Origin of the sequence: Candidatus Nitrosocosmicus agrestis (assembly GCF_008389435.1) — an archaeon.
Classification (GTDB): Archaea; Thermoproteota; Nitrososphaeria; order Nitrososphaerales; family Nitrososphaeraceae; genus Nitrosocosmicus; species Nitrosocosmicus agrestis.
The window spans coordinates 57,672-115,342 of record NZ_VUYS01000001.1 but is presented as its reverse complement, the minus strand read 5'-3'; the positions used below and the strand labels follow the sequence as shown (position 1 = coordinate 115,342).

57 protein-coding genes (2 of these 57 cut by a window edge) are annotated in these 57,671 nt (G+C 34.6%); 30 read left to right on the top strand and 27 right to left on the bottom strand.

Annotation, left to right across the window (positions count from 1 at the left end; genetic code table 11):
• Together F1Z66_RS00550 and F1Z66_RS15735 are read left to right on the top strand one after the other, a co-directional pair.
• Positions 1–440: the 3' portion of a hypothetical protein gene (locus F1Z66_RS00550; RefSeq protein WP_149861653.1), read on the top strand. 319 nt of this gene lie to the left of the window's left edge; only the last 440 of its 759 coding nucleotides appear in the window; the start codon falls outside the window, past its left edge; the stop codon is at positions 438–440.
• A 5-nt stretch (positions 441–445) separates the two neighbouring features.
• On the top strand, positions 446–1,018 hold the full coding sequence (locus F1Z66_RS15735) for a hypothetical protein (RefSeq protein ID WP_195907435.1): 573 nt from the start codon (positions 446–448) through the stop codon (positions 1,016–1,018).
• A gap of 47 nt (positions 1,019–1,065) precedes the next feature.
• Here F1Z66_RS15735 and F1Z66_RS00540 read toward each other — a convergent pair whose 3' ends face one another.
• Complete coding sequence (locus F1Z66_RS00540) at positions 1,066–1,443, bottom strand: hypothetical protein (protein WP_149861652.1); 378 nt, start codon at positions 1,441–1,443, stop codon at positions 1,066–1,068.
• A 111-nt stretch (positions 1,444–1,554) separates the two neighbouring features.
• On the opposite strand from F1Z66_RS00540, the gene F1Z66_RS00535 reads away from it, so the two are divergent.
• Positions 1,555–1,863 (top strand): hypothetical protein, encoded by a 309-nt coding sequence (locus F1Z66_RS00535; RefSeq protein WP_149861651.1) that lies wholly within the window; start codon positions 1,555–1,557, stop codon positions 1,861–1,863.
• A 6-nt stretch (positions 1,864–1,869) separates the two neighbouring features.
• Here F1Z66_RS00535 and F1Z66_RS00530 read toward each other — a convergent pair whose 3' ends face one another.
• The 3 genes from F1Z66_RS00530 to F1Z66_RS15730 all read right to left on the bottom strand — a co-directional run bounded on the left by F1Z66_RS00530 (position 1,870) and on the right by F1Z66_RS15730 (position 5,809).
• Positions 1,870–2,658 carry a hypothetical protein gene (locus F1Z66_RS00530; protein WP_149861650.1) on the bottom strand — a complete coding sequence of 263 codons (789 nt, stop codon included), beginning with the start codon at positions 2,656–2,658 and terminating at the stop codon, positions 1,870–1,872.
• A gap of 88 nt (positions 2,659–2,746) precedes the next feature.
• Complete coding sequence (locus F1Z66_RS00525) at positions 2,747–4,861, bottom strand: thioredoxin domain-containing protein (protein ID WP_149861649.1); 2,115 nt, start codon at positions 4,859–4,861, stop codon at positions 2,747–2,749.
• Positions 4,862–5,098: 237 nt separating this feature from the next.
• Positions 5,099–5,809, bottom strand: a complete 711-nt coding sequence (locus F1Z66_RS15730) for a plastocyanin/azurin family copper-binding protein (RefSeq protein ID WP_195907434.1) — start codon at positions 5,807–5,809, stop codon at positions 5,099–5,101.
• Between the two features lie 82 nt (positions 5,810–5,891).
• Between F1Z66_RS15730 and F1Z66_RS00515 the strand changes: the two genes are divergently transcribed.
• Positions 5,892–6,362, top strand: a complete 471-nt coding sequence (locus F1Z66_RS00515; protein ID WP_149861647.1) for a RidA family protein — start codon at positions 5,892–5,894, stop codon at positions 6,360–6,362.
• A 34-nt stretch (positions 6,363–6,396) separates the two neighbouring features.
• On the opposite strand, the gene F1Z66_RS00510 is transcribed toward F1Z66_RS00515, so the two are convergent.
• On the bottom strand, positions 6,397–7,266 hold the full coding sequence (locus F1Z66_RS00510) for a hypothetical protein (RefSeq protein WP_149861646.1): 870 nt from the start codon (positions 7,264–7,266) through the stop codon (positions 6,397–6,399).
• A gap of 378 nt (positions 7,267–7,644) precedes the next feature.
• Between F1Z66_RS00510 and F1Z66_RS00505 the strand changes: the two genes are divergently transcribed.
• Positions 7,645–9,684, top strand: coding sequence for a discoidin domain-containing protein (locus F1Z66_RS00505; RefSeq protein WP_149861645.1), 2,040 nt, complete (start codon positions 7,645–7,647; stop codon positions 9,682–9,684).
• A 274-nt stretch (positions 9,685–9,958) separates the two neighbouring features.
• On the top strand, positions 9,959–10,327 hold the full coding sequence (locus tag F1Z66_RS00500; RefSeq protein ID WP_149861644.1) for a DUF6659 family protein: 369 nt from the start codon (positions 9,959–9,961) through the stop codon (positions 10,325–10,327).
• A gap of 43 nt (positions 10,328–10,370) precedes the next feature.
• Here F1Z66_RS00500 and F1Z66_RS00495 read toward each other — a convergent pair whose 3' ends face one another.
• Together F1Z66_RS00495 and F1Z66_RS00490 are read right to left on the bottom strand one after the other, a co-directional pair.
• Entirely contained in the window at positions 10,371–12,743 is a 2,373-nt protein-coding gene (locus tag F1Z66_RS00495; RefSeq protein WP_149861643.1) for a valine--tRNA ligase, read from the bottom strand.
• Positions 12,744–12,868: 125 nt separating this feature from the next.
• On the bottom strand, positions 12,869–13,612 hold the full coding sequence (locus F1Z66_RS00490) for a 6-pyruvoyl trahydropterin synthase family protein (RefSeq protein WP_230207383.1): 744 nt from the start codon (positions 13,610–13,612) through the stop codon (positions 12,869–12,871).
• A 109-nt stretch (positions 13,613–13,721) separates the two neighbouring features.
• On the opposite strand from F1Z66_RS00490, the gene F1Z66_RS00485 reads away from it, so the two are divergent.
• Entirely contained in the window at positions 13,722–14,507 is a 786-nt protein-coding gene (locus F1Z66_RS00485) for an asparagine synthase C-terminal domain-containing protein (protein WP_149861641.1), read from the top strand.
• 107 nt (positions 14,508–14,614) lie between these two features.
• Positions 14,615–15,118 (top strand): hypothetical protein, encoded by a 504-nt coding sequence (locus F1Z66_RS00480; protein WP_149861640.1) that lies wholly within the window; start codon positions 14,615–14,617, stop codon positions 15,116–15,118.
• A 135-nt stretch (positions 15,119–15,253) separates the two neighbouring features.
• Here F1Z66_RS00480 and F1Z66_RS00475 read toward each other — a convergent pair whose 3' ends face one another.
• Positions 15,254–16,402, bottom strand: a complete 1,149-nt coding sequence (locus tag F1Z66_RS00475) for a hypothetical protein (protein WP_149861639.1) — start codon at positions 16,400–16,402, stop codon at positions 15,254–15,256.
• A gap of 298 nt (positions 16,403–16,700) precedes the next feature.
• Between F1Z66_RS00475 and F1Z66_RS00470 the strand changes: the two genes are divergently transcribed.
• Positions 16,701–17,696 (top strand): cation diffusion facilitator family transporter, encoded by a 996-nt coding sequence (locus F1Z66_RS00470; RefSeq protein ID WP_159357308.1) that lies wholly within the window; start codon positions 16,701–16,703, stop codon positions 17,694–17,696.
• 532 nt (positions 17,697–18,228) lie between these two features.
• The gene (locus tag F1Z66_RS00465; protein WP_149861637.1) at positions 18,229–19,434 is read left to right on the top strand and encodes a multicopper oxidase domain-containing protein; all 1,206 of its coding nucleotides are present in this window, start codon (positions 18,229–18,231) and stop codon (positions 19,432–19,434) included.
• Positions 19,435–19,520: 86 nt separating this feature from the next.
• Here the strand turns inward: F1Z66_RS00465 and F1Z66_RS00460 are convergent, their stop codons facing one another.
• Together F1Z66_RS00460 and F1Z66_RS00455 are read right to left on the bottom strand one after the other, a co-directional pair.
• A complete protein-coding gene (locus F1Z66_RS00460) occupies positions 19,521–19,832 on the bottom strand; it encodes a hypothetical protein (protein WP_149861636.1) in 312 nt (103 codons plus the stop codon).
• A 152-nt stretch (positions 19,833–19,984) separates the two neighbouring features.
• Positions 19,985–21,016 carry an alcohol dehydrogenase catalytic domain-containing protein gene (locus F1Z66_RS00455; RefSeq protein ID WP_149861635.1) on the bottom strand — a complete coding sequence of 344 codons (1,032 nt, stop codon included), beginning with the start codon at positions 21,014–21,016 and terminating at the stop codon, positions 19,985–19,987.
• Positions 21,017–21,140: 124 nt separating this feature from the next.
• On the opposite strand from F1Z66_RS00455, the gene F1Z66_RS00450 reads away from it, so the two are divergent.
• From F1Z66_RS00450 to F1Z66_RS00425, 6 genes are all read left to right on the top strand, one after another.
• On the top strand, positions 21,141–21,437 hold the full coding sequence (locus F1Z66_RS00450) for a hypothetical protein (protein WP_149861634.1): 297 nt from the start codon (positions 21,141–21,143) through the stop codon (positions 21,435–21,437).
• 259 nt (positions 21,438–21,696) lie between these two features.
• Positions 21,697–22,926 (top strand): ammonium transporter, encoded by a 1,230-nt coding sequence (locus F1Z66_RS00445; protein WP_149861633.1) that lies wholly within the window; start codon positions 21,697–21,699, stop codon positions 22,924–22,926.
• A gap of 158 nt (positions 22,927–23,084) precedes the next feature.
• Complete coding sequence (locus F1Z66_RS00440) at positions 23,085–23,510, top strand: hypothetical protein (RefSeq protein ID WP_149861632.1); 426 nt, start codon at positions 23,085–23,087, stop codon at positions 23,508–23,510.
• Positions 23,511–23,770: 260 nt separating this feature from the next.
• Positions 23,771–26,242, top strand: coding sequence for an FTR1 family iron permease (locus tag F1Z66_RS00435; RefSeq protein WP_201448485.1), 2,472 nt, complete (start codon positions 23,771–23,773; stop codon positions 26,240–26,242).
• A 98-nt stretch (positions 26,243–26,340) separates the two neighbouring features.
• Positions 26,341–27,015 (top strand): YqaA family protein, encoded by a 675-nt coding sequence (locus F1Z66_RS00430; RefSeq protein WP_159357307.1) that lies wholly within the window; start codon positions 26,341–26,343, stop codon positions 27,013–27,015.
• 94 nt (positions 27,016–27,109) lie between these two features.
• A complete protein-coding gene (locus F1Z66_RS00425; RefSeq protein ID WP_149861630.1) occupies positions 27,110–28,267 on the top strand; it encodes a hypothetical protein in 1,158 nt (385 codons plus the stop codon).
• A gap of 311 nt (positions 28,268–28,578) precedes the next feature.
• Here F1Z66_RS00425 and F1Z66_RS16170 read toward each other — a convergent pair whose 3' ends face one another.
• Together F1Z66_RS16170 and F1Z66_RS16345 are read right to left on the bottom strand one after the other, a co-directional pair.
• The gene (locus F1Z66_RS16170) at positions 28,579–28,713 is read right to left on the bottom strand and encodes a hypothetical protein (protein WP_255437871.1); all 135 of its coding nucleotides are present in this window, start codon (positions 28,711–28,713) and stop codon (positions 28,579–28,581) included.
• Positions 28,697–28,825 (bottom strand): cyclase family protein, encoded by a 129-nt coding sequence (locus F1Z66_RS16345; protein ID WP_149861730.1) that lies wholly within the window; start codon positions 28,823–28,825, stop codon positions 28,697–28,699. The genes F1Z66_RS16170 and F1Z66_RS16345 overlap by 17 nt, the downstream gene beginning before the upstream one ends.
• 399 nt (positions 28,826–29,224) lie before the next feature.
• Between F1Z66_RS16345 and F1Z66_RS00415 the strand changes: the two genes are divergently transcribed.
• The 7 genes from F1Z66_RS00415 (at position 29,225) to rnz (ending at position 37,030) form a co-directional block, all read left to right on the top strand.
• The gene (locus F1Z66_RS00415; RefSeq protein ID WP_149861629.1) at positions 29,225–30,805 is read left to right on the top strand and encodes a PQQ-dependent sugar dehydrogenase; all 1,581 of its coding nucleotides are present in this window, start codon (positions 29,225–29,227) and stop codon (positions 30,803–30,805) included.
• Positions 30,806–31,005: 200 nt separating this feature from the next.
• Positions 31,006–31,359, top strand: coding sequence for a hypothetical protein (locus F1Z66_RS00410; protein ID WP_149861628.1), 354 nt, complete (start codon positions 31,006–31,008; stop codon positions 31,357–31,359).
• A gap of 196 nt (positions 31,360–31,555) precedes the next feature.
• Entirely contained in the window at positions 31,556–31,948 is a 393-nt protein-coding gene (locus F1Z66_RS00405; protein ID WP_149861729.1) for a metal-dependent transcriptional regulator, read from the top strand.
• Between the two features lie 44 nt (positions 31,949–31,992).
• On the top strand, positions 31,993–32,790 hold the full coding sequence (murI, locus tag F1Z66_RS00400) for a glutamate racemase (protein WP_159357306.1): 798 nt from the start codon (positions 31,993–31,995) through the stop codon (positions 32,788–32,790).
• An 85-nt stretch (positions 32,791–32,875) separates the two neighbouring features.
• Complete coding sequence (locus F1Z66_RS00395; protein ID WP_149861626.1) at positions 32,876–34,987, top strand: hydantoinase/oxoprolinase family protein; 2,112 nt, start codon at positions 32,876–32,878, stop codon at positions 34,985–34,987.
• A gap of 203 nt (positions 34,988–35,190) precedes the next feature.
• Positions 35,191–36,078 carry a ribose-phosphate diphosphokinase gene (locus F1Z66_RS00390; RefSeq protein WP_159357305.1) on the top strand — a complete coding sequence of 296 codons (888 nt, stop codon included), beginning with the start codon at positions 35,191–35,193 and terminating at the stop codon, positions 36,076–36,078.
• Between the two features lie 19 nt (positions 36,079–36,097).
• Entirely contained in the window at positions 36,098–37,030 is a 933-nt protein-coding gene (gene rnz, locus F1Z66_RS00385) for a ribonuclease Z (protein WP_149861624.1), read from the top strand.
• Between the two features lie 21 nt (positions 37,031–37,051).
• Here rnz and F1Z66_RS00380 read toward each other — a convergent pair whose 3' ends face one another.
• Positions 37,052–37,744, bottom strand: coding sequence for a hypothetical protein (locus F1Z66_RS00380; RefSeq protein WP_149861623.1), 693 nt, complete (start codon positions 37,742–37,744; stop codon positions 37,052–37,054).
• Between the two features lie 103 nt (positions 37,745–37,847).
• Positions 37,848–38,111 carry a hypothetical protein gene (locus tag F1Z66_RS00375; protein WP_149861622.1) on the bottom strand — a complete coding sequence of 88 codons (264 nt, stop codon included), beginning with the start codon at positions 38,109–38,111 and terminating at the stop codon, positions 37,848–37,850.
• Between the two features lie 713 nt (positions 38,112–38,824).
• On the opposite strand from F1Z66_RS00375, the gene F1Z66_RS15120 reads away from it, so the two are divergent.
• Positions 38,825–39,001 carry a hypothetical protein gene (locus tag F1Z66_RS15120; protein ID WP_154670457.1) on the top strand — a complete coding sequence of 59 codons (177 nt, stop codon included), beginning with the start codon at positions 38,825–38,827 and terminating at the stop codon, positions 38,999–39,001.
• A gap of 105 nt (positions 39,002–39,106) precedes the next feature.
• Here the strand turns inward: F1Z66_RS15120 and F1Z66_RS00370 are convergent, their stop codons facing one another.
• Complete coding sequence (locus F1Z66_RS00370) at positions 39,107–39,370, bottom strand: hypothetical protein (protein ID WP_149861621.1); 264 nt, start codon at positions 39,368–39,370, stop codon at positions 39,107–39,109.
• A 445-nt stretch (positions 39,371–39,815) separates the two neighbouring features.
• Between F1Z66_RS00370 and F1Z66_RS00365 the strand changes: the two genes are divergently transcribed.
• Complete coding sequence (locus tag F1Z66_RS00365) at positions 39,816–40,112, top strand: hypothetical protein (protein ID WP_149861620.1); 297 nt, start codon at positions 39,816–39,818, stop codon at positions 40,110–40,112.
• On the opposite strand, the gene cobM is transcribed toward F1Z66_RS00365, so the two are convergent.
• The 4 genes from cobM to F1Z66_RS00345 form a co-directional block, all read right to left on the bottom strand.
• Positions 40,105–40,899 carry a precorrin-4 C(11)-methyltransferase gene (cobM, locus tag F1Z66_RS00360; RefSeq protein ID WP_149861619.1) on the bottom strand — a complete coding sequence of 265 codons (795 nt, stop codon included), beginning with the start codon at positions 40,897–40,899 and terminating at the stop codon, positions 40,105–40,107. The two genes, F1Z66_RS00365 and cobM, sit on opposite strands and share 8 nt — an antisense overlap.
• Positions 40,896–41,627, bottom strand: coding sequence for a precorrin-2 C(20)-methyltransferase (gene cobI, locus F1Z66_RS00355; protein WP_149861618.1), 732 nt, complete (start codon positions 41,625–41,627; stop codon positions 40,896–40,898). The genes cobM and cobI overlap by 4 nt, the downstream gene beginning before the upstream one ends.
• 71 nt (positions 41,628–41,698) lie before the next feature.
• Positions 41,699–42,286 (bottom strand): precorrin-6Y C5,15-methyltransferase (decarboxylating) subunit CbiT, encoded by a 588-nt coding sequence (cbiT, locus tag F1Z66_RS00350; protein WP_149861617.1) that lies wholly within the window; start codon positions 42,284–42,286, stop codon positions 41,699–41,701.
• 11 nt (positions 42,287–42,297) lie between these two features.
• On the bottom strand, positions 42,298–42,591 hold the full coding sequence (locus F1Z66_RS00345) for a hypothetical protein (RefSeq protein WP_149861616.1): 294 nt from the start codon (positions 42,589–42,591) through the stop codon (positions 42,298–42,300).
• A gap of 232 nt (positions 42,592–42,823) precedes the next feature.
• Between F1Z66_RS00345 and rqcH the strand changes: the two genes are divergently transcribed.
• Both rqcH and F1Z66_RS00335 read left to right on the top strand, forming a co-directional pair.
• On the top strand, positions 42,824–44,860 hold the full coding sequence (rqcH, locus tag F1Z66_RS00340) for a ribosome rescue protein RqcH (protein WP_149861615.1): 2,037 nt from the start codon (positions 42,824–42,826) through the stop codon (positions 44,858–44,860).
• 76 nt (positions 44,861–44,936) lie between these two features.
• The gene (locus F1Z66_RS00335; RefSeq protein ID WP_149861614.1) at positions 44,937–45,506 is read left to right on the top strand and encodes a CBS domain-containing protein; all 570 of its coding nucleotides are present in this window, start codon (positions 44,937–44,939) and stop codon (positions 45,504–45,506) included.
• A gap of 197 nt (positions 45,507–45,703) precedes the next feature.
• On the opposite strand, the gene pyrI is transcribed toward F1Z66_RS00335, so the two are convergent.
• Both pyrI and F1Z66_RS00325 read right to left on the bottom strand, forming a co-directional pair.
• A complete protein-coding gene (gene pyrI, locus F1Z66_RS00330; protein ID WP_195907433.1) occupies positions 45,704–46,165 on the bottom strand; it encodes an aspartate carbamoyltransferase regulatory subunit in 462 nt (153 codons plus the stop codon).
• Between the two features lie 214 nt (positions 46,166–46,379).
• Positions 46,380–47,492 carry a deoxyhypusine synthase family protein gene (locus F1Z66_RS00325; RefSeq protein WP_149861613.1) on the bottom strand — a complete coding sequence of 371 codons (1,113 nt, stop codon included), beginning with the start codon at positions 47,490–47,492 and terminating at the stop codon, positions 46,380–46,382.
• 146 nt (positions 47,493–47,638) lie between these two features.
• On the opposite strand from F1Z66_RS00325, the gene F1Z66_RS00320 reads away from it, so the two are divergent.
• The gene (locus tag F1Z66_RS00320) at positions 47,639–48,556 is read left to right on the top strand and encodes a deoxyhypusine synthase (RefSeq protein WP_438502931.1); all 918 of its coding nucleotides are present in this window, start codon (positions 47,639–47,641) and stop codon (positions 48,554–48,556) included.
• A gap of 25 nt (positions 48,557–48,581) precedes the next feature.
• On the opposite strand, the gene F1Z66_RS00315 is transcribed toward F1Z66_RS00320, so the two are convergent.
• The 6 genes from F1Z66_RS00315 to F1Z66_RS00290 form a co-directional block, all read right to left on the bottom strand.
• Positions 48,582–51,428, bottom strand: coding sequence for a peptidylprolyl isomerase (locus tag F1Z66_RS00315; RefSeq protein ID WP_149861611.1), 2,847 nt, complete (start codon positions 51,426–51,428; stop codon positions 48,582–48,584).
• An 82-nt stretch (positions 51,429–51,510) separates the two neighbouring features.
• Positions 51,511–52,185: an MBL fold metallo-hydrolase gene (locus F1Z66_RS00310; protein WP_149861610.1), complete on the bottom strand. Its 675-nt coding sequence runs from the start codon at positions 52,183–52,185 to the stop codon at positions 51,511–51,513.
• 14 nt (positions 52,186–52,199) lie between these two features.
• On the bottom strand, positions 52,200–52,664 hold the full coding sequence (locus F1Z66_RS00305; RefSeq protein WP_149861609.1) for a hypothetical protein: 465 nt from the start codon (positions 52,662–52,664) through the stop codon (positions 52,200–52,202).
• 6 nt (positions 52,665–52,670) lie between these two features.
• Complete coding sequence (locus F1Z66_RS00300; protein WP_438502930.1) at positions 52,671–53,900, bottom strand: translation initiation factor IF-2 subunit gamma; 1,230 nt, start codon at positions 53,898–53,900, stop codon at positions 52,671–52,673.
• Positions 53,901–54,053: 153 nt separating this feature from the next.
• Complete coding sequence (locus F1Z66_RS00295) at positions 54,054–54,449, bottom strand: S6e family ribosomal protein (RefSeq protein ID WP_149861608.1); 396 nt, start codon at positions 54,447–54,449, stop codon at positions 54,054–54,056.
• 144 nt (positions 54,450–54,593) lie between these two features.
• The gene (locus tag F1Z66_RS00290) at positions 54,594–54,785 is read right to left on the bottom strand and encodes a zinc-domain-containing protein (protein WP_230207379.1); all 192 of its coding nucleotides are present in this window, start codon (positions 54,783–54,785) and stop codon (positions 54,594–54,596) included.
• 324 nt (positions 54,786–55,109) lie between these two features.
• Between F1Z66_RS00290 and F1Z66_RS15115 the strand changes: the two genes are divergently transcribed.
• Both F1Z66_RS15115 and F1Z66_RS00285 read left to right on the top strand, forming a co-directional pair.
• Positions 55,110–55,268, top strand: coding sequence for a hypothetical protein (locus F1Z66_RS15115; RefSeq protein ID WP_154670456.1), 159 nt, complete (start codon positions 55,110–55,112; stop codon positions 55,266–55,268).
• A gap of 63 nt (positions 55,269–55,331) precedes the next feature.
• Positions 55,332–57,671: the 5' portion of a DNA topoisomerase VI subunit B gene (locus F1Z66_RS00285; protein WP_149861607.1), read on the top strand. It continues 660 nt past the right edge of the window; 2,340 of the gene's 3,000 nt are visible here — the first part of the coding sequence; the start codon lies at positions 55,332–55,334; the stop codon falls past the right edge of the window.

Genomic DNA, 57,671 nt, shown 5'->3' with positions numbered 1-57,671 from the left:
GGCCCAAGGTCTTTCATTGTACGAGAAATATTTTATTAATGGAATGTCTTGATGGGTTACCTGCAAGAAATTGGTTCTTGTCTTTCAATTCTGATTTAAATAACTTGAGAAAAGTAATAGTAAATATACTAAACCAATGTTATACGTTGGATAAGATTGGTATAGATCATGGACAGCTAAATAAACTTGATAATCATGTAATAATTTCTTCTGATGGTTCAAGATGCACAATAGTAGATTTCGAGAGCGCAAGTAAGAATAGAAAAGTCAATAATGTAACCTCTGTTCTACAGGGGTTACTTTTTAGAGGTATAATATCAAAACAGATAAATGGCTTACTCAATTACGAAAAGAAAAAATGTATTTTTATGGATAGATTGACAACATACAAAAATGATAAATCAAGACAAAACTTTGATTCAATCATTTCATTGATCTGAGGTAATTGCTTAGTATTAAGAATCTTAGAAAAACATTAATCTTCATTTACATCACTCTAGTTATGACACTTCCCAAAGGATATGTACTACCAAATAAGGATGCAGAGGCTAAGGCCAAACAGGATGCAGAGGCTAAGGCCAAACAGGATGCAGAGGCTAAGGCCAAACAGGATGCAGAGGCTAAGGCCAAACAGGATGCAGAGGCTAAGGCCAAACAGGATGCAGAGGCTAAGGCCAAACAGGATGCAGAGGCTAAGGCCAAACAGGATGCAGAGGCTAAGGCCAAACAGGATGCAGAGGCTAAGGCCAAACAGGATGCAGAGGCTAAGGCCAAACAGGATGCAGAGGCTAAGGCCAAACAGGATGCAGAGGCTAAGAAATCAACAATATCTGAATACTCTGTTCCAATCAACAAAGTGACAGAATCGGATCTCAAAAAGAGTGCTGAAGTTGAAGTTGATTATTATATGATATGGGAACAATTAAGGGATGCATATCTTCATACAATGAGAGAAGCTGCGTCATCATACTTCCGACTGCTCGAATTTTGGTCACAGTACAAGAGTCAGAAGCAGTAATACCTATTGATTGATGTATGAATATTTCCTATTTTTTGACTGTATACCTATGAATACAAATCAAGTTCCTTGGTTGAATTGATTACTTCCTGAACTTTTTTTGTTATGGTGTTTGTATCAGTATCTTTCTCAATCATTAAGAATAACATGTGGTCTTTCACCGGTATGGTTAATATTTTAAGTGAACTATATTCATAGCAAATAGATGTCAAGTTTCCAAATGAGTTTGAAAATCCCTTTCTAAGATCTGTTACATATGCAGATTCAGAAATAATTAATTCTGCATTTCTTCCCTTTAGATATTTATCTAAAGCATTATCTTTTTGATGGCTATAATTTAAGTGACCAGATTTTTCAATTATTCCGCTAAATAAAATGCCCTCGTTTAAATCAAGTATGCTTTTTGTGAATTGATCTGCCTTCATCTTTATACATTATTTCAATAAACGTATGGGCTTTATGAATTTTCGATTTAAATATCAAATTCCATAATTCCCCAACGAAATCATCATATAAGTCCAAAATGAAATACAACCATGGCTAACGATGCATCATCATCTTCTACTTCTGCAGATACAATTCCATATCCAACACTGACTATATTATATTTACCGTCAGAGGCAAAATTAGCTGTTGAAGAAATAAGTCAAAAGTATAATAACATGACTGTCGAAGATTGTAAGGGTTTTTTTCACGAAGGGAAAGAACGAGATTACAAGAAAATAACCATTTGGAGTCAGGGCATCGATAGTCTGTGGTTCAATGCAATTATTGCTCGCATTAAAGAACTTTCAAATTTGGAGTCTATTCCTATCGTTTCAGGTGGGATAATGTATTCCATATGATGTTCATCAAGTAGATAGTTTATGAATTCCAATAAAAATTGATGTTGTTGTAGGAACATCGATCGGGAAATCAAGAGGATTGTATAGATAGATATTGGTTAGCGTATGTGAGTAAAGTAAATTGGATAAATCATCTGGAATAATTGACTGATATATACACATGCTTCCTGTTTTGGAGAAATTAGCAATCTGATTCAGGTTTATGGGAAATATGTTGTTATCAGCAGATGTACCAACTATTTGCACTAACGGACTGGTTGAATTACAAGGAAGTTTTGCTAAAATATTACCGCTCTCAATCTTTAATGGCATCGAACTATATAGCGGTACATAATCTCCTGATGATATTGTCATCGGATAAGGTGTGACAATCATTGATTGCATATTTTGTAAATTCGTATTGCTAGTTGTATTTCCATTCTTATCATTATCAATATTGCTATTATTAGCATTACTACTACTACTACTTCTAATAGTGTTGCTGCTATCAGTTTGGTTCTGATTTAAACTCGTTGAATTAATCGTGGTTGATAATTCACTGGTATTGTTAGATGAATTGTTGGGTGGAAGCAGAAAACTTAATGAGTCTAACGTTCCTGCGCCATCACTTTGATTGTTTGATGTCTGGTTTAATGTGGGATACGAAATATTCTGCATATCTTCAACTACTGAATTGAGCAAGCCCGCTCCTTTCAATGAATCAATTAATGAAAGTGCTTCATCACTGGATGATTTCGCTGCATCATAATTATCTGAAGGTTGTTCTAACTGAGCAAAGATGTTTTCAATAAGCATGGGAGCTAAGAATAAACTCAGTCCAAATATGAAAAAAAAGCCAAATTTTACAGGAATCAACACTGGATGATATAACTGAAAAATTTTTTTATTTAATTCTTTCTTTTAACGTATTTGCTGACGATAATACTTCCTCTATTTTTTTCAAATCTGTCAATGGTTGAGAACATACGAGTTCTTTGCATACCATTACAGAATCTTTCTCCAATTTTGATCTAATCAAAGTTTTGTCTTTGAAAAGACTATATTTTTCTAATTCACTTGCTCCTTTCCCATTTACCACTGCAAATAGCCCGTTTGGTATGAATTTTTTATTTAATTCTCTAGCAATGTTTGGATACGAATTTTTGTTAGAAAAAATAGTAATTTCTGTCATTTTTTTGACAAACAAATAACTTGACGATAATAACCAACCAAATCCAAAGGGGTTATCCAATGCGGCTGAAATGGAGTTCTTTATCATTTTCTCAGCTACAACAATGTAGTTTACTTTTCCAGTAATGTGATATAGACGGATCAAATTTGACACAAATAATGAATTTCCGCTGGGAATTGCTAGATCGTATAATATTTTGGTTCTAAGAAGAAGACTTTCGTGCATATCTGAAGTATAATAAAAATTACTTTCTTCTTTATCCCAAAAATGTTCGAGTACAAAATCTGAATAGGTCATGGCTAGGTCTATGTACCGTGTACTTGTTTTTACCTCGGACATATCTAGCAAAGCGTTGACATAAAAAGCATAGTCGTCTAAATAAGCCGGAATTTTGGCTTGGCCATTTTTGTAAATTCGGAAAAGATATTTGCTATTTGATTTAAGTTTATTTTCAATAAAATCAATTGCATTGGATGCAGCTTCAAGATAATTTTCTTTATCTGTTATTTTGAATCCTTTGATGAAAGCAGATATTGCCAATGCATTCCATGCTAAAATTGTTTTATCATCCTTCTGGGGCCTCACTCTATGCTCCCTTACTGAAAAAAGCTTCGCAGAATTCTGGTTAATTATTTCTTTTATTTCCTCTATTGTCAACCCATATCTTTTGGCTAAACTTTGAACTGAATTCTTTATGTTAAGAATGTTTTTACCTTCAAAATTGCCAGCTTCAGAAACATCAAAGTATTCACAAAAAACTTCTCGATGCAATGGTATTTTTATCTCTGAATTTATTTCCCTTTTTGACCATATGTAGAATTTTCCTTCTTCTCCCTCAGAATCTGCATCCTCTGCCGAAAGAAATACTGATTCATTATTTGTTAAATCTCTTAAAATATAGTTTAAAGTCTTTACTACTGTCTCTTTGAAAATTTCCTCTTTGGAAATTTGGTACATTTCACAGAATAGTAAGACTAGTAGTGCGTTATCGTATAACATCTTCTCGAAATGTGGTACCAGCCATTTTTGATCAGTTGAGTAACGTGAGAATCCCCCTCCTAAATGATCGTGAATTCCACCAAAAATTATTTTTTCACAGGTTAAGGTTACAAAGTCTTTGAACTTTTCAATTCCAGAAATATGATAATATCGTAATAAGAAAAGTAGATTAGAAACATTAGGAAATTTTGGTGACATTCCAAAACCTCCGTGTACAAAATCTGCCATTTGGAGTAAGCTGAGAGCGGCTTCATCCAAAACAGTCTTGTCTATTTCATTCTGTTTGTTAAGTGACACGTCAGTAGATGTTTTTACTAGTGCTTCAACAAACTCATTTGTGGTTTTGGAAATATCACTTTTTTTCTGCGAATATGCTTGGGAAATCTGATTTAAGATTTGTCCAAAACCTGGCATACCATACCTACTTTCTTTTGGAAAATATGTACCAACGTAAAATGGCTTTAAATCTGGAGTCAGAAATACGGAGAGAGGCCAACCTCCATTGCCATTCACTAGCTGGCATGCTCTTTGGTATATGTCATCAATATCTGGTCTTTCTTCTCTATCGACTTTGATATTAATGAATTTTTCATTCATAATGTTGGCTATCTCTTCATCTTCAAACGATTCATGTGCCATTACGTGACACCAGTGGCATGAACTATAACCAATACTCAGAAATATGGGTTTGTCCTCTTTCTTTGCTAGTTTGAGAGCATCATCATTCCACGCAAGCCATTTTACTGGATTATAAGCATGTTGCAATAGATATGGACTACTTTCTTTCAATAATGAGTTGGGTTTTCTTTCACTATTGTGACCATTCATAATAATATATACCAGATTGAATATGCTGTGTATTTATAGTACATTCTTTTGAGATTGAATTGGAGTTTTCTGATTTTGAAATGGGTTATATTTTATTATGTTTCCCAAAAAATGAACAAAAATACAAGTCCTGTATGTTGAATTCTTATTGAATGTGGGTTAAGGTGTATATCTAATTGATTTTCAAAGAAATGTCTTTGGTTTAAAAACTTATTTTGAAAAGATATGTGGATTTGGTTAACTTACTACTACAGTCCCTACCATTCCTGGGTGCAAAGTACAGAAATAGGGATATTCTCCGGCCGAGTCAAAAGTATGCTCAAATGTTTTTCCTTTGCTTGTTAATGCAGTGGCTCCTGTTAAACCTGAGTCAAATGCCTTGCCTGCATCAGCTTCGCCAACCTTACCGGATGTAACTGTATGAAATGCTGCATCATCATTTGTCCAAACAACCGTTTGTCCTACACTGATCTCAACAGGATTTGGATTGAATGCTGTGTCTGTTAATGTTGAAGCTCCTGAAACTATTGACACTTGTGTATTTCCTGAACCGGATGCGCTTGTTGCATTTGATGCGCTTGTTGCATTTGATGCGCTTGTTGCATTTGATGCGCTTGTTGCATTTGATGCGCTTGTTGCATTTGATGCGCTTGTTGCATTTGATGCGCTTGTTGCATTATCGCCCAAGAATTGACGCAATGAAGGAGGTGTTTGTAACTCGGTTGGATCGGTTATGATTGGTTGTTCTGGTAGATGATACTGAGCTCGTAGCGTTGATTGCTGCAAATTTAAAACGTCAGCGGAAAAAGAAGGGCCTATGTGACCAAATGAGGCCCACAATATATAAACGCCTAACAATGATAAGCCAATTACTATCAAAGAGTAACCTATAGTACCTATTTTCCTTTTTTTTCCCGGAAGTTTTGGAAGGTCATTCTCTTTTGACATAATTACAACAAAATAAAGAGATATTAAAAAGGTTACTGAATCTAAAGGTTACATTTTAATTCTAACTAATTAATATTAACTTATGACTCCTGAAGAAAAAATTGAATCCTTAAACTTTGTTATGCCAAATACAAAACCAAAAGCCCTTGGTTCATACATTCCATATGTTCGAGTTGGCAATCTGGTATTTATTTCAGGCCAAATTCCTATCAATCTTGAATCTACAGCTAATGAGCTTCAATTCAAGGGTAAGGTGGGAACACAGCTTTCTATCGAAGATGCTCAAAAAGCTTGCAAGGTTTGTTGTGTAAACGCTTTATCAATCCTAAAAAATTTGATTGGAGATTTGGAAAAAGTAAAAAGGATCGTTAAAATAACTGGCTATGTTAATTGTGATGAAAGTTTTACTGATCATCCAAAAGTACTGAATGGAGCGTCCGATTTTCTAAATGAAATCTTTGGGGAGATCGGGAGACACACCAGGGTAGCAGTTGGCGTAAATAGCTTACCACTGAATTCTCCTGTGGAAATTGATTTTATAATAGAAATATAAAAATAAAAAATTATGGGGTTTTTTTAAGATTGAGTTAATGTCCAAATAACTTGAAGCCTGTTACTCCAAGACCCTTTTCTAAAGTGCTGCCCAGCGGAATAATCTTTAAGAATTTGGCTTCAACGGAAGATGGGTAAATATACTTCTCTGGCATTTCTCCACTGAATCCTGTATTCGAAAAGACTATGGGGTCTGAATATATTGAACCATCGTCAGAACTTTGAACTGCAAAGAAATTAATATCGTTTTGTGAATTTTTCAATCCAAGCTGGAACCCACAAACATTCTTGGTATCTGGCAACTGGATGTTCAATTCGTCCACTATACCAAAAGATAGTCCCTTCATCAAAGGCTGGTTTATAATCTGATTAAAAACACCATTGGCGGGACTTCCCATTGCTGTTAATTTATCAATCGACAGTTCATTTCCACATAAATTCGACTTTGGAGTCAAACTTAGTAAGTTTATATCGTTATCAACTACATTAATTAGCTTTGAATAGGAAACATATTCTCCATCAGGGTATATCGCATGAACCTCTAAATTGTAAAGCCCTGGTGATGGTGTATTAGCACTATATTCTCCTGTTTCAGTCTTTGCCAATGCCCAAAGGGTACTATAATCTGTTTCATAATCTATTAGAAAAGCATCTACTTGCGATGGTTCTTTGTCAAAGTTAAAAGATAAGCTGTCACCTCTGTGTACTGCATAGATTAGGCTCTTATATTCGGCACTCTGTTCATCCTCGGGATGTCCCAACTTTGTCAAGATCTTATCCTTTACAGTTAAGATGGGGGTCATATCAGTAATTCCTCCATTATGATTAAAACTCACTTTTGGAATATCATTTGGTGCTGCTGATGCTGTTCCGGTTGTATTCGAAATAATGGCAGCATAACCCATAAGAAAAACTACAAGAGCGCTTAAGATTACAACGTTATTAATTCTAAGATATTGAAACAACTCTGATTTATATAACGGGTGTTGATATTTATGAAATATGTTGTAATTTGTAATAAAATTTTATATAATTTTATTTAATAAGTTTATCTTATGCTATAAATTATAGTAAAATTTGGGGAGTATAATTTCGATATAAATTATTAATTACCAAACTGCAATGACTAAGTACATTATGTTTTTTTAATAATAAAAACAAGCGTCTCATAAATATTAAATTCTCTTTATTTTTTGAAATGAGCATAGTTAATGCACTTTTAGTTATTGAAAATGTTTTGAGTTTACAAGGAAATAACCAATTTAATGGAGGTATGAAAGTAAATGAGAAAATATAATAACTTTTTGTATCTATTCTTGTCGTTAACTTTAATTCTTTCAACGCCTGGCTTATCAAACTTAGCTCTAAATGCGTATGCTAGTATTAGCCTAAGCGATATCATTGGAGGATACTTAGGCGGTGTTTCCAACCCTGGCAATGGTGGTAATTCATGGCCTTGGCCTTGGCCTAACCCTGACCCTGGCACAGATCCTAACCCTGGCACAGATCCTAACCCTGGCACAGATCCTAACCCTGGCACAGATCCTAACCCCGGTTCACAGCTTCCAGAGGGTTGCTCTGAAGATAAAGTGACTCGCATAGGTGCAAGTGGCCAAGATGGTAGTAACGTTCCTCAAAATGTGTTAGACAATAACTATAACACCAGATGGTCTGGTTTTGGAAAAGGATCTTATATACAGATAGAACTTGAGAAAAACGATCTACTATGCGCTGTAGATATTGCCTGGCACAGAGGTGATGTTAGAGTAAATGACTTCTCGATTTCTACTTCTCAGGATGGATCAAGCTTTACAACCCTATTTTCGGGCAAAAGCAGCGGTCAAACTAATTCTTATGAGCGATACTTAATCCAAGGCTCTGATGTCAAGGCAAAATACATAAGAGTTACAGTATTTGGTAATACTGAAAATGACTGGGCATCTATATCTGAGCTTAGAGCATATTCCAAACCATCTTCCACAGATCCTAACCCTGGCACAGATCCTAACCCTGGCACAGATCCTAACCCTGGCACAGATCCTAACCCCGGTTCACAGCTTCCAGAGGGTTGCTCTGAAGATAAAGTGACTCGCATAGGTGCAAGTGGCCAAGATGGTAGTAACGTTCCTCAAAATGTGTTAGACAATAACTATAACACCAGATGGTCTGGTTTTGGAAAAGGATCTTATATACAGATAGAACTTGAGAAAAACGATCTACTATGCGCTGTAGATATTGCCTGGCACAGAGGTGATGTTAGAGTAAATGACTTCTCGATTTCTACTTCTCAGGATGGATCAAGCTTTACAACCCTATTTTCGGGCAAAAGCAGCGGTCAAACTAATTCTTATGAGCGATACTTAATCCAAGGCTCTGATGTCAAGGCAAAATACATAAGAGTTACAGTATTTGGTAATACTGAAAATGACTGGGCATCTATATCTGAGCTTAGAGCATATTCCAAACCATCTTCCACAGATCCTAACCCTGGCACAGATCCTAACCCTGGCACAGATCCTAACCCTGGCACAGATCCAAATCCAAGCAATGCAACAGATGTTTTCGGAATAAAGAAGATTTATCCTGACAAACCAAATGGCGAGAAATGGTTCATGAATATGAACAATCCCTCTTCTGATAATAGATTTGATCCCAAAACAACACTTAAGAAGAATAGTGATGGATCATGGAAGGTTACTTCCGACAAAGTTCGAATGAATGTCTTTACTAGCACTGGTTATCATCAAGACGATATCAATACATATGATCAGAAACAAATGTCCAAAAATGGGTACATGGAGGCAGTGAATGACTGGAGGAATTTAGAGATAACAGGATATGTTAAAATAAATTCAGCTTCAGATTCTGACTTTGATTTAACTTGGTATGCACATGGTGGTCATCATAGTTCCGATGAACCTTGCGAAGGTACTGCTTACAAAGGAGGATTGTTCAAGGATGGTCGTTCAAGGTTTGCTAAAGAGCAATGGCATTCAGGAGGCTATTCATTTACTCCTGCACAAAAGAATGCTGGAAATCTGGAGGACAAATGGATTGGGTATAAAGCAATAATGTTTAATACTGTGGTAAATGGAAAACCTGCTGTAAAGTTAGAGAATTGGGTCGACGAAAATAATAATGGACAATGGAAGAAGGTATTCGGCTATACCGACAGTGGCGGCTTTGGTGATGAAGGTGATAGATGTGGAGGTAGCCCTGATGAGTTGATTTCATGGGGAGGTCCAATTGTAACTTTCCGATGGGACGGAACTTCTAACGTTGATATAAAGAACCTCAGCGTAAGAGAGATATCTGTGAAATAACCTGCAAAGTCCATTGGCTCCCCTTCTCTTCTATTTCTTTTTCCTATAATATTGTTCCTTATATATTAATTAACAAAAAAAAGATATAAAATTTGTGTCTTTCATACGCTATAGGTTAGTGAGATTAAGAAAGCTTACGTATAACAAGATCTTCATCATCACAAAATTCTTGTTATTCCTATATCTTAGGATAAAGATGTTTTTTGGTTTATATTGAAATAAGTTTTCTAAAATAATCTCAACATTCAATAAATAGTAGCCTATTTTATTACACATGGATTACCAAAAAATAATTGATGCTATTTTCGAACTGAATAAAGATATTCGATATGCGGGGTTAATTGATGAAACAGGCTCCTTGGTAGTTGGAGGTATGAGGCATGGCATCGATTCTATTGTTGATCAACCTAGTGAAGAGCTGTATCTTACACACACTGCCCTTAGAAAATCAATGCGAGAAAGATTCGACGATACAATGGGTAAAGCTCGATTCGTATATGTAGAACGTGAAAAACTGTCATTGTTAACTTTTTACTTGGATAAAAAAATGTTATTGATAACATTGGAGCCCAATATCGAGTCTCAAAATGTCATTGATTTAGCAGAGGATATATTAGATTTAGTAAGCGGGAATAAATCTTAGATTTATTATCCTTTCATACCTGCAAATCATCATCATTTTTTTATTATTCTCTAATTATGTTATGCATAGTTACCAAATCGTCACTAAATGGTTCTAACTCCCTTGGAATTGTTGTATGGATTGGATCCTTGAGTGAAAGTGGTTTTTTTGTAATTTCAGAAATTGTCGTTTTTTTCTTGTTCCAAATTTCTGAATTGAATTTGATGATGTCCTGTGTTGAAGGGATAAAGGAATCATATTCATTGTCTACCATCGGTATTTTTCTTTGATTTGTAATTATTTCTTTATTCTCATAAATTTTTATCCAAAGTTCATAGGAAATAAATGGGCATAATGGTTCCAATAGTAGCAATATCGTTTTAAAACACTTGTGAATAGTATAAAGGGCCGATTTTCTATTCTCTTCAAGTTCTTTATTGTATGCTCTGCCCTTTATCATTTCAATATAGTGCGCTGCAAAAACATTCCAAGTAAACTCTCTAAGTGTATTGGCAGGTATAAAAAAATTGAACTCTTCATATCCTTCCAAACATTTGCTTATGGTATTGGATAATTCTGAAAGTATCCACTTGTCGGTTGGGTTGAGCACTTGTGGTTTATTGTTTTCTTCTATAATTTCAAAATTTGAAATAAACCTTCCAATGTTCCATAGCTTTGACAAGAATTTTTGGGCTCCCTGTATCTTAAGTTCTGAGCATCTAAAGTCATATCCAACATTTGTCTCACTCGCAGACCAAAATCTAAAGGCATCAGCTCCGTACTTTTTGATTAGAGGAAGCGGATCGATTACATTGCCTTTACTCTTGCTCATTTTTTCACCTTTCTCATCTACGCCATATCCCATTATCCAAGCTCCTTCCCAGGGTATCTGATCCGTAAGATATACACACCTTAACATAGTATAATACAACCAAGTCCTGACAATGTCTTTACCTTGGGGTCTTAAGGCTGCTGGATATGATTTATCAAAAAACTGTTTGTCTTTGTAAAATTTTGAAACAAAAAGAGGCGTTACACTTGAATCCATCCATGTATCAAAAATCCTTTTCTCTCCTTCAAATTTGTCATTACCACATGAACTGCAATGTTCAAACGGAGGGTTTTCTTCCCAAGGTCTATAATACTTTCCGGGTTTAGGCAGATTAGGTGTGTGACATTTTGTGCAATACCATATTGGGATTTCAGTTCCATAATATCTACGTCTTGATATTGGCCAATCTATTGCCACTGATTTTATCCAATTTGTGAGAATTTGTCTATGCATTTCAGGATAAAATTTCATGGTGTGGGATTGGTTCAGTAGTTCTGACTTCATATCAACCTGCTTTAGATAATAGTCTTCAAGCGAAATTATTTGAATCGGAGTTTTACTTCTTTCACAAACCGGCGTTCTATGAATAATAGTTTCAATTTTTTCAACCAGTCCTCTATTAGTAAGTTCCTCAATTATCTTGGTTCTTGCATCTTTTATTTTGAGTCCTGAAAATTCCCTTGCTGCTTCTGTAGTTCTCCCGTTCATATCTATGGAGACTATTTCCTGCAGACCTAGTTCTCTGAATAATTGAACGTCATTAAGGTCACCATAACTGCATATCATGACCGCTCCAGACCCGAAGCTTTTATCTACAGATAAATGGGGAATTACCTTGACCTCTCTATCAAATAATGGTATTTTTAATAATGTATCTTGAAGGTTGTCATACCTTTCATCATCGGGATTTACTATTACAGCTTGACATGCAAAAAGAAGCTCGGGTCTGGTAGTTGCAATAGTGATATAATTGTCTATTTGTTTTGAATAAAACTTTAGATAAACTAATTTGGTTTCAATATCTAGATAATTAATTTCCGCATCAGCTATGGTAGTGCCGCAGTCGATACAATAATTATTAGGCCTGTTTCCCAAGTATATCAAGCCCCTGTTCCACATGTCAATAAACGTTGACTGAGTAAACGCTCTATATGTTGAAGAATCAGTTTGGTATTTCTCATCAAAATTAGCACTAAGACCAAGGCTCGCCAGTATTTCTATAAACTCGTTTTCAGTTTCATCTAATGTAATCTTACAAAGCTTTAAAAATTCTCTTCTTTCTGTATTTCTCATTCGAATCTTGTATTTCTTTTCAGTATGCATTTCTACAGGAATTCCATTTCTATCTATTCCAATTGGAAATACAACTTTCAAACCCTTTAAACGAGCAAACCTTGCAATCATATCAATTTGTGAGTAATGTGCTGCTGCTCCGATATGCCAGGGTCTGCCTGAGGGATAAGGGGGAGGAGTATCAATTACAAAGTTTTTCTCATTTATTTCATCATTCAATGGATAATTGTAAATATTGTTGATCCTCCATTCTTGCAGGATTCTTTTCTCCGTTTCCGCTGACCAGGTCTTTTCGGTGATCTTTAAGCTCAATTTTAATTTGTTTACTCTTTAATTAATTAGTTATTAACCTTCCTCGATAGATTTCGTCTATAAAAAAAATCAAAAACAAATTCCAGGATTGATAAAAAGTTGCTTTTTCTGATCCAAAAGACCCTCTATATGTAAGAAAGAATATGGGCTCCCTTATTAACTCCTTCATAAATATACACACCAATGGCTTGTACATTTTTAGGCATTCTGTCTGATAACATTCTAATGATCTCTGTTGAGAGATTTTCAACTGTTGCCTCTCCCTCTAGCAGATAGGTTGTGTATTTTGGAACCTTTAAATCAAAATATCCTTTGGGACCATCAAACTCTATGAAGAAATGATCGCCCTCTTCCTTCTTGAGATATTTCTTGTTAATGAAGAATTTGTGATCTATCTGATACAATGCTTCTTTGATGATTTTTTTAGCTTCTGAGAAATCGATTACTAGGTTATTTTTCATTTCTCCGATAATTTCTACCATGATAGTCGATGTATGTCCGTGAATTATTGAACACTTTTCAACCAAAGGCAGAATATGGGCATAATCAAAAGCCAAAGAAGGGTCTTCTATGAAAATTGATCCTATTTGTTCACTCTGCTTATCAAATAAGAATATGCTCTCCATTTCATTGATTTTCCCCAAGTAAGATGATTTTCCAACTGCGATCATCTCTATTAACGGGAATTTTTCTTTAATTTCTCTGAATTCTGTTACATCGGAATCATTTTCTATTATCTTGATAAATTTATCTCCAACCTTAAAATCTATTTTTAAATCTGAATTATTTATAATATTTTTATATTTGTAGTCGATATTAAGAAAATCTAATAGCTTTGATATTGAATATCCTGTTCTGTTTTCTATCAAGTCCTTTTTTTGACCAAGAAACTTCAAATCTTTATCCAAGTCTATTGTGTATTATCATCTCTCTATTATAATTATTACAAATATATCTTAATCCATTAAAATAAAATTATTGTCAATATCTGGGGATTTAATTCTTCATTTATATTCTACAGTTGACGAATTTGTCAAGGATTCAGAAGAAGTTGTTATAGCCTTTTCTGGTGGAGTTGATAGTTCTGTTCTTGCAAAAATTTGCAAAGATCTGGGTAAAACAGTAAATCTCGTAACAATTGGTTTTGCAAATTCACATGATATTCTTTTTTCTCAATCTGTTTCGAAACTACTTGGTTTATCATCCTCGCATATTGCTTTTGAACTTAAAGAAGCCGAGTTTATTGATGATTGCAAATACGTGATGTCTAAACTTGACTGCCACAAACTCTCTCATATCGAAAATTGTATTGCGTTTTATCAAATAAGCAAGATTGTCAAGGATAATAACCTTGGATCTACTTTTTTGACGGCTAACGGTATTGACGAGCTTTTCTGCGGATATGATCGATATCGCTCTATTTACAGTCAAGGAGAGACAGGCTTGTTATCTTTTATGCATGAAAAAATAGAAAACGAACTTCATATGATGAATGAAATTTCAGTAATTATTGGTTTACTAAATATTCAGTCTTTTCAACCATTTCTCTCTGATTCCTTTGTAAATTATGCCAAAGAGATTCCATTTGAATTTAAGATCAAAGGTCCTGAAGATATGCTGAGAAAACATATCATAAGGCAAATAGCCATAGAAATAGGTGTCCCAAAAGAATCAGCTCTTCATCCCAAAAAGGCCATGCAATATGGTACAAATCTTCATAAATTACTTAAGAAAAGAAATGACCTTTGTTTTGGTCTATCTTAGTTACTTTTAATTTTATTCCAATATAATGTCCTTCCTGTTCCCATCTTGCTTTACTCAAGAGTCACTCCTAGCGACTCATATAATAGTCACATGAGTGTAGGAGTATTGTGCAAGAATATAGTTGCACTGGATTTACAAAAAAATTTAGCAGAAAATGTAATGCGTTGCGTCACAATAACCAAATTCACCACGGACTAGCTATAATTTATGATGTATCTACTGGCTGGGCATCAAAAAATAACAAAGATACAAACATTTTAAAACTATCTGAGTCACAGGATAATTGGTCTACCGATCAGGCTATTTTGAGTATATTGGGAAAGATGTTACAGCCACTTATGGAGTTAGAGAATGATATAATAATTCCAAAGCAACAAAAGACAAAGTTTTTCGCTACTCTCATAATGCGATCCTTAAATAGTTCTGATCCAATTAAAGTTATTCAGGAAGCTGTCGACCTTAATCGCTCTATACAGGGAAGGAATAAAATTGTGTCTTATGTCTCGGAAGGTATGGACATGACTGCTAAAGATGCTAGATTATATATAAATGGTTTAATAAAAGATAGTAGTTATTACAAAAATTATACTAAAATTAAAAAACCGTATTAATTAATAAAGTAAACTTACCAATTTATTTGAATATGCTAACCTTAGAAATTTTGATCTTGCCAATTACTAGGAGATACTCATTATTTTTTATAATTGATATTACCTGAGCCAAGAGATTTGTGAGCAAGTATTTACCTACTCTTTCATATCTTTACTTTCATATTCGTGCTGACTGTAAATGTAGCGCCTTTTCTCTGACTTCATTAGATATATTATTCCTATAACCAAAGTAATTTCCAATGCTTTGTCGACTATTCCAGCCAGGTCTACATCCTCGGGATGTGGGTTTGGAGAAAGAGGTGGTGGAAATATCACAGAGTACAGGAATAAGAAAATCAACACTAATGAACCTACCAGTCCGATGTAATTTAGAATTAGAGATTTTTTGTAATATTTCTTTGAAATATACTTCTTGTCTGTTTTCTTGATGGATAGCTTATCGTCCGAAAATATCAACAGGATATATGATAGTCCATAAAACAATTGACCCCCTGCAGCTGATATTAGAAAAATACTGTATTCAAATCTTAACGCTGCATGCTCTGAGAATACCGCCAAATGGATTATTGCCGCACCGATAGCCAAGAATAGAACTGAATATTTGATGAATTCATCGTTTGAAATGGGGTTGGTCTTACTATTTCTTCTACTTAAATACATCCAACCTAGTACAGCACCCACTATTACTATAACGCCAATTGCCGCACCATAAACAACCGTAGTAAATATAAATCCAAATGATTCTGCAATAGAGATATTAAATACCGCTCTTTCACATTCACAGTTAGAGGTATCACTAAGAATTACTCTTGCAGGAGGCACTGTATTAATTATTTCATTCACATTCTGAGTATTGTCGTTTAACAAGCTCAAAACAATTTGGTAATTGCCGATTTTAGGGAAAATATATGGTATCTGAAAATCTCCTATTTGCATTTTAGTCCAAGGAAATGCTGCCACTCTTTCGCCCGTAGAAGTCGAATATATTTCCACCATTGTTATTATATTCTGAGCGTCCTTTCCATCTTTATCCTGTATACTAAACTGAATGTGAGATACTTCATTAGGCTTGGTATATTCGGGTTCCATCTGTTGCATTACGAGATATTTATTTCCAACCCCAAAATCTCCATTATTATAGTGAGCAAGATGGCTAAAATGAGCCTCTGCTACACCCATTGTTAAATATTGTATGGATATAATTGAAAAAACGAAAAGGAGAGAAGCAAATACAATTATGCTGTTTTTATGATTATGAAAAATAACAACATTACTTCTGTCCAATCAAATAAAGTATGCATCTTCTAGATATAAACGTGTTCGAGAATTTAGTATTATTAAACAATACACTAAACCGATGTATCTAGGATTAAAAAATACAATGAAGCACAATGTTAATATCTTTTAATATCATGATATATTTCAAGCTACCACCTATTGAATTTACTTTATTTCGATTCTTAAGGAATGGTAATAGAAAAACCTAGGAGCATTTTGATTTGGTATATATCGATCGGTTAATAGGGAACAAATCTATTAATCTGGCTTTCTCGATACCTTACTTGCTTTGCATAATGCTTCAGTGGAAATCATTAGAAGTAACCTAAAAATAAAGCGATTAAAAATCGTTCTAATCTTACTCGCTTCTTATTTAGTAGTTGAAGTTCTTGCTGGTTTTTATACAGGAAGTCTTGCTCTACTGGCTGACGCAGGGCACATGCTTACAGATACTTTTGGTATTTGTATCGCTCTAATAGCCGCCATTTACAGCAAGAAAGAGGCTACACCCAATCATACTTATGGATTTTTTAGGACGGAAATTCTTGCTTCTTTGATCAATAGTATCATCTTATCGTTATTAGCTATTGTGATCGTTTATGAATCTTATAGACGACTCTATGAGCCAGTAGAAATTCAAAGCTCTATTATGATAGTAGTAGCAGTAATTGGATTAATTGTAAACATTGTAGGCATGTACATCTTACGAGGAGAACACCCTCATAATCATGGAGAAATCTCCGATATTCACAAAAATGCAAATGGGGATTCTAAAGAAAACAAAACCTCTAGACGCTTCTCTATTAACTTACTCTCGCATCGCAAAGCTAGTGATTCCAAAGACGAGGATCTAAACATCCAAGGTGCGAAATTAGAGTTACTTGGTGATACAATTGGTTCTATTGGTGTGATTGCCGGAGGGATTTTAATTTCTCTATCAAATATTCTAATAATAGATCCGCTGTTGAGTATCGGATTGGCGATATTCATCCTTCCTAGAATATTTAACTTATTGAAGAAATCCGTTCATATTCTCATGGAAGGTGTTCCCTCAAATATTTCATACGAAGTAATACAACAAGCGCTTCTGAAGGTCAAGGGAGTGACCGGGGTATTTGATTTGCATATATGGAGCATAACATCGGGATTGCATGCGCTTTCGGCTCACATCGTTGTAATGGATAATACAAACGCCTATCGGATTTTAGATGATGTTAATGCCCTCCTAGAAAAAGACTTTGGCATTATTCATTCAACAATACAGATAGAGCGATTCCATCCGTCAAATGGGGATTCGTAATAACAATTAGTTCTGTATTCATTAGCCAAAAATATTTAGATTTTCCCTACAACCCGGAACCATAAAAATATGATCCTAGTTACTTTAACTTGTATATAGCACTTGTATAAAAATTCTGAAATAATTATTAAACTATATCGATTAAATATAATAAGACATATCCCACACACCTAGAGTGATTTATATGTCTTGATATGTGATATTATCTTTTCACAAATTGTATTATCAAAACTGTTGAGCAATTTAGCAGTAACTGATTAATGTCCTTTTGATAATTTCATTGGATTTCAATAATTATTGCAAATATTTGGCTCATGGCTACTTCGATTCAAAATAAATTAAAAAACCCTAGCATAAATTAAATAATCAAACCATATTTTGAGGTTTTGTGAAACATTTACATTCTTTGCAATGACTAGTAAATATTATTCATTTATTACAAATATTCATCAAATTTTCATAATTGTAACTTTATTCTATAAAAATCTTATCTCCAAAAGGTTTAAAAATATCTTATAGTTAATTTAGCTCAATGAAGAGTACATTAGCAATATTTGCTTTGTCAGCTGTTCTCATGTCTGGATTAATTTTACTTCCTGGCATAAACATGAAATCATTTGCAAACCCATATGATCAAGGGAAATTCGCATTTTCTGAATTGAATTTCGTTGCCCCTGGGCTTAAACAAATTTCAACAGAAGAAGCTTCAGAAAGCGATGCTCCAGTGAAAAATGTAACATTTGTAGCAGTTGAAAAGAATCTTACATTACCAAGTGGTCAAACTATTGCAGCTTTGACATGGAATGGAACAATCCCAGGTCCAACAGTTAGAGTTACACAAGGTGATGTTTTGAATGTTAATATTATTAACCATCCTAATAATACATTAATCCATAGTTTAGATCATCATGCATCTGTTATCAGTGCAGTTCCGAACTTCGGTCCAATCAATGTAAGTGATTCAAAGCAATATACTTTCGTAGCAGTACAACCAGGTTTCTTCAAATATCACTGTGAAGGTAACGCAGTATTGACAATGGACCAACACGTATTCCAAGGAATGGTTGGTGGTGTAATTGTTGATCCACAAGTTGGTTATACAGGTTATGAAGGTGTAGGTGTAGAGAATGGAACCAACGCATTAACTACAACAGACGTTGAGCCAGATGCAAAAGAGGTTGAATTACAATTTTCCGAGTACTACTTAGACCCATCTGGTCAATATGATGCAGCAGCAATGTTTGCACATGCACCAACAGCATCATGGATGAACGGTATCCCCTTTGGATATGACCCAGTAATTACCAAGACACCAAACGCAACAACTTTGTTCTTCAAAGTAGGCGATCATGTAAGGTTCTTCCTATTGAACCACGGTGATTTGCCTGTTAACTTCCACATTGTAGGTGAGCAATTAGACAGAGTCACCGACGGAAGCATTGTTAGCGGAATCGGTAAACAAACCTATATGGTAGGTGGATCAAATGATGCAATTGTTGATGTAGTATTTGACCAACCAGGTGTCTTTGCACTTGTAAATCATGACTACTCACAATTGTTCAAAGGTCAAGCAGGCTTAGTTGTTGTTGACGGACCAGACAATGGTACAAGCAAGGTATTAGGACTGACTGACGATGCAAACCCATCAAACGCAATTCCACCAACTGGCTTGAACAGCATCCCAGTGAAAGTAAAACCATACATGCTAGGTACACCCTTGGCATGGAATGGTCAATAACCTAATTTTTTATTCTTAATTTCAAACTAAACTAAAAAATTTCTCAAAAAAATAATATTCTTATCTGGCGGTTTTTACTGATTATTTTATCTTAATAATTCGAGCAGAATTCTCTCAACGTTATTAAGCTTTAACAACGAGTCCACATCACCTTTCTCAGCAAGAGCTTGGTAAATCTCGAAGATATTGGCAAGTGCTTCTTTTATCTTTGCACTTTTTTGTGTGTCAGCTGTTTTTGTTGGCGTTGGTGTAGGTGTAGATGCTGCAGTATTATTTGGATTGGTTGGGGCTTCTAAAATATCTAACTGTGCGTGTACGAGTTGACTAATGGGATACATTGAATTACCTGCTACGAAAATAGCTATCAAAACAACAGATATTTTGCCTAGATTATTCATATGTTAACATTATTTTTTCTTATTATAAAAGTAATACCTTGGATAGTAATATAAAATATCTAGTTATTATTTCAACTATAAATTTAATGTTATATTTCTACAATAGTAAACCCATCAAATAAACAAAATAAATTTCTATTCTACTACATAAATCAATAATTTGTAATGATAATTCTTCCTTCTCTTTTTTTGTCAAATACCATTTCTATGGCATGATTTGAATCCTCCAGCGAAAACTTTTTCCAGATTCTAGTTCGAAAACTTTCTTTCCTTGTCAATTCAATTAGATCGATCAATTCTTGTACTGTCCCTCCTGTAGTACCTTTAATGGTAATTTGGTTATTGTACAACAATCTACCATCAATTTCTAGTTTTCCTCCTGTAAGAACCCCAAATGTTATTACTCTGCCCATTTTTCCTACAGTAGCCATCCCTTGCTTCCATGTCTTCTCACCAAGTGAATTGATTACCACGTCAATCATTTTAGTATTGGTAACCCTAGATATGTTCTCAACAAGGTATTGATCATTTTTAAAAAAATGATCTACCCCATAGTCTGATAACCATTCTTTTGAAGATACTGATATTGTAATAGAACCTAAGGATTTGCCAATTTGGGCGCTAAAAAGCCCTGTATTGCCAGAACCACCAAATATCAACAAATTTTCCTTAGGTTTTAAGCCTGATTGTATTATTGCATTATAAGCAGTCAGTCCAGCTATTGGTAGAGCCGACGCAAGCTCCCAATCCATATCGTCTGGGATTTTAATGATATTCTGGTATGGAACCTTTACATATTCTGAAAATCCTCCATTTGTCTGTATGCCTATCATCCCACCATTGACACACATATTTTGCAATCCGGATCTGCAATATACACAGGTTCCATCAAAAAGCCGATTATAAATAATTACCCTGTCACCTTCTGAAATATTGCTCTTTGTTTTAAAACCTATTCGCTTGACTTCTCCAGAGATCTCTGTTCCAGGAATGTGTGGGTATGGAAATATCTTCATTTTAGGACCGTCTGTTCCATGTAATCCAGTTACAGTATAGTAGTCAATTGGATTTACTCCCATACATTTAGTTTCAACCAAAACTTCATCTTCATGTATATCTGGTGTTTGATAGTCGCCGAACGTAAGGTTTTGTAATCCTGGTTGAGAGAATAATAGTGCCTTCATACTATTTATTAGTAATAATTTACCATATATAATTTATTTTTGATTGTTATTGAAAAATCATTGTATTGGTTTATGTTAAGGATTTCTTCAAAATTTAAAAATATAATTCTTAAAAGACTAATTTATGAAAATCTATTGTATCCTAACATTAGCGATTATTATGGGGTTTTCAGTTATTCATATGCCTGTAGGATATTCCTCAAATAGCCAGAATAATAGTTTTAGCTATTACGAAAAAAGCTGCAACAACGACTCCTGCGTAATTACTACTTGTGAGGAAGATAAATCTTGCCAAACCACAGGGGAAAGAAATAACATTGCTAATAATACTCTTAGTCAACTATCTAATCAGGACAGTATAAATGAAAAAGCACTAGACTTTGCCAAAATGTGGAAGAATTTCTTAGATTTTGATAATTAACGCATCTTTATTCTTTTTATTAAGTTTTGTTACATTAATGTTATTTGAGTTTTGATAAATTTCGGAAAAAATTAAATATAAATATTGCCTACTTGCCTCAAATGATGTCCTGTTATATATAATTTGATCTTCATCTTTTCTAATCTGTTAAACAAAAAATTATAATTTTATGATAATTTTACTAATGTCATGAATTTAATTAAAATTTTTAAGTAAAAAAGGAAAAACTTTATAATCTACTGCTCACCTTTTGAGAGCGTTGGCAATAGATACTGGTGATACGACGTGGATGTTAATCGCCACTGGATTAGTATTTTTGATGACCCCTGCTTTAGGTTTTTTTGAATCAGGGCTAATCAGGTTAAAAAATTCTTTATCTGTAATTATGCAGACGATGACTGGCATGGCCCTGCTATGTACCTTGTGGTTCATAGTAGGATATACTCTGGTATTTGGGCCTGATGTAAGCGGTCTTATAGGAGATTTGTCGAATTTCTTTTATATCAACGTCCCCTTTAGCGACTCCGTATCGCTGGCACCCACAATACCTGGAATCACATTTGCAACATACCAGATGATGTTTGCAGTAATCACGCCGTTACTCATTACTGGAGCATTTGCGGAACGTGTTAGATGGAGTGGTTTTATCATGTTCATAATCCTATGGAGCTTGATCGTGTATTATCCTCTTGCTCACTGGATTTGGGGTGGCGGCTGGTTAGCTCAGTTGGGTGTATATGACTTTGCAGGCGGTATAGTTATCCATGTCAGTGCTGGTATGGCGTCTTTGGCCTGTGCTTTAGTCCTAGGTAGACGTAAAGGCTATGGACCTGAGATTATGGTTCCTCATAATCTACCTCTTGCTGCCATAGGTGCCACACTACTGTGGCTTGGTTGGTTTGGTTTCAATGCAGGTAGCGCCTTGGCATCTGGTCAGCTAGCCGCTAGTGCATTTTTGGCTACTCAAATAGGAGCAGCTACTTGTGCACTTGTTTGGGTACTTATAAGCTGGGTACGAACCGGCAAGCCTACAGTTAGCGCGGTTATTAACGGTGCTATTTCTGGCTTGGCTGGAATCACTCCTGCCGCAGGTTTTATTACAGGACAGTCAGCATTCTTTTTAGGTATCGTACTCGGACTGGCATCATACTACGGAATAGTCTTGATCAAGGAAAGACTAAAGATTGACGATGCATTAGATGTAAGTTCTGTTCACGGCATAACCGGTATGACTGGAGCTTTGTGGATAGGATTATTTGCAACTTCTGCAGTAAACGCGGCTGGTCCAGATGGCTTGTTCTATGGTAATCCCATGCAATTACCGATACAAGCACTAGGTATAGCCGTTGGTGCTGTTTTGGCCCTTGTCGGCACGGTAGTCATATTGAAAATTATTCAATATACAGTGGGCCTTAGAGTTTCAGAAGAAGAGGAAGACCTTGGTCTAGACATATCATATCACCAGGAGGTGGCGTATGAAAACAAATAATCAACCATTTTTTTCCGGTTTTTTACTTTAAACAATTATTTTCTATCTCAAAATATTTCAGTAAAATGTACAACAAAATCTTAACATATTGTTTTTATAGTATTATATTTGATTTTAGGATAATGCTCAATACACTAAAAAATCATAAGAGAATTGTGATGTTTTCTGCAGCCTTATTTGCTACTACTGTATTACTTTTTGGAACCTATTCATCTAATGGCATAAATGCACAATCATTGGAAAAAATCACAATCGGCCTAAATTCTGCCAGTTTTGGACCATTGACATCTAATCCATCTGTTAATCAAGTGAAACTTTTGGTTGACTATCAAACTAAAGATCTTTCTTTGGTACATTCCACAATAAATGGTGTAATGCATGTATATGCTCCTAACGGTACCCAAATAAAGACGTCTTCGTATCCCAATGGTTTCACAATTACTGAGTCAGGCATAATACAATTTGCCACTTCATTTGCAGATCCGAATTTAACCAGTGTAAAAACTAATGTAACGTTAACAGACCTCAACAAGACTGAAACGCTCTCAAATACAGTTGGATCTGAGGTATCTCTAACTCCATAAATTTTTTAACTACTTTTTAATTACATTTATCAATTATCAATTTCTTTAATTTACTTTAATAAATCTGATATATATATGACTGAATTTACAATATATATAATAATATTATTTTATTATTGTCAAATTTATTTAAGAATGTTTAAATTGTATTCTATTCAAAGTTAGGAAAGCCTAATGTTATTTGTATTTAGCCGTTGCAATAACGTTGAGAATTGTTTAATCTCCTCTCATTTGTTCATTGATTACAGGGGTATTAATCCATGGTAAAAATTATAATGTCTTTTATTATGAGCCTTCTTTTGCTCAATGTTGCAGTATTTTCCCTTGATAATGTTAATGCTCAAAACTCATCCAGTACCGACGAATCTTCGATTTCTAATGAAGATATCTTACTCTTGAATTTGAATCTAAATCGAATTGATACTCAACTAAATATCTTACTAGATAAGATCAACAATAGCAATAAAACTTTACTTTTTGAACATGCCTATATACCTCATTCGATTATATTTCCCTCCGTCAAACAAGTAGCTATTTCGTTTGATCTTACTTTAACTGAAAATCTGGAATCTAACCTTACTGATGTTGGAATACAATCCAGAGCTTCTCCTGATTCACCTGTTATTAGAACCGATATAGAAGAATCCATGAAAATAATTAAAGATTTTGAATCTGAACTAAAAGACACTTTATCATCCCAAGATTTTTCAATTCTTGAATCGCAGACTCTGTCATATTTACTTAGAGATGCACTGAATTCATATAATATATACCTAAATACTTCTAAATTGCCCGATCAGGAGGCAGCTAGTTTTGCCATGATTGACTATGAGAATACACTGGGTTTACTTAATCAATCTAGTTCATTATTTAAAATTTTACAACCTAATATGACTAATGCAAAATCTGAAGAAATCAATTACTTTATGTCAAACTTGATAGATATTGTTGAATCAAAAAGTCCGGATACTACAGAATTTTCAAGACTAGTTGTTGCAATTGAAAATGATCTTAATGAATCCAATAATATTAAGTTGCAGAGTACACCCGTGGGTCTTGATCCATCCATTCAGGGTTATTACGATACCATAGATACTTTATTGGATAATGCATTATTATCTCTTCAGAATGGTGATCGGGTAGCTGCAGACAAAAATGTATCGTCAGCTTACTTGGATAATTATGAATATCTGGAAGCCCCTATAGAAGAAGTCAATTCCACACTTATGCAGAAAATTGAAATAAATATGAGAGAGAACCTGCGTGACATGATAAAAAATCAAACTGCAGTACCCGAGCTTGAGGCATATGTGGCTAATATTAAGGAAGATCTCGAGACATCCAAGCAGCTATTGAGCACAAACAGTAACTCATCTTCTACTGGCCAAAGTAATATTACACTTCCTTCTGCCTTTGTTACAAATACTGCAAATATTGATTCACTGAAGCAGGGTTTTGGTGTATACACCGGTGAGAGGCGTGCAATGGGACAAGCCTCTGAAGATTTTAAGGGACAGGTACGTGATGATATCGATACTATCCGAGTAAAATTAGATCAAGTAGTTGATTTGTACAGTCAAAACGATGCCACCAAAGCACTCGATACGGCAAGATCTGCATATTTGGACAGTTATGAAAATATAGAAATTCCATTGAGGCCCATTGATCCTGATTTCACTTTAGAAATGGAAATTAAATTTGCAGAGCTACGTAACCTGATCACATCGAATGCTCCGCAGGATCAGGTTGTCACTAAAATTGCTGAGCTAAAAAATGGATTGGACGAATCTGAACGCTTTGTTTCAGGTATTGGTGTAGTTGCTCCTGCGATCGCCTTTTCCTCATCGTTTTCAATCATATTTAGGGAAGGTTTAGAATCGGCGCTAATAATAGGGGCAATCCTCACTTATCTTGAAGCTTCAAGAAACGAAAAATATAAAAAACATGTTTACTGGGGAATTGTTTTAGCAATAGGTGCAACCGCACTTACCTGGGTAGTGGCACAATTTATTATCGATATATCGGGAGCCCAGAGGGAGTTAATCGAGGCAATTGCTGGTATTTCTGCTGTGGCAGTCCTGTTCTGGGTCAGTTTCTGGGTGCTTAACAAGATAGAAACCAAAAAATGGATTGAATTTGTTAAGGCAAAAGTATGGCAAGCCACAACTACTGGTAGCTTTATGGTATTTATTTTGCTAGCATTCTTTACTGTCTATAGGGAAGGCTTTGAGACAGTTTTATTTTACGAAGCTCTATTTTCGTTTGCAAAATATATGGAGCTGTACGTGCTTGCTGGATTGGTATTAGGTCTCGGTGTAATTACTGCTGTTGTCTTTATAATTCGAAAGTTGGGAAAGAAACTACCATTAAGAGTATTATTTGGACTCACCATGGGTGTAGGCGCGTTCATGTCAATTACATTCTTGGGTAATGCCCTTCGTGAGTTCCAAGAACTTGGATGGATCCCAACTACTCATCTATTTGGCATTATCCCTAGATTAGACATTAACGTTGCAACTATGACTGGTATTCATCCGACATTTGAAACAGTACTTGGACAGGTTATCTTACTTACGATTTACCTACTAGGTTCGCTATATATCCTGTTCATTCAACCAAGAAGACAACAAAAAATTGCATCGATGAGAAAATCTATAGCGGATATAGAAAAAGGAGAAGGAAGAAGAGGCGAAAAAAAAGAAGGAGGCCCCTCTAAATCCTCCACATCTTAATTGAAATGATCTACTGTAACAAGTGTTTATTACCTTTTTAGATAAATCTTAATAATATTGAGAAAGTAGTTATATTTGTTAATTCCAATACATCTTATTTGATTGATATTCAAGACCTATATTCTTTTTATAGTGGTTCAGGTTATATTGGTATATTTTTAATCAGCTTTATAGGTAGTATAATTCCATTTATTCCAGTACCTTATTTTCCTGTTTTAGTTACATCTGCTCTAAACAAGAGTCTAGATCCAAATCTTATCATCTTATTGAGCACTTTGGGTGCTGTCCTAGCCAAAACCATAATTTTCATTGCCAGCTATTATGGTCGCAATATTTTAAGTAAACAGACTAAAACAAGAATGCTTCCATTACAGAAATTGCTGAGCAAATACGGCGGAATAGGGGTATTTGCAGCCGCATTGACACCAATTCCAGATGATTTAATCTATATACCGATCGGAATAGCAAAGTATAGTCCAACAAGGTTTGCATTATTTACATTTCTTGGCAAGTTCTTTCTAGGAGCTATAATAGTTTGGGGAACTGTGTATTTAGGCAGACCAATAATGGAAAGTTTCTTGGTGGGAACTGATTATAACAACGAGTATTCTGCCATATTGATAACTGTTTTGACTGTCTTATTATTGACATTGGTGTTATTCTTTACTTTCAAGTTTGATTGGGCAAAAATTATAGGAAAATGGTTCCCTTGGGCTCTAGACAGTTCAGAAAAGGACAATGGTGGCGAAGGAGATGATAGAAAAAAATCCTAGTAAATTTTTTCATTACTTTTTGTACATAAATTTCTTTACCTAAATTATTTTCTAATGTTTAATAACAAAAAAATTACAATATACATTATCTGAGATGAATAGTGAATCAAATGTTGATTTCAACGTTCTATTTAAAAAGAGCTACAAAGAACTTGGGATTAATTGGCTTGACGATCTCGAGAATGATGATGATCGTTTGTTATCTATTATGAAAGACTTTGAGAATTGGTTTCCGGATCTAAAAGAACCAAATTCTTTTATGATCTTATTAAAGTCCATAACTGTTTTTGTGCAATACAGGAATATATTGCTCAAGAAGAATGACGTTTATGACTTTTTCATAATGTCTTATAAATTTCTAATAGATCACCTCATAAAGAAACGCAATAACACTGTCCCATTCACTCTCTCTACTTACGACAATATTGTATTTGAAATATGCAATGATTTAGTAGTTAGATACGATAAATTTTCAGATAATGTTAAAGTCCAATTTCCCAATTTACTGGTAGATATTTTATCTATCATTTTCTTTAAAGTGGACCTTGATGGACGAAAGGTATCCTTATTTCAACTAAAACCTTACTATGAATCCAAAAAATCACTTTTGGTAAATGGAAAATATTCTTATCCTCAAAAGGATCTTTCTTCAATCTTAAATACGAATATTGATCATTCAGGACAATTAGCTGGTCAAAATAAAAATAATATACAAATATCCATCGACAGAGAGTTTCAACTGCAAAAGGAAAAATTATTAGTTGCTAATAATGACATACATCCATCTACAGAGGCGAGCAGACTTGATCATTCTAAAATGATTGAGGAAATGGCTAACAAAATAGCTCAGATTGTTCAGCGGGATCCCCTTCAGGTGAAGAATTCATTAAATAAACTTCCTGGAAAGGATATACAAAAGCTTTATGATATCTCCAATAACTATAACAAAGTACTTAGATATGGTAAACTAATTGAATTGAAGGATTTTAAATCCAAAGTTGAATCTGAGCTTGGCCGTTCTCTTTCAGACAAACAAATTAGACATTCACAGATCTCCATTAAAAAGGTTCAATTCTATATCGAGCAAATTCTAGACAAGAAGTTCGAACCGCATTTGACTCATGGAATTAATCATGTGAAGCATAATTTTGAATATGGTTATAGATTGGTGGGACTGATAAGCAATTCAAAGTCAAAGAATAAAAGCAACATTTCTCAAAGTGGCATTTTGCATCAGAGTTCTAATACTTGATGAACAGGTTTGGCAAATATTAACTAGATACTAAAGCTTAACATTGCTCAATTACTGCAAGCATTCTCGCCCAACTCAAAGTAATTTTTTTTGATCTCAAAGGAGTTACCATTAGTTTAATACGATTTTTATCTACTAACTTGTATAAATTTCATCGGGTTTCTATAATTAGATACCTTGTTACTAAGTGTCTTATGTGAGTCAAATCCTGAATTGTATATTGGATCTATAGGTGGACTGTCAATACCAATGAAGTTTATTCTTTTTTCTACAAATTACGTTGCTACTTCTTCAGACAGATCTGGATTCGTCTAAGTATTTTTTAATTTATTGTAATTTGACCACGTAGTATTAATCAAAATGGTATCAATAGCATCGATGCTATAATTATCTAAATCATGAACTTTTATGTTTTCGTTTTCTCCTTTGTCACCTTTGATTACCATTATGTCTTGTCAATGACGAGTCTTTCAAGTGATATTTTTTCATTGTGATCCCATTTTTGTTAAAGTGAAAAGTGGCATCAATATGGGTTCCAACATGCGTACCACAAAAGATTGTTTAAGAAGCATATTGATGGCTTTCAAAATTCGACCACTTTAACAAATTGACGTTTGGAGATCTATGAAAAACTTGAGTATTAATATCAAATCTTGAGATTGATCGTAATGTTTAATTCATTATTAAAATTGATAAGGTACGCTACTTAGAATTATATTCTCTATTTGATATTTAAATTATTTATATTATTATTGCTACGGCTAATCTGTAAACTATCGCATTAGTTCGGTCTTTTAAAGTCGATCAAAAAAATAGAATTTTCAGAAAGAATACTACGTAACCTTTTAATCAAAATAAGAATAATTTTTTACATTGATTAGAATTGTTTATAATATTAAACTGTTGACTTTTATATTAGTAATTGCATTAACTTTTTTTATTTCTCTCAACACTATTGTGAATAATTTATCTTATGGAGCATATTCTAAGGCGTTACCTTCTACTTCAGGACCTACGATTAATGATGACAATCTTACTGTTGAAAAAGTAGCTTCGGGTTTAACGTTTCCAACTGGTATGACATTTATAGGAGATAATGATTTACTAGTTACTGAAAAAAATACTGGTAGAGTAATGAGAGTTCTAGATGGTGAGGTTCAAAATAATCCAGTCTTAGATTTATCAGTTGCTTCCAAGATCGAACGTGGATTATTGGGAATAGCTGTATCAAAGCATTCAGAAGGTAAAACAAACGTCTTTCTGGCATACACTGAATCCGGAAACAGTCAGGACGGAAGCGATGTGAAAGGGAACGTTGATCCGCTAGGCAATAGGTTATATAGATATGACTACTCAGATGGCCGATTAATTAATCCCGTTCTGATATTGGACTTGACTGCCTTGCCTAATAATATTAATAGAACAGATCATAATGGAGGGAAAGTTTTGGTTGGTCCAGACAATAATATATACTACGTAATTGGTGAAGTAGGTGGTCATAGAACTCAAGCCCAAAACATTGAGAATGGACCCTTACCCAACGGATTAGGTGGAGTCCTTAGGATTACTCAAGAAGGTCAAATAGTAAACGAAGTTCCAATTTTTGGTAGCGAATTACCCTTAAGCATTTACTATGCAATGGGTATACGTAATAGTTTTGGCATGGACTTTGATCCAGTAACTGGTAATTTGTGGGATACCGAAAATGGTCCGACCGCTGGAGATGAGATAAACCTTGTTTTCCCTGGTTTCAACAGTGGTTGGGCCTTAATTCAAGGATTTTCTTCTGATGATACACTTGGAGATGGAGCGACTCCGTCTGATTTGGTAATTTTTGGAAAAGGGAAATACGCAGAACCTAAATTCGTATGGCAAATTCCAGTTGGTCCAACAGCGCTAAAATTTTTGAATTCAGAAAAGTTGGGTAAAAAATACGAAAATAATATGTTTGTTGGTGATATCAATAACGGACTACTATATCGATTTACACTCAATGCAGAACGTGATGATATTGCAATTAATGATACCTACATGGGCGATATATCAGCATTAGCGGATAAAAAAGTTGATAGTACTGTAGAAAGTATTCCAATCATATTTGGACAGGGTTTTGGAGGAATTACCGACATCCAAATAGGGCCAGATGGTTACATGTATGTGCTGAGTTTTACCGGCGATTTATATCGAGTGGTCCCGGCCTCTCAAAGTACTATGCCCTCACCAAAACCTTTGTCTAATGAGGGTATTATACCAAAGGATTCCATATTGGTTACAATAAATGGAATTAACGGTGAAAACTCTTACTCGCCAAATCCAATCAAGATCAAATCAGGAGAAACAATTACTTGGTATAATGCAGATACTGTGTCGCACACTGTAACTTCAGGATCAGATAGTGACCCCAACGAAGGTGAATTGTTTGACTCTGACGCTATACTTTCAAAACAACCTTATTCTCTAAAGTTTGATGACAAAGGTACATTCGATTATTATTGTATCTATCATCCCACAATGGGAGGACAGATTAGTGTAGAATGAAGTAAGATGTATTTAGGATTGTGTCCGCACCACAATCATAATGTCCCTCTCAACGTGATTTAATCTGAATCAATGAAAATGTAAAATAACACTGTTAGTAAGGCATTTAATGATATAAATTGATGAATTTTGTTTTGATATTTTAGAATATTATAACACCGTTTAAATATTAGGTTATCCTAATAATTAGGTAAGCCTAAATGATGTTCTCTGATCACAAATATTTATTGAACCAAGAAGACAAAAATGCGTCTATATTACTAAAGGAACTGTTTGATGGTTTTTCATACAAGATCGTAATGTCAATAATTGAGGATTCAAAAACCGTGTTTGAAATTTGTAAAGAAAATGACCTTCCCATTAGTTCCACATATAAAAAAATAAAAAAACTCAAAGATCTTGGCCTGTTATTTATAGATAGAATAGTGATAAATGAAAAAGGAAAAAAAGTCGTTTTTTACAAAAGTAAAATACAGTCAGTTGAGCTCATGCTAAACAAGAAACAAGTTCTTTTGCAGTTCAAGAAAAATGAAAGAAATCTGATTGTTCAATAGAAACTAATAGTGTGAGTTTTCCTTAAAACTTAATCGCCAAAATGAATTATTAAAGGTTGTTTGTTTATTAATTCTGAAAAGATTAATAAAGTTAAAAAATAATATTGTAATATTATAAACGTTGACTGCCTATTCAAAGAATTCTGAAGTTGCCGAACAATTGTATGTAGGTACTGCAGAAGCCGAGCATGTTGAAATGTATTTAAAGGCAATGTGGTCTATTTTGGAAAGCGGGCAAGAGTTAAAGGTCAGCTCTATAGCCAAGATCCTTAACGTAACGCAACCATCAGTAGTTCAGATGCTTCATAAATTAAATGACTCTAATTTGATTGATTACAAAAAAGGTTCCATTGTTACAATAACTGCAGAGGGCGAAAAGATAGGAAAACAAATGATACGTAATACCCGGTTATTGGAGGTACTAATGAAGGATGCTCTTAAAATAGATGTGGATGAGGAGATGGTATGTGGAATTGAACATCATATGAAAGAAATTTTTACGGATGCACTCTGTACTTTATTGAAGCATCCTAAGATATGCCCTCATGGATATAGAATTCCTGAGGGAAACTGCTGTAATTTAGGATAATTATACCTAAAACATTTTTACACCTTTACGGAATTCTATTCGTTGTGTTATATAGACCAATTGCAGTTTTTGACTCTGGATTGGGATCTCTTTCTGTTGTTAGAGAGTTAAGGAAGGCCCTTCCGTACGAAAATATTCTGTACTTTGCCGATAAGATGAATTTTCCATATGGAAACAAATCAAAACATGAGTTGAGAAATTTAATAGTCAAGTCTATAAATTTTTTGGCAAAGTATAAGCCGAAGCTAATAGTGATGGCATCCGTTACACCGTCAATTCAGATTTATGAAGAAATAAAATACGATTTTTCTATGGATATAATACCCACCAAGCTTCCTCTAAAGCGTACAATGGATCTAAGTAGAAAGGACCATATTGCAGTTATGGCATCACATGGGACTCTAGAAAGCAAGGAATTTGCTTATCTTATCAAAAAGGAAGTTCCACAAAAAATTTTCATAGAAAAGATTGACTCGTCAGATATAATCAATTTAGTAGAGGATGGGACTTTTCTATTTGATCAGAAATCTGCAATTAAAAGAATCAGGGGAGTAATTAAACCGTATATTGATAACTCTGTTGACGTAGTAGCATTATGCAGCACACATCTGCCGTTTATTACAAACTACATGGAGGATATCATCCCATCTGTAAAATTCGTGAATTGTTCAACGGAAGTCGCACGTTCTGTAAAAGGCCATCTGAAATATACGGGTGATTTGAACAAGAGTGGTACTGGCAAACTTGAAATCCTTGTATCGGCAGATAAAGAAAATTTTCAGTCAATTCTTCGCTACATGCGAATCCGTGATCAAGTAGTTGATGTTTCGCTTCAATTATAGAACCTTTTTTTGAGAGAGTTTAAATTACATGAATCCTTTGAATTAATTGTTTTTCTGATTTTTATGAAAAAGGGGGGGTAAGAAGATGAAAAGAATACGGATAGGGATAGACGTGGGGGGAACCTTTACGAAGGCCGTGGCAATAGATGTAATCGATAAGAAGATCCTTGGAAAGAAATCTGTTCCAACAACCCATGCTACGGAAGGAGGTGTGTCAGTAGGAATCATAACCGCCTTGTCATCATTGATTGAAATCTGTAACATAAACCATGATGAAATTGAGCTAATTTCTCACAGCACGACCCAGGCTGTCAACGCATTTCTTGAGGGGGATGTTTCAAAAGTTGGTATTATTGGGATGGGCGTAGGAATGGAAAAAACTAACGTAGTCAAAAGGACTCATATAAAAGATATCTCTTTGAATTCTAATAAATATTTGCGAACTTGTTATACATTTTTGGATACCTCCAAATACTTGGAAGAACCAGGAATTGTAAGATCTATTGAAAATCTGGTTTCTGAAGGAGCACAATCAATAGTTGTTAGTGAAGCCTTTGGAGTTGATGATCCTAGTAATGAGTTATTCGTAATGAAACATTCTAAACTCCCATGTACTGCAGGACATGAGTTAACTGGGATTTATGGTTTGGAGATTAGAACTTTGACAGCGACCATAAACGCGAGCATTCTCCCAAAAGCTACTAGCACAGCTACCTTCGTCAAATCTGCAGTTAGCAAATTAGGCATTAACGTACCTGTTATGATAATGAAAGGCGATGGAGGCGTAACTACTTTGGATTCTTTTTTGCACAAGCCTATCATAACAGTACTGTCTGGTCCGGCGGCAAGTGTTGTAGGGGCTTTGCTCTTCCTTCAAGTTTTGGAGGGAATATTTATCGAAGTTGGTGGTACATCTACCAACATTAGCATCATCAAAGACGGTAAACCCGAAATGAGGTATGTTAACATAATGGAGCATCCGACATGTATAAGGTCACTTGATGCAAGAATATGTGGAGTAGCAGGAGGTTCCCTTATACGACTTTCAGGAAAAAGGAAAATTATTGACGTTGGCCCTAGGTCATCACATATTGCTGGCTTGGAATACTCTTGTTTTGGTAGTCCCGAGGAACTAAAGAAAGGTGAAATTGTTACAATCAGTCCATTAAACAATGATCCTGATGACTATATCTGTATAAAGGTGCCTAGTGGAAAGAAATATGGAATAACCAACACTTGTGCAGCAAACGCTCTGAACCTTGTACCAACAAATGATAACGCCTATGGTAATGGTGATTCCGCAAGAATTGTATTTTCAAAATTGGCTACTTTTGTTGGTGCCACACCTGAACAGGTTGCAAGACAAGTTTTAGAAATTTCCGTTTCCAAAATTTCAGAATATATCGTTCCCATGATCAAAGAGTATAAACTGTCCAAAAATAGAATTGTGGTAATCGGCGGTGGAGGGGGAGCTTCTGTTTTGGTCCCGCTGGTTGCAAAAAGACTTAATTTTGATTATAAGAAGGCTGATTATGCTGATGTTATATCATCTATAGGTGTTGCGACAGGGATGATATACGAGGAAAAAGAAAGAACCATACATAATCCTACTCCTGAAGATGTTAACCAATTAATTACAGAAGTAAAAGACGAAGCTATACGAAAGAATGCATCGCCAGATTCCTTATCTGTCCAATCCGAATATATAAGTGACCGATCACTACTGAGGGTCACAGCTATGGGTAACGTAACACTTGATCTAAATAGTAACGGTTCGAAAGAACTACGTGATGACGAGTTGTTTATGATTGCTAAAGATCTGTTTCAGACAACTGGGAATATTTCCTTGGATTTTAGATTAGGAAATTATTGTATTTATACAAACTCTTACAAACAAAAAAAATTGTTCTTCAACACAAATAAACAATCCATATTGGTGTTGGACAAATTTGGACGGGTACGATTATCATTGGATAATGGCAAAATTATAAATGGATTGGCTTCTCGATTGCGTGATGATCTCCCATCAATTATAGCAAAATTTTCAAATTCCGATCTTTCTCCAAATATTCGATTACTAGATGGATTTCAACTACTGGACTTTTCAAGCTTAAATGCTAATGAGCAAGTTATTCAAGCGATTAGAGAGCAGTTAGATAAAATAAACTCGGAGGTCTTGTTGATAATTAAGCAATAGCTAGTCCATCTTTCAATACAACAATCTGTATGTTTTAAATAAGTATGACTTGATCAACTTTTATTAACTATCAAATTTGGCATATGGTTTTTTTAATTTACATTATTTTTTTCATAGTTCATATACAATTGGATTGTTGCTAGTTTGAGAGTTTAACATTTTTAAGATTCTCATATTATTCCAATCATGTTGTGAAAGATATAGTGGTATTACCTGGACCTTCTTCGACTCAATTGGGTAGGTCGATTGCATCTTGTTTAAATGTTGAATTGGTTAACGTAGAATTGAGAACCTTTTCTGACGGGGAAAGTAAAATTAGAATTAATGCAGATCTTTCTGAAAAAAAATGTATTATAGTGCAATCCACTTTTCCACCAGTAGATTCAAATTATTTGCAGACATTAATGATGGTTTCATATTGTAAAAGCTCAGGAGCTGCAGAAGTTATACCTGTGATTCCTTATATGGGATACGCTAGACAGGATCGAAGTTTTTTAGATGGAGAAGTTGTCACAATGTCGCTTATCGCAAAACTCTTCGACTGTTTTGGAATTAAAGATTTGGTTACAATAGATATACATAGTCTTAAGGCATTGTCTTATTTTCAATCAAATATTGTTAATTTAACATCTATTCCACTGTTAGCTAGATATGCTCTGAACAATCTGGAATTAAAAAATGCTGTGGTAGTTTCGCCTGACCAAGGTGGATCTGATAGAGTAAAGTTATTTGCCGATATAATAAAGTCGCCCTCCTTATGTATGAGAAAAGTAAGAGATAGAAACACTGGACAAATTGCCATCTATGATGATCTTGATCTAGATGTTGCCGGTAGTGATATAATTATTCTTGATGACATGATATCGAGCGGCGGAACAATTATGAAGGCTATAGAGATATTAAAGAAGAATAAAAGCGGAAGAATAATTGTTATGTGTGTACATGCACTTTCAGACGAAAGTGCATTAGATAAATTGCGAAAAACTGGAATATTTGATTTGATATCCACAAATAGCATACCAAGATCATGCTCAAAAATTGATTTAAGTGACGAAATATCTGAAAAGCTGAGCACTATCTTAGCGAAATAATACTTGTTTCGATATTAATATGGTGTGTCTTGAAGTTATATTCTTGGGAACGTCTGCTGCCATGCCCACACCAGACCGCTCGCTTTCTTCTGTTGTAATAAATAGAAATGGTACGTTATTGGTTTTTGACGCGGGAGAAGGGATGCAATATAATTTTATTAGAGCCAAACTGGGGTTTAACAAAAAAACAACATTATTTATAACCCATATGCATTCAGATCATATTTTAGGTATACTCGGATTTCTTCAAACTTTATCACTTCAGGGAAGAAATTTGCCTATTAACATATTTGGACCTAGTCCAATTCGTGAATTTATTATGGAAAACATGAAATTACTTAATATCAAATTGACTTTCGAGTTACATGTTCACACAATTTCTGGGTCACAAGGTGTTGCACTGAAGGACAAGGATTATGAGATACTTTACTGCAAATCAGAACACGGTCCTGGAATTTGTTCGTTTGCATTTTGTTTGGTAGAAAAAGAAAGACCTGGCAAATTTGATATTAAAAAGGTAAAAGCACTTGGGATACCAGAAGGCGAATTGTATGGGTTGCTCCAAAAAGGAAAGAATATTATTTTTGAAAATCAGACAATCTATTCAAAGGATATAGTTGGTAAACCGCGCTCTGGTAGAAAGGTTGGTATTTCTGGAGATACCCGTCCTTCAAATAACCTTTGTAATTTTTTCAGAGATTGTGATTTACTTGTATTTGAGTCTACTTTCTCATCTAAGGAAATTGACAAAGCAAGAGAGAGCTACCATTCTACAGCTATTGAAAGTGCAACTCTTGCAAAAGAGGCATCGGTTCGCAAATTATGTTTGACTCATTTTAGTAGCCGATACAAGGATTTGACTGACCTTCTTGTTGAGGCACGTTCAATTTTGCTGAACACCGAATTAGCATTTGATCTCAAATTATTGAAAATAGATTATGATGATCTTTAACTCAATTTTGTCATCTTACTTCTAACTTATTTTATCTATAAAATTTCTTAAAACTTCTTTTTTATCGTTCGAGAGCACCATGCAAGCCTCTACTAATTCCTTCTCAATAGTTATTTGCTTAGATATTACTTTCTTAAAGTTTTCAAGATCTAGTGTATCCAATCTTTCTATCTCTCCACGATTATAGGCAATTATGTACTCATTGATAATTTTTAGAATAAATGAAGGCGCATATCGTGACAATAATAGGATTCCATCATTTATGATCGAATTGTTTGTAGCTTGATTCCTATTTTGTAGACTAGAATTTGATATGTATAGTTCTAGTAATTTCATACGATATCTTATATCTCCAGTTTCTTCGATTGTAGAAGCTATGATTAATCCTGTGTTAGTAAGCTCATAGTAGGGTATACCTTCAATTTGTAGGGCTTTGGGACCTCTTTTAATGGGTAACCTTCCTCCTTCCTTTACAACTTTTGCCGGTATTAGTACCTCGTCAAGATCTTTAAAAATAGCTGAATAGATATTTTGCCATGCAATGCCATACTTTTTCGCCAAAATATGAGCAATGGATGTTCTCGTTTTTCCACTAGGGTCTTTCTCTAATGCTATATGAGCAATTATTCCTCTTTGTCTTTTTGACTCTCTAGTAGATTTAGCTTGATGCGTTTTGAAAGTGTCAAAAATTGCTATATGGCTACCTCTCTTCAAAACTCGAATAATTTTATTTCATTGGATATTTATATATATTTTATTTTTACTATTTTTATGTTAATATTAATATACTTATAAAAAATGATATTTTCTAAAAAAATTATTTTTTAAGTTGACGCATAACGTCTACTTGACCACTGTGAAGCCAGTCTTTTAGCTCTTCATGAGATGGTTTTGTATCATGTTTACCTTGAAGATGAAGATGAAGTAGTACATAATTTACTTGATTCAACAAAACCTTATTGGCTTCATCACCCTTGCGAGCTTTTGTTTTCAAATCCCCTGGTACAGTTGCCCACCACTCATCGAATGTTCTGTTCTTTTTAGTATTAGATTGTGAACCAAATCCCTTTGGTAATGTCATCTTGCTTCTAAGTTAACTATGGATAGTATTAAATGTTTTTTAATTAGTTAATCAAAAACACATAAATGCCTTAAACCCATAGTAAAAGATTTTTATATTACAATATTTAGCTGTTCAATTCTATGAATAAATTTCTTTTTGTTGTGTTTGATTTTTTCTGGCTATAAAACCACATGTTCTCCCGATCAAGTACTTCTTATTGAATGAGACACAATGCAACTGTTTGGATACCTTAATGCTTTATAGATAACCCCTTATCTATTATTTGGATGCTAATTTGAAATAACGGTATCTCTATTTTCTATATTTTTTCTTTCTTCTTATCCTAATGATGCATGAATAATATAACTTCAATTAACAAGGCATGATGGTAACAGTCTAGGATAGTCCTAGCAAATCGCATTCAGTTCTCTTGTATCTGACATCCAAAAAAATAAAAAAATTTTACAACCATAATATATAGATATTAAGTCAATAACATTATGTGAAAATAATTTCATAGGGTGAAAGCAACAGATTCTCAACAATAATTTACTTTATCAAAGTCTGTTTGGGCTTTTTGCTTACTTAAAATTTATGAAAGCAATGAAGTTAAATTTAATAATTTAATCCATGGCTCAATAGTATATGTCCAAATATTCGATTACGTTTTGACTTTTTGTAAAACCCTTGTAGAAATATCTGAAATAAAATTTGTAAAATTGGCCAATAATATGGTTGCTAGCCAAGGAACTTGTACTGGATGTGGGAATAATGTCTTAAAAGGAAGAGTGTTACCTAATACGGGAAAAAATCCGCTTACTAAATATAGGAGGAAATTAAGCAAAAAACGTTTGAATATGTACTCTTCCAAAAAAAACAGGGAACCATTTACCCGCCAAGGACGTTAGATCAATACAGAATTGATTGTCAATTTAGTAGTAGCGGCCAGGATTTATTCATATGAGGAGTGAGATTTAATCTTTTAAATTATTTTTGAATACAGTGGACAATGTTTACTTCTTTCTATTGTGTGGTAACTCTAACCCAATTACCCTCATCATTGACTCTCCTATGGGTTCAAATATTGTTCTCAGGGATTCATCATCATAATATTTTGCAATTTCAGACAAGTTTGCTTCAATCTTTTTCTGTTCTATTTTGAGTAGTACATACCTCGCTATTAATGCCTTCACCTCATCGGCCTTGTCTTCTTGAATAATGTGTTTTCCCGTTGTAGAATTTTTACCCTGAGAGGGTTCAGGTGAAGATGTAACCATTTTGTTTACCCCCTGAGTTATATTCCATCAAGGTGCATTCTTAAGAACTACGATAGGACCATACTTGATAGCTATTTCATTGAGGGTAAAAGTCATCTGATCTAATGGATCTAAAATACCGTCAGTATTTTCACATATATATGTCGTGATATTTTCCTCCTCTTTAACAATTTCTTTTAAATCAAATGATGCCTGTTGTAGATATGAGCTCGTTAGTTATGCCTAATTAAGTCAGCCTAATATTTATATCATATTTTATTATAATTCTAAAAACCTCGAGGCTTTTGTGATAGTGATCTATTACTTTTGAATTAAGTTTGCAGTTAACTACACTATTTAATACTTGAGATTATCCTTTTATTTTATGGATTCTATGTTTTAATCAATCTAACAATAAAATACAAATTAGTAAGCTCTTTATAAATATGTCCACTTTTATTGCAATATGTCAAGTTATAATACAGATAAGAATGTTCACGTAATAGTGCATGGTCAAAAAGAAATGTTTGAATCAGTAAAGTCAAAACTTGTTACATCGGGATTTAAAGCTGAACAATTTGTAATGGCCGATATGAATAAACCCGGAAATGCAGGGGACTATGTAGCCATGCTGTGGCCACCGATGAGTCCTAATGAAATTATCGTGAGTGAAATTATTGATTTAAATAACACAAATGGCCGGGGAATGGGTGCATGGGCCACTGTTAATCAAAAAGAATTACAACGCATTTCTCTTAAGTAGTGGATTTAACCTCATCCTTGCTTTTTCTGTAACCATGAGTAAATTGTGAATCGTAAACTTTTGAGAATTCATATGATTTTGGGGCGATCACATCTCCAATTATTATTAAGGCTGTTTTAATTATTCTTTCTTCTTTAACCTTTCTTGCTATAGTCCCAATAGTACCTCTGAGTATTTTTTGATCATTCCATGTAGCTCGATATACTATTGCAGCTGGAGTTCCTTTTGTATATGCTCCACCTTTTAACAATTCTTCAACAATCCTGTCTAATAGATGAACGCTTAAATAAAACGCCATGGTAGCTCCATGTTTGGCCAATTCGGAGATTCTTTCTCTGTCAGGGACTGGAGTTCTAAATTCTGCTCGAGTTATTATGATGGTCTGTGTTATTCCTGGTAGAGTCATTTCGAGATTCATCGAAGCCGCTGCTCCTAGAAAAGCCGTAATTCCCGGCACTACCTCACATTTGATATTATCTTGCTCCAGTTTATCTATCTGTTCTCTAATGGTACTAAAAATACCTGGATCTCCATCGTGATACCTTATTGCAAGTTTGTTACTTTTCGTGGTTTTTCGTAGGATATCATATATTTCGAGCCTACTCAGTTTTGCCGCATCATACAATTGTGCATCTTTTTTTGCATACCTTAATAATTCTGGATTTAGTAACGAACCGGAGTAAATTATCACATCAGCATTTTCAACAAGGCTTTTGGCTTTTATTGTTATTAGTTCTGGGTCCCCTGGTCCAGAACCTACAAAATATACCGTGTTTTTTTGAATCATTTTTTCTTTTTGGCTATCATTATGGAAAAGTACTTATCATTGTTTTCATTTTTGTTTCTTGCAATATCCGCTAGTTTCCTTTTCTGTAAAGACCCGGACTTTGTAGATACATCTTGGGCTATGTATACATCGGAATCATCTGGAAAATTGGATTCCATCAAAATATCAATAACACTGTTAAAATATCTTCCATCTTTCAAAAACACTAATGTGTCACAACATTCCGCAGCCGTCTTCAATCTGTCTAGATTATAACAAGCTGGAATTATACCTATTATTTCCTCTCCTTCTCCCACGGGAGTCTTAAGTTCTGCGGAAAAGGAAAAAATAGATGTTATACCGGGAACAATCTCGACTTTTATATCGTTGTAGTTTGACTGAATTTCCTTATGAATATATATCCACGTGCTGTATAAGGATGGATCACCAACTGTTAGATATACTGCTTTTTTTCCACTCCTTATTTCCTCAGATATCTCCCTGGCATTTTTTTCCCAAGATTCTTTCAACTTTGCAGCATCTTTTGTCATAGGAAATATTAGTTGTCTAACTTCGGCTTCCTTTGGGATATACATTCCAACAATTGACAGGGCTACGCTCGGCTTGTTTTCCCTTGCAGTTGGGGTAAAAATGATATCGGCGTTTTTTATCAAATTAATAGCTTTTATTGTAATTAATTCTGGATCTCCTGGACCGCAACCAACACAATAAAGAACCGAATTAAGCATAGGTGGGATTTTAAATTATTTTAATTAAAGTCTTTGTATTCTTCTACTATCCAAAATAATTTTCTAATGCTTTATTTGGTACAAGAAAAAATGATGACTGGATTCCTTGATATCATCATAGTACCAGTGCTTGTCCTTTTAGACTTTGCAATTGTTACCTGTGTAATTTCCACGTCTTTTGAGTCTAAATCCTCCATAGCTTTTAAGGCGTTGTAAATTGTTTCAATAAGAATAGAAGTCAAAACTATTCTACCACCAATATTTAGTTTGGAAAAGGCTGAATTAATTAATTCCTTTGTACCTGCAGTCGTACCACCGATGACGATTGCATCTACCTTTGGCAAACTTGGCAAAACTTCTTGTGCCCAACCCTTTATTACCACTGTATTGTTCGTAAATCCAAACTTTGAGAGGTTTTTTTGTGTTAGGTCTATTGCATCTTGGTCAGAATCAATTGCATAAACTTTTCCCTTTGTTTGATGAGCGAGTTCCACTGTGATGCTACCGCTCCCACATCCAACATCTATTGCAGTGTACCCATCTTTTAGTCGTAGCTTGCTTACAATTATTGCTCTGACATCTTCTTTTGTAATTGGAACTCTTTCGGTCCTATCAAATAGCTCATCGGGTATCCCACTCGTTTTAAAGTCCCATAACATATGTCTTCATCTTACAACATATTCTGGTTAAGTATAGTATATGTCAACGTCATAAATGTCAGCAGCATGAAAATGAATCCAAAAATAGCTATAGTAATCACTTTTTTCTTTTTGTCCTTTGGAATTCCCTTCGACATACGGGATGCAAGTATTTGAGATATGGCATAAAAAACGATGCCGATTAAAATTATTAATCCTATGGTGTTAGTATGATCAGAATTTGGTTTTACAATGGCACCAACAATTGCTCCTGCTATTGCTGCAAGCACTACTCTTAGATAGTAAATTTTGTCTTCTATTTCCAATGATATGCTCTAATAGTTTTAATCATCCACATTTAATCTCTACTCTCTGATTTTTACAAGTACGAGATGGACTTGTAACCAGCCAATTTCAGAAATATTTTACAAACTCTAAAGGAGGTCTTGAATTCGATTTCTCCACACTAAATACATACACAGATTTTTTGATGAATTTAATTGCTAAAGTGTAGGAATATTTGTAAGTTATTATATTCAATAAAAATATTATCCACTCATGGCCATATCAGAGATAGAGTTAAGGTTTCTTGTAAACAATATAAAGCAATTAATTGATAGTGTCTATTATGTTAGCAATATTTCCCTTATAACAAAAAATTCTTTAATAATAAAATTTCATCATTCTCAGAAAAATGATATATCGTTGCTTATCTCGACCTATGGTATTTGCGTTACAAAATACAAGTATTCAATACTTGAAGATAATGATGCTCTTAAGAAAATAAAGATCGAACTAGAGCGTTCCAAACTAGTTGATGCATTCGTCATCCCTGGGGAGCGTATTATCCAGTTCGAATTTCAAACTATCCGTGGAACTAAATATTATATAATACTGGAATTGTTCGGACATGGAAATATAATGTTTTGTGATGATTCTTTTAAAATATTGAATATTCTGAATCCAATCAATGTGAGACATAGAACTCTAAGAACTGGATTAAAATATTTCCCCCCACCATCACGAGGAGTAGATCCGCTTACCATAAACATTGATGACTTTATATCACTAATTCGAAAAAATGAATTTGAGAACATTGACATAAAGAGATGGTTAGGTAGAAACCTATCCATCTCAAAAAAATATATCGAGTTAGCAGTCCATAATGCAGACATCCCAAATAAGAAAGTAAGTGATTTGAGCCAATCGGAAATCAAAACTGTATTTGAAGAATTGAACCTATTAATTAAGAATATTTCGTCGGGTGTAGGATTAGATCCGTGTATAATTTTAGATGAAAATAACAATCCGTATGATATCAGTCCCGTAATTCCTAATGATGTAGATGCTGATCATATTAAAAGATACGACTCATACACCGACGCGATAGATGATTTAATAAATTATAATATTTTGCATAGTAGCAATATTAAAAATTCTGAACTAGAAAAACAAATTGAAACAATAAAGCACGATCTAGAAGAACAACAAAAAGCCAAAGATCTAGTTATTTCAAAATCCAACAAACTCAGAAACTTTGCTAGCAAGCTGATGCAGCAGTCGTCTATACTTGACTTTGGCATATTTTCTAGGAGTAGTATGATTCCAAAAGAACATCCTATGTGTACATTACTAAATGAATTTGATGCCAAGATTCTAGATTTGAAGGGTAAGCCATATTTGGAGATCATGAGTGAAAAGGTTCCAATTGATGGCGAATCCCATAATATTCCAAAGATTTCTTCGATGTTATTTAATATAGCGAAAGAAATGGAAAGAGGTTTGATCACAATAGAAGAATCTCGAGCAAAACTACTAGAGCAATTGGAAAAAATCCAAAAACAAAAAGATAAGAAACCAGGGGCACAAGTTAAGATCTTAACAAACAAAGAATGGTATGAAAAGTATAGATGGTTTCTGACTGCGGATGATATGCTTGCTATTGGCGGTAGAGATTCATCCTCGAATTCTGTCCTCATCAGGAAATATTTAACAGAAAATGATTATGTTTTCCATGCCGAGGTACATGGGTCGCCATTCTTTATATTAAAGAATGCTAACAACAAATCTGCTGTAGATATTTCACAAAGTATACAAGAGGTATCTCAAGCTACCGTTTCCTTTAGCAGATCGTGGAAAGATGGTCTGTCTTCTGCTGATGCCTATTGGGTTTATCCATATCAGATTAAGAAGGGGGCACCTACAGGTCAGTATTTACCAAAGGGGGCGTTTATAATAGAGGGAAAGAAAAACTTTGTCAAAAATTTGGAAATCAAAATGGCAATAGGTTTATCTTTTATCGAAGAGAGGCCATTATTCATAACTGGACCTCAATCAGCGATAGCAAAGAGATCTGTATGCTTAAGACCTATAATTCCTTCTGGATATGATGTTGTAAAAGCTTCAAAAAAGATAAAGGCTGATTTCGTAGATTTTGCTATCAAAAATGAGTTTCCTGAAAGCATTACTACCTACCTAAAGAACTACTCAATTGATGAAATAGTGAGAATCCTTCCTGTTGGACAGTTTAAGCTTTTACCTATTGTGAATGGAGGGTTAAAACATGAATTTGGTAGGATAGTCAAGAATAATTAATCTGATTCGAATATCTGGTTGATATTCTTTATCTTTGAATCGAAAAGTAATTAAATTCAAACTATGAAGATTTGATGTGTCTAAAGATATTAGAGACGAAACTACCGGGATGACGACACGGGTTCTTGTTAGCGATGTTATGAATAGTCCTATAGTACACGCTGGTCCTAACGATGATCTTGTAGCAATTTCAAAGCTAATGACCAACGCTAAGATTGGCAGTATTATTGTCTTAGATAATGATAAACCCTTGGGAATCATAACAGATTGGGATATAGTTACTAAAGCAATAGCCAATGGATTAATACCTTCTGAGATAAAGGCATCAAGTATAATGCAGCCTTTGATCACGATCAGTGGGGAAGAAAGTATTACATCAGCAGCTCGACTACTGAGACAACACGGGATAAAGCGATTAGGAGTTACCCATAAAGATCATTTGGTAGGAATTATCTCAGTATCTGACGTACTTGCTGTGACCCCTGAACTATTTGATGTAGTCTCTGAAAAGTCACTGATTATAAGGGGTGAAATTGGTCGTTCTCCAAGAAACATTTCTGGATATTGCGATGAATGTGGCGAATGGTCTGATTTCCTACTTTACGCTGATGGATCTTACACTTGTGAAGTTTGTAGAGGAGAATGATCTGTTGCTTTTTATTTAATGTATATACTTCTTTAATCGAATTCAAATTAACTCACTTTCGAGAGTGTTTTGGATCAAATGGTGGCAGGTTGATTTGAACCTAACCTAATGCAATTTTGATATTATACCTTGGGAGGCAAGACTAACAGGTTTGTTTTTTTTATTATTTTACTTTGTCAGTTGTCCTGATGTGATAGTCACTTTATCAGTTCAGTAGTGGTAATAGATCTTGCACAGTACTGACATTTTAGTAAAATGTTATTTTTGTCTATAATTTCGATTTTTGAACTTAGACCCTCTTCAGTATTAGTAATACATCTTAGATTTGGGCATTTGAAATATCCTATTATTTTGTCTGGAAGCTGAATTCTTCTTTTTTCGGTAAGTTTGTAGTCTTTGATGATATTGATCGTAGCATTTGGAGCAATCAGAGCCAATTTATCAGTCTCTTTTTTCTCCAAAAATCGATTCTCCACTTTTATAATGTCTTTTTTATTTTGTTTGACGCTTGGAACATTCAGTGCCACTGTTATTACATTTCCGTCCTGACCTGTTATGTTTAATATGTGAAGAACCAATAATGCTCTTGGTGATTCAATATGATCAATAACAGTTCCATTCTTAATTCTTCTTACCAAAAGTTGATTGAATTCAGACATTTATTGATATACAATATTTATAATAGACTTTTTTGTATTACTGTTAACTTGCTGTTTCAGAGCTTTTTTCGGCCATTATTTATATTTCTTGGTAATAATATTATCCTCTAAATCAATAGATAAAACAAGACATAACTATTACAACAACTATATTATTGATCCCTTGTCATAAAATCAAAAAGTGTTTGCTTGCATGATTATCCAAACACTTCTTTTAGTCTTTGGTTTTTGAAGATAGATAATGTTTCTTCATCTCCTCAACCCATACATCTTTCTTTTTGTACAGTTGCTTTTTTCTTCTAGGCTTGCATTCACTTAAAATATACGAACAGAGCATTGGAAAATAAACTGAAGAGTCGCCATATACTATAACATTTCCCTTATGAGAAGTTTTAATTTTCCCCCAGCTCTTGCCTTCCTGAAGTGTTGCCCCTGATAATCCACCAGTATCTGGCCTAGCATCAGTTAGCTGAACTATAAAATCATGTCCACCTTCTTTTATTTTTAAAATTTGGTACAATGCCGGACCTGTCTGTTGAAAAAAGTTTTTGGGCACACCTCCACCTAACTCCAATCCCCCAGAGACTTTGCTTTTCCATAGTATCGCTGTTGACTCAGCAATATCTTTGATTGGGTTGACGGATCTTTTGCCATCAAGCAATAATGGCAACATGTTCAAACCGATAGAGGAATCACTAAGGGCTGGTATGTAAACTGGAACATTATTTTTAAAAGATGCAACCATAAATGATTTTTCTGGAGCTTTCGATCTCTTTTCTGCTTCTTTTCCTATTAAATAAGATAAGTCGGCGGTTGAACTGTTTACAATATCGATTCTGCCATCCTTGTAAAATTCTTGTACATTTTTTTGTACTATTAGATCCTGAGCTTGTAGGGTTCCATATTCTTTAATATAGACATCATAAATACGCACTATCTGTTTTGAATATAATACATCATCATCAACATCAAAGTGACCTTGTCTAACTGGCAAATCATATGCAAAGTGCAAGTCATGATATGCATTGGCTCCTGTTGTAACTATCCAATCCACAAATCCATTTTCTATCATTGTTGCGATCATTTTACCAAATCCAATTGGAGTCAAGGCTCCGGCAATTGTTAAACAGATAGTTGCATCAGACTCGACCATTTTTTTGAATATGTCTGCCGCTTCTGCTAGTCGTCGTGCATTATATCCTGTGTTCCTAAATAGGTTTATCATATTGGAGATGCTCATGTTTGGATAAATTTGGGGTGGATCTATCTTTTTACCCGAAAAAGTATGCCGATCGCCGTTCAATTCATTTATCTTATCTTGACCCATATATTTATGATCGTCCTGTTATGAGATAACATAATTTTCGCGCAAGTTATTAATAGTAAAATATTTATTTCAATTTATTGAAACAGACAAAAAAGAAATCCCAGTTAAGCAATGATAATGAAAATAACTACCATTTATCAAAGGAAATACAAGATTATTCTATAACTAAGGACACATCATTAAATCAAATTTTAAAGATCATGACCTATTCTGGAGGATTTGAGGGAAGACATTTAGCTAATGGAATAGAAATTTTGAAGAAAATGAACCGCGAAAAAGAGTGTACCAAATTCTTGTCATTTGTTGGGGCTTTGGTGTCGACTGGAAATCGAGGCATTATAAAAGATATGGTCAAAAACAAGATGTTTGATTGTATAATTACTACTTGTGGTGCATTGGATCATGACATAGCAAAATCTTTTTCTTCTTACTATGAGGGTGATTTTAGATTGGATGATAAATTTCTGCTAGACAAAGATATTCATAGATTGGGTAACATATTGATACCAAACAAGAATTATGGTCCGCTAATTGAAAATAAGGTTCAGGCCATTCTACAAAAGATGTATGACAAATCAAAATCAGCAAAGGAAGCAGCACCATCCGAAGTTCTCAAATATATGGGAAGTCAATTAAATGAATCCTCATTCTTGTATTGGGCGGCCAAGAATGATATCCCTGTTTTCGTTCCTGGGATAGTAGATGGCGCAGTAGGAAATCAAATTTGGCTCTTTAATCAATCACATAAAGATTTCAAGATTGACATTCTGAAAGACCAGACTTTGTTATCTGAGATTATATTTGATGCCAAAATGACTGGAGCTTTTATGATGGGTGGCGGATTATCAAAACATCATACTTTGTGGTGGAATCAATATCGTGGTGGTTTGGATTATGCGGTCTATATTACAACAGCTTCCGAATGGGATGGGAGTCTGAGTGGAGCACCTGTCGCAGAAGCAATTTCTTGGGGTAAAGTTACCACTCAGGCAAGACAGATTACTATCCATGCTGATGTGAGCACTATACTACCTTTCATATACCATGGATTGATATCTAAATAAAAAATATTAAAAAAATTGGTTTATTTTAGTCTATGGTTATTTTGGTTATGCGTGCAGCATTTGGATCCTCCGGTTGATCCATTGCGTTGGTTGTAGTGTTTGCAATCTTGTCAACTACTTCCAATCCGTCTGTAACTTTACCAAATACAGTATATTGATTATCTAAAAACTTTGAGTCATTAAGCACTATGAAAAACTGCGATCCTGCACTGTTTGGATCGTTAGTTCTAGCCATGGACAAAATTCCTCTCTCGTGAGGTATGCTGTTGAATTCTTCATTAATGGTATAACCTGGACCTCCTGTTCCCCATGTATTTCTGCTTGCAGTATCATTCTTTGTATTTGGATCGCCTGCTTGAATTACAAAGCCTGGGACTATTCGATGAAACACAATTCCATCGTAGAATCCTTTACGGGCTAAATCTTGAAAGTTCTTTACATGATTTGGTGCTTCTTGTGGATAAAATTGAACTTTAATTGGACCTTGGGTAGTCTCAATAGTTGCAGTATTGTTTGAAGTGGTATTTGTCATGTTACTGTTAGATGTTGTATTGTCGATATTATTTAAAAGGTTAGATTGTATGCGTGACAACGCACTATCATTAGTTGAATTCTCTCCGCTGCTGCTATTGCTACTAATACTACCGTTGTTGCTACCAGCTGAACCAGACACTATCGGAGAAGTAGTAGTGGTAGCAGTAGTAGTATTAGCAAATGTATTGTAGTCATGATTCACCTTGTACAATAATACGCCAAAAAATAGCCCTGGGTCATTACTTTCAAAGCTCTTTGATGCGTATTCTAACGATAGTGGTTCATTTGTATTGCCTTTTGGATATTTTATGTCCTTTGTATAGAATGGGATGGCGTTTGGCTGATATGTTGGCGAAAGTGTACCAGTTGTTGGATTGAAGAATCCTACTGTCTCAAATGGCATCATATGCCCAAGAAGGGAATCCCAATACTTTTGCTTAGGTGTATCTCCATTAGATTCTACATATTGTGATTCATTAAATCCTCCAATTCTGATGAACCAATGTTTCTTACTTTCATCCCCTCCGCTGCCCAATACGTAGAGGGGTGCCGGATTAGAAGGATCCAACGAAGGAAGCTTTTGTCCAACTACATATATCAATATATAGTCTGATTTTAAATCATTTGCAATTTTCCAACCCTCCTCTTCCGGACTGATAAACATCTTTGCAATGGTTTCTATTCTTGTTTGATTTATAGTGGCATTATCTGCTATTGAAGTTCGATTTCCTAGGGTAGTAATCCAATATCCATAATCCCACCACGAGGTAATTACAGAACCTGCCGGTGTATTTTGAGATATCCAATTTAGGGTATCTATCCAATCGTCAGTAGTAAGCCGGTAATTAGTACCTCCATTAGCTATAGAGGTTGGCACATCTGCAGAAGTAATCCAGTTTGTGTTATTATCGTAGACCATTGGTATGGTTAACATGATTATCAAAATCGCGGCAAATCCCATATAAGGTAAAATTTCTCTCTTAAGCCTTGATTCTCTCTTAACTTTTACACCATCCTTATTTGCCGAGGGTGAGTTTTGTTCTGCTTCTGTTCTTATCGAGTTTATACTTCTAATCGCTTGATAGATTCCAATACTTGATAATATAATAATACTTATTGATGCAAATACCAAAAGTCTGGCAAACGTGGCGCTTATGTATATACCCGTAAGCCCTATTATCAACCCAAAAATCATGTTCGTATTGTTTTTGTTCTTAAAGGATAGCCATATACCAAGGCCAGCAAAAATAATCAGAACCGAAAATTGCCTAAAGTAGTCAACTATTGTGGGTGTAAAGTGTTCTGCCACAGACTCTACTAGTTTATTTTCTGAAGAAAGGAATGGATTGATGGCGTTTAGATATCTAAATGAAGGAGCTTTGTAGAATCCGCCTGCTACGATTGATATTCCTATCATTACGAAAATTCCTAATACTATGGCGGTTTTCAGAGTTGCTCTTTTTTCAGAACTTTTTAGTCTAACGATGGTGGTTATGAAGAGAAAGAGCGTGCTTGTCATTAACAGTATGCCTGGAAGTCCCATTACAAATGATATGCCGGGTCTTGGGAAAGCACCTGCTACTCCGAGAACAGATACCGTAAATAAAACAGCTACAATTAGATTATTCTTAAGATCTTTTGATACAAAACCCAAGACTATAATAAAGAGCCCAATTGGGATTACAAAATACTGAGCCCCTCCCCATGAAGTAACTGCAAGGGCCACTAGGATACCTCCAAAGACTGCTTTTGGGATTAAGTACTTGTATTTTGTATCTCTTAATGCTGATAAGAATAGGTAGGTACCGCCTAGACCATAAAACAGTCCCAATGGTTCTGACTTAAACCATCCTAAATTTCCTCTCTGAATAATTGCGGGACTTACTGCAAAAAATAATGAAGCAATTAACCCTGGCACTGTGCTTCCAGTTATTGCTCTTACCACCAAAAATATTATAGCAGTTGATGCGGACCCGATGACTACTGGGAACCAAATAGTGAAATCCATCAAACTCATATTAAAACCAAATATCTGGTAAAGTATCGCTGCCGTCAGATGTAATCCTGACTGCGATGTTCCTGCTATGTCTCTGCCTTCTGGATACCATGATTTGTAATCGTGCCAATCAAAATATGGTCCAATTCCATGATTAACTATGTATTCAGTAGCTCTATAATCAAAAAAAGGATCGAATTCATTCAAATAAAACCCGTATTTTATAGGATAAGCTCTAAGAATGAAAGCTATTGAAAATGCTAGAATCAATACAGCTATTATGAGAAGATATTTGGTCGTTTTGCGACTCTTCTCAGATTTTAAAAAAACTTCTCCTGCCATTATCTACACTTTAGTGTGATTTTTTAACTTTATTTAATATTTAATCATTCTCAGTGACAGGCTCTGTCTTTTTTTCTTTATGCTATTCGATTTCCAAAACTACAGTCTTGCAAACATTTACTTGTTTAGTAAATTCCTCAGCGTCCTTAGCAGTACCCACTATGGATTTATAATGCATAGGTATTGCAAGTTTCCTTGGTTTGATAATTTCGTTTGTTACTCTGATGGCCTCTTGAGATGTCATTACGTACGTGCCAGAAACTGGTACGAGTAAAACATCCGTAACAATACCTTTCATTTCAGGAATAATATCTGAATCTCCCGTATGATAAATGGTTAATGGATTGTCTTTATTCATTTTGATTAAAAATCCAACTTTTTCGTCTTTTTTGGGGTGAAACTCCTTGTTAGTATTGTAAGCAGGTACTGCAGTTAGAGTTGCTATGTTATCTATTGATTTAACATCTCCTGGCTTTAGTGGAGTAATTATGTTATCTGGATATTCTCTTCTCAAGACCTCTATGCATTCATTAGCACAAAAAATTTTTGTGCTTTTGCTAATAATTTTATTGATATCTTCCAGACTTAGATGATCAAAATGATTGTGAGAAATTAAAATATAATCTGCATCTTTTTTTTGATCGTATTTTTCGATTAATTTAAAGGGATCGATATAAATTACCTTGCCATCTGTTGAAGAAATTCTGAATCCATCATGTCCATTCCACCTTAGTTCTATGCCCTCTATGTTTATCATGTATATTTGCTCCGTTATGGAGACGCTTTGGACTGATTTAAATTTGATCTGGGTCGCGAATGTGCATAAATGATTTTATTGTTTTTAAGTGTAATTACATCTACCCCTTTTTTTAGTGCCCTTCTCATTAATTCCTTATCTATTGTAGCCATTGGGTTTTTCTTTTCTATTGCTAAATTCAATAAAACTGAGTCTACAGTAAGGTTTGATTCATTTCTTTTCAATGTGCCTTTTAGATGGTTTTCATCTAAAAATTTAAAATTTCCATTTTCAATCTGTTTTTTTATGATTGTTAGAGAAAGACCTGCGATTTTTGATCTTTTTATCCCTGCTGATCTTTCTAACTGTGATAATTCATTAACCGTCTCAGGATGAATTAACCATGTTAGCTTTCCAAACCTTGACTCTAGTGAATCCAGATTCTTGACGGGATCATAGCACAACACCATCAAAAAACTAGTATCACAAACAATCTCCATATTTCTTTAAACTGTTATTCCAGCACCAATTAGTCTCCATCTATCTGCAATCCTTCTGCTTAGTGCGACTCTACTTTTTGGCATCAAACAGATTGGTTTTTTAATTTTTACCTCAATCCTTTGATTTTTAGAGTTTGTAACATTTCCGATAGTTACTGCAGTACCTATATTTAATCTAAGATTTTCTTTATTTCTGATAGGTTCTACCTTTACCAGATCTTGAGTACCTACGGCTGTATCAAACAGATTGATGTCTATAGTGATCTCGTCCACTACAGGTGGTAAGGAACCTGGCTTTCCTACCACTGCCCCAATTAATGAGTCACTTTTGATAAAGGATGGGTCAAGCTTCGAACCAATTGCTACTAAACCACCAGGCCTTACTTTATCTACCAGGCCTGCACCAGTAGCCAAGGATCCTATTTCAGAGAAAATTGATTCGTATTTGCTCTTTCTTTCATTTAAAATACCTGGTAGTATTTCTATTTCGTTACCGATTTCAAACTCGCCTTGAGTTAATGCACCTCCAAGTACGCCTCCTTTAATATTTCTGATGGGGGTACCTGGTTTGTTGATGTCAAACGATCTTAGTATGTGCATTATTCCCTTTTCACTCTTAACCCTTTCAGGTGTGGGGATGTATTTTTCAATATATTCTATTAGTACATCGATATTGGCCCTGTGCTGTGCCGATATCGGTATTATGGGTGCATTTTCTGCAACACTATCTTTTACAAATTCCTTTATCTGATTGTAATTTTCTATAGCGTTTTCCTTTTCTGTCAGGTCTACTTTGTTTTGTACAATGACAATATTTTTAATACCAAGCACTTGAAGTGCCAGAAGGTGTTCTCTTGTTTGAGGTTGAGGGACCCTTTCATTTGCTGCAATAACTAGTATCGCTCCATCCATAAGGGCTCCTCCTGAAAGCATATTTGCCATCAAACTTTCGTGTCCTGGTGAGTCTACAAAACTAACTACTCTTGACAGTTCCGCATCGGAATTACATATGCTACATTTTGGTTGAACCGAATAGTTTGAAGGGGGCGGGCAGTTTGGGCATTTGTAAAAAGCTGCATCTGCGTAACCTACCTTGATGGTAATTCCTCTTCTAAGTTCTTCACTATGTCCACTTGTCCATACTCCTGTAATAGCCTCAATTAATGTTGTTTTACCATGGTCTACATGTCCAGAAGTGCCTATGTTAATGCATGGCTGATAACCATATTTTTGAATATACCACTCAGGTAAAGTCTCCTTCCAGTGCAATACCTTTTGTATTTTTTCTTTCAAATATTAATTTACTTACAATTCAAAAGAATAGGTATATTAATAGAATAAAAAGGAAAGAAGGATTTTAGTTATCGCTTTTATTTGGTGTCAAAAAGCTTATTTTGACCCTTCTGCAGATTCTGCAGGAGGTTGCTCCTTTTCAGGCAACTTTGCATCGATCAATTGACAATTCAATTGATAAATCTCCTCAGTAATCATATTTCCCCTGACCAACTTCCTCTTTCTTTCACCTGGTGCAAGATTGCGCATGCCTACTCCTCGCGTCATCAAAACGTATTTCTTTGTAGCACCATGAAGGTCAGATCGCATAGGAGTTCCCGATTTATCACTTCCACCTGTTAGTTTTATCTTACCTTCTTTAAATCCGAAAATAGATGAATCTAATACATCTCCAAGCTTTGAGCCTAAGAGAGGCTGGGCACTTTTGTCTTTTAACTCTTGACTGGTGCTTCTGCCAGCTGAATCTGAAATAACTACTTTAAATTCTACCAAAGTCTTCTTTAATTGAATTTGTAGCCTTAATTAATCTTGCTAAGTATTTTGATTAACTCGAATGAGTCTCTAAATGTAAATCAGTAGTAGATCGAATACCTAAGCATAGATAAATACATGTATTATTTGCCGCGGCTTCTAAACCTAATAAAATCCCTGCTTATCCCAACTAGCTTGGAAGTTATCTGCCAATGAGGTTGCTTTTTCTTTCATTTGTTCGATATATTCATCATAGCTCAATTCTAACCCACAGTGTTGACATACTATATTGTTTTTTTCAATGTTATAATGGGCTTTCTTATTGCAGTTAACACATCTGGCATCCATTTTTACCATCTATATTACATGACATTTACTATTAAATTCTTGAGATATCTTATTTATCAACTAGTCTGCCTTAGTGACATGTTGCTACTATCTACTTAATATCTTGATATGATAAATTATGCAGTCGTCAATTCACAATCAGGCGGATTATGGTACAACATTTAGTGTACTTTTGATTTTTTTAAAAGGATTCAGGCTGCAGTCCATTGGAATACTAAATCAAAATAGCATAAAAGGAACGTAACACCTATCTGAAGTAGTAGAAAAAGTACAAGTGAAATTAATGTAGAAATAAAAAAACACTAAAGTAATGTTATATGTTATTACCAATTATTGAAAATTAAAGACTTGCATGATGGAAACATTGTGGGAACTGGTTCTGATTATTTGGTAATTCAAAAAGAAAAAAAACGCTATTTAATAGAAATTCTTCCTGATAGTCTGAAGGAATTAAAAAACGCCTCCACACCCTATGGCTCTCAAATTGATTGACTCCCTGTATATCTACTTTTTGAATAACGATTAAATCAAATAAGATGTCATCAAAGGTGTTTTATGCCGACTAGAGCGACTCAGATTGCCACTACTACCACTGCTGCTTCGCAATTAAATAGCGATAAAGGAGAAGGATCAAGGAAAAATAGCAGCAGCAGTCCTCCAACAAGTAAATCGGATAGATACAAGATTATTTATAATAAGAAGGCAGAATCCGAATTTTTTGTTGATAATTCCGCTTTGGCCGGTTTTACTGGAGAACGTATATTATATATGGCCATCAGGGAACTAATCGAAAATTCATTGGATTCCTGCGAAAGTTTTTCGATTTTACCATCAATTAGGATCTCGCTTAAACTATACGATCCTGATAATGATCTATGGATACTTTCATGTGAAGATAACGGCACTGGAATAAATTCAGAGAAGTTGCCTGTTGCCGTTTGTTCTTTTTTGACTTCGGCAAAGTATATGGAAAAACAGCAGCGCGGACTATTTGGAGTGGGTCTAAAAATGGTTGCAGCTTTTTCCACCAAAGATACTGATTTTCCCATAAAGGTGTGGAACAAATCTGTTGACGAGACCGACGAATATTATTTTGAACTGAGAACTGATATTGGTACCAACAAACCGATAGTGCTGATCAAAAAATTACTAAAAGGACAAGATCCGCAGATAAATAGTCCGTCTGGATTTAAAATTCAGGTTATACTTAGAGCAAAATTAGTTCCTATAACAAAGAACAAAATTTATGAATATGTTTCTGAAACAAGTATTGTGAATCCATATGCTTCTTTGACTTTTGAAACAGATGATGGTGTATTTGAATTTAACAGAAGAACCACTATAATGCCCCAACCTGCCCAAGAAATTCTGCCCCATCCTTCCGATATGGACTTAAAAACCCTTAAAAAGGCAATTTCCAAATTTCACGATCAAAAACTGACCCTGCCAAAAATTCTTAGTTCTTCTTTTCAAAAACTTTCCTATGAAAAGGCAAAAGATATTGTAGCCAGCACTGGATTGTCGATAAAAACTTCTATTAGCGATTTTAGTGAACACGACCTGATAAAGATAGTAAATATTTGTAAAAAGACAAAGTTTCAAAATCCCAACACAGACCACTTGAGTCCAATAGGAAAGGATGTTTTGACTATAGGAATGATGTCCGAATACACGATTGTTTCTAGTAAGACTAACGATGTATTGCCACCTGAAAAAATGTCTTCCTCATCCTCCTTTTCCTCTTCAGCCTACTACAATACGAATCCGAAGAAATTTGATTCAAGAGGTGATAACGTTGGTAATAATCAGGTTGTTTCTCCAAACATGATTGACCAAAATAATAATAATAGTACCAATACCGATGCTATGCCTGCAAAAATTACTTCTCTAACTTCTCATCCTTCAAACATTAATTCTACTAATTCTGGAATGTCTAATAGCAATATAGCAAATCCAGTCTCTGAATTACTAACCAGCGATCTGGAAGAAAGTAAGAAACCATATTCAATCAAAAACAGCAACAGCGGCAGCAGTTCAAAATCAAATTTTTCAGTAAAAGTTCTAAAGCCTGTCTTGACTGCATATACATCAAGAACGTGCGTTATAAACAATAGGCCCACCATAGTCGAAACAGGTCTGGCTTATGGTGGTGATATTCCTTCGTTTAAAATGTATCGGTTTGCTAACAAAATACCTTTACTATATGATGAAGGATCTGATGTCGCAAGAGAGGTAATTTCTGAAGTAGAAATCAATAAGATGGGAATAACCAAAAAACAAGCCAAAGAGCAGTTTTCAACTAATAAAGAATCGAAAAAAGACAGGGTAATCGAAGTATTACCATTACACATTTTCTTTCACATTTGCTCTACAAAGATTCCATACAAAACAGCTGGGAAGGAAAGTATTGCGTCGGAAGGTGAATTGAAGTATTATATGAAATCTTGTCTTTCGGAATTATATAGAAAGTTAAGTACTCAAATAAGAAAAGAGCTTAAACAGAAAGAAGCTGAAAATAAGCTCAGATTATACAAACATTACCTACCCTTTATTGTTGAATCAATTAACGAGGCTTTGGGGATAAAAAGTCCCAAATTAAATGAATCTTTTTCAAGATTGATTGAAAGTCATTTATCAAAAAAACCAACGGGGGGTGAAAACGATGATGAATTTCCTCAGACAGAATCATCTTCTTCTGGTTTCTTGTCATCCTCAGTTGATCATATAGGTCAGTCAGCATTACATTCAAACCCTTTGTCAGGGGCACTTTCCTCACCTTCTCACCATACATCCACTTCTCGCTCCAATTCCAAAGTTAATGCCACTTCCCCTACCACTTCCAAATCCGCTATGGCTAACAATACAACTAATTCCAATACGGATACTCGTTTTCGA

Bases quoted from the DNA above. Each gene is read 5' to 3' on its own strand.
- F1Z66_RS00540 (WP_149861652.1), bottom strand. From the start codon at position 1,443: ATGAAGGCAGATCAATTCACAAAAAGCATACTTGATTTAAACGAGGGC.
- F1Z66_RS00535 (WP_149861651.1), top strand. From the start codon at position 1,555: ATGGCTAACGATGCATCATCATCTTCTACTTCTGCAGATACAATTCCA.
- F1Z66_RS00530 (WP_149861650.1), bottom strand. From the start codon at position 2,658: ATGCTTATTGAAAACATCTTTGCTCAGTTAGAACAACCTTCAGATAAT.
- F1Z66_RS00525 (WP_149861649.1), bottom strand. From the start codon at position 4,861: ATGAATGGTCACAATAGTGAAAGAAAACCCAACTCATTATTGAAAGAA.
- F1Z66_RS15730 (WP_195907434.1), bottom strand. From the start codon at position 5,809: ATGTCAAAAGAGAATGACCTTCCAAAACTTCCGGGAAAAAAAAGGAAA.
- F1Z66_RS00515 (WP_149861647.1), top strand. From the start codon at position 5,892: ATGACTCCTGAAGAAAAAATTGAATCCTTAAACTTTGTTATGCCAAAT.
- F1Z66_RS00510 (WP_149861646.1), bottom strand. From the start codon at position 7,266: ATGGGTTATGCTGCCATTATTTCGAATACAACCGGAACAGCATCAGCA.
- F1Z66_RS00505 (WP_149861645.1), top strand. From the start codon at position 7,645: ATGAGAAAATATAATAACTTTTTGTATCTATTCTTGTCGTTAACTTTA.
- F1Z66_RS00500 (WP_149861644.1), top strand. From the start codon at position 9,959: ATGGATTACCAAAAAATAATTGATGCTATTTTCGAACTGAATAAAGAT.
- F1Z66_RS00465 (WP_149861637.1), top strand. From the start codon at position 18,229: ATGAAGAGTACATTAGCAATATTTGCTTTGTCAGCTGTTCTCATGTCT.
- F1Z66_RS00460 (WP_149861636.1), bottom strand. From the start codon at position 19,832: ATGAATAATCTAGGCAAAATATCTGTTGTTTTGATAGCTATTTTCGTA.
- F1Z66_RS00455 (WP_149861635.1), bottom strand. From the start codon at position 21,016: ATGAAGGCACTATTATTCTCTCAACCAGGATTACAAAACCTTACGTTC.
- F1Z66_RS00450 (WP_149861634.1), top strand. From the start codon at position 21,141: ATGAAAATCTATTGTATCCTAACATTAGCGATTATTATGGGGTTTTCA.
- F1Z66_RS00440 (WP_149861632.1), top strand. From the start codon at position 23,085: ATGTTTTCTGCAGCCTTATTTGCTACTACTGTATTACTTTTTGGAACC.
- F1Z66_RS00435 (WP_201448485.1), top strand. From the start codon at position 23,771: ATGGTAAAAATTATAATGTCTTTTATTATGAGCCTTCTTTTGCTCAAT.
- F1Z66_RS00425 (WP_149861630.1), top strand. From the start codon at position 27,110: ATGAATAGTGAATCAAATGTTGATTTCAACGTTCTATTTAAAAAGAGC.
- F1Z66_RS16170 (WP_255437871.1), bottom strand. From the start codon at position 28,713: ATGGTAATCAAAGGTGACAAAGGAGAAAACGAAAACATAAAAGTTCAT.
- F1Z66_RS00410 (WP_149861628.1), top strand. From the start codon at position 31,006: ATGATGTTCTCTGATCACAAATATTTATTGAACCAAGAAGACAAAAAT.
- F1Z66_RS00405 (WP_149861729.1), top strand. From the start codon at position 31,556: ATGTATTTAAAGGCAATGTGGTCTATTTTGGAAAGCGGGCAAGAGTTA.
- F1Z66_RS00395 (WP_149861626.1), top strand. From the start codon at position 32,876: ATGAAAAGAATACGGATAGGGATAGACGTGGGGGGAACCTTTACGAAG.
- rnz (WP_149861624.1), top strand. From the start codon at position 36,098: ATGGTGTGTCTTGAAGTTATATTCTTGGGAACGTCTGCTGCCATGCCC.
- F1Z66_RS00375 (WP_149861622.1), bottom strand. From the start codon at position 38,111: ATGACATTACCAAAGGGATTTGGTTCACAATCTAATACTAAAAAGAAC.
- F1Z66_RS15120 (WP_154670457.1), top strand. From the start codon at position 38,825: ATGGTTGCTAGCCAAGGAACTTGTACTGGATGTGGGAATAATGTCTTA.
- F1Z66_RS00370 (WP_149861621.1), bottom strand. From the start codon at position 39,370: ATGGTTACATCTTCACCTGAACCCTCTCAGGGTAAAAATTCTACAACG.
- F1Z66_RS00365 (WP_149861620.1), top strand. From the start codon at position 39,816: ATGTCAAGTTATAATACAGATAAGAATGTTCACGTAATAGTGCATGGT.
- cobM (WP_149861619.1), bottom strand. From the start codon at position 40,899: ATGATTCAAAAAAACACGGTATATTTTGTAGGTTCTGGACCAGGGGAC.
- cobI (WP_149861618.1), bottom strand. From the start codon at position 41,627: ATGCTTAATTCGGTTCTTTATTGTGTTGGTTGCGGTCCAGGAGATCCA.
- cbiT (WP_149861617.1), bottom strand. From the start codon at position 42,286: ATGTTATGGGACTTTAAAACGAGTGGGATACCCGATGAGCTATTTGAT.
- rqcH (WP_149861615.1), top strand. From the start codon at position 42,824: ATGGCCATATCAGAGATAGAGTTAAGGTTTCTTGTAAACAATATAAAG.
- pyrI (WP_195907433.1), bottom strand. From the start codon at position 46,165: ATGTCTGAATTCAATCAACTTTTGGTAAGAAGAATTAAGAATGGAACT.
- F1Z66_RS00325 (WP_149861613.1), bottom strand. From the start codon at position 47,492: ATGGGTCAAGATAAGATAAATGAATTGAACGGCGATCGGCATACTTTT.
- F1Z66_RS00315 (WP_149861611.1), bottom strand. From the start codon at position 51,428: ATGGCAGGAGAAGTTTTTTTAAAATCTGAGAAGAGTCGCAAAACGACC.
- F1Z66_RS00310 (WP_149861610.1), bottom strand. From the start codon at position 52,185: ATGATAAACATAGAGGGCATAGAACTAAGGTGGAATGGACATGATGGA.
- F1Z66_RS00305 (WP_149861609.1), bottom strand. From the start codon at position 52,664: ATGGAGATTGTTTGTGATACTAGTTTTTTGATGGTGTTGTGCTATGAT.
- F1Z66_RS00290 (WP_230207379.1), bottom strand. From the start codon at position 54,785: ATGGTAAAAATGGATGCCAGATGTGTTAACTGCAATAAGAAAGCCCAT.